The following is a 57,671-nucleotide window of genomic DNA, read 5'->3' as shown; positions in this document are numbered from 1 at the left end:
GTTTGGCGGCGAGCACTTTGATGTACTCGAGGATTTTGGGGCGTTCTGCGCGCGAATGTTCACCGTCCGTCAAGATTGGTATTCGACGATGGATTTCGAGGAAGCAATTATGATGGCGTACGATCCAAGTGACGTAACCCCGTTTGAGTCATCGACACCAGGATCTGGTAGTATCCGGGACCTCTTGAAGTCACTTGAGATTTCAGTTGATCTTGGTTTTCTTCCGAGCGATCACGCGACTCGATACGATTGGTGGGGTGATCGCACGAACTTGATGTTGACGGCACAACTGGAGCAGCATTGGCTAGACCTGTTCATTTCCTAATGACACAGGCGGTAAACACGGCAGGGGATAACCATCGGATGCACGACGAGTCGCCGAGTCGTCGTTTTTGAAGTGGACGATCTCGCGCGGCGACCGCGTGATCCGTAGCGTTCACGCTGCTAACCGACGCCTGACGACAGCGCACCCTTCTTCTTTTGCGTCTTCTTGCGTTCTTTTGTGGCAATTGATTCGCTGTCGTTTGATCGTGACCCCAAGATCGCCCACCGGATGTCATCGAACCTCCGTTTCCTGGGATTCGCATTTGATGTCATCGTTCGATAGGTGCGCGGTCGACTCGGCCGACGAAGACAAACCGACGCCTGTCGATGCCAACGCTGACAACCGACGCCTGAAGTGCCGACCGCTGATTGGGATACTCGATTTCCCACGGCAATTCCGATCGAGTACATTGGCCGCGAGCGGCGATGGCTCGGGCTGTCGTCATGGCCGACCGCGTGAACCAAGTGGTGCACCGCAGTCGGCGAGTTGAGTTTGTTTTTGAGATCAGGTCCATCGCGCCGACGCGGTGACCACCGCCGTTACCCGACTGACTGCCTCGCGCGTTGTCACTTCTACCAGCGACTATCAATGTCGAATGTCAAGCTGAAATACATTGCGACAATGTCGCCCTTCGTTCTTGTGTTCGTTGCGATGGCGATCTGGATGCTCGCCGACCTGATTGGTATCGAGAAGAGTGGCGACACCTACACATACCGCGTCAAACACAATTTTGCTTGGTTGATCCTGCCATTCGCGGGGTTCTTGCTAGCTTCCGGCGTATTTATCGCCCGGCTAGGCCGTATCGCGGCTTTATGTTCGCTCTTCTTCTTTGGTTTCGCTCTGTACGCTGGCTGGTTTGCTTTAACGTCCGACATGTCAAACCAACATGTTCGTGTGACCCCTAACGAAGTGTATTCCGAGTGGGGGACGAGGTCAGATCCTGTCTCCGTTTCCATTGATTTTCGTGAGTTGGAGCGTCTGGCTCTGACGAGCAAGCTGGAAGGCGAGAATAGGCGGCGGTATATTGTTGGCACAACCAAGACCGGAACGACAATTGAAATGCCAGTCAATGACATCGTCCAGGTTGCGTTGAAGCGAGTGTTTTTGAATGCAAGAATACACAATGTCAATCTTGACCTTGACGGTCTGCCGAACCCGGAGAATAGCGGGTAACCATCGGTTGCAACGGAGGCCGCGAGTTGGCGTTTTTGAAGTGGTAAGTCGTTCGCGCGGCCCCGCTGAACCGTACCGTTGAACTGGCCTTGCGGGGGGATGACCTGCCAACATCGATTGCGAGGTGCCAATGGCCATCACGCTTCAAGAAATCTTCGCAGGCTACTTCGACTCGTTCGCGGCGCGTTTCCGTGTTTCGCGGGACATGCTTCACGCCGCATGGTGCATCCAGCATTGCCGTACCCGAACGCTCGGCGGGCACGTCAACAGTTGTCCCGACGGTCATTATCACAGCATCGCCTACAACTCCTGCCGGCATCGCTGCTGCCCCCAGTGTGCTTGGGTGCCTCGTGAACAGTGGCTGGCAAGATCGAAGCAACGCCTCCTGCCCTGCCCGCATCACCACGTCGTCTTCACCCTGCCGAGCGAACTGAATCCGATTTGGCGTTTCAACAAAGCAGCGTACGCCAACACCTTGTTCGCCGCGGCAACGGAAACGCTCTGCCAGCTACTCGACGACCCCAAGTACCTCGGTGCAAAGCCCGGAATCCTGGCCGCCCTGCACACTTGGAACCAGACCTTAATGCCGCACGTGCATTTGCATTGCATCGTCACCGCCGGCGGATTGTCTGATGACGGAACGTGGCTCCGCCCTCAGAAGAATTGTTTGCTGCCCCGCAAAGTCTTGATGATCAAGTTTCGCGGCAAGTTCAAGGCAATGCTCCAGCAAAAGGTTCGATCGGGTGAGATCAAACTGCCTGACTCGATCAGCCCCAACGACTTCAAGAGGACGTTGGCCAAGCTGAGTGGCAAACCGTGGAACGTCAAGAGTTTCGACGCCTACCGAGACGGTTCGGGAGTGGCGACCTACCTGGCTCGGTACATCAAAGGTGGCCCGATCGGCAACTCAAGGTTGCTGGGCATTCGTGACGACAAGGTCGTCTTTCGCTATCGGATTGGGACGCAGGACGGAGGCGACGGCAAGCGTCAGGGGGTGGCGGAAGTGCCGATCGATCAATTCCTCGGTCGCTGGTTGTTGCACGTTCCGCCGCGTCGTTTCCAGACGGTTCGCGGCTACGGGCTCTACAGCGGCAACCAGCACAGTCGGATCGATGAGGCCCGCTGTGCCCTCGGCGTGGCACCGCCGGAGTCGGAAGAGCCGTTGAGCTGGCAAGAGTGGTGCGAGTCGGCCGGGATGCTTGATGCTTGCACGTGTCCGGTGTGCGGCAAGCGGTTAGTCTCGCATCACGAATTCGCGGCCGGCCGTGGGCCACCGAGTGAAGCGTTTGGCTGGCGAGAGAAACGAGGGCAAGCCGCATGAGGCCGCTGGAGAAGTTGACAACGGACAGCAAGTGCCACCGACGCTACCGAAGGTGCGCGCCCGGGTCGGAGTGTTCTTCACTGCCAACCGCCTAAAACCCCAGCTCGGGGTCAATCGAACTGGTAAAGTACTAAACCGATGGCCGAGCCGGTCCCGCGACGACGGGGCCGAACGCAAGGCCCGTTCAACCAAACGTTGCACCCGACTTAGCATCAGGGGCAACGAAGTGCCACCAAGCCCACTCACCCGCCAACGTTCGCCGCCGCTAAGCAGGTGAACGTAGACGTTCACGCTGCTAACCGACGCCTGACGACAGCGCCCACTTCTACTTTCGCGTCTTCTCGCGTTCTTTTGTGGCAATTGATTCGCCGTCGTTGGATCGTGCCCCGGAGGACGCCCACCGGATGTCATCGAACCTCTGTTTCCTGGGATTCGCATTTGATGTCACCGTTCGATAGGTGCGCGGTCGACTCGGCCGGCGAAGGCAAACCGACGCCTGTCGATCGAGTACGAGCACGAGTACCGCAATGCTGAGTACGAGTACGATCCAAGACAAACCGACGCCTGAAGTGCCGACCGCAGATTGGGACACTGGATTTCCCACGGCGATTCCGATCGAGTACATTGGCAAAGAGCGGCAATGGCTCGGGCTGTCGTCGTGGCCGGACGCGTGAACTATGTGGTGCACCGCAGTCGGCGAGTTGAGTTTGTTTTTGAGTTTAGGTCCATCGCGCCGACGCGGTGACCACCGCCGTTCACGCTGCTAACCGACGCCTGACGACAGCGCCCACTTCTGCTTTCGCGTCTTCTCGCGTTCTTTTGTGGCAATTGATTCGCCGTCGTTTGATCGTGACCCGAAGGTCGCCCACCGGATGTCATCGAACCTCCGTTTCCTGGGTTTCGCATTTGATGTCACGGTTCGATAGGTGCGCGGTCGACTCGGCCGGCGAAGGCAAACCGACGCCTGGCGATCGAGTACGAGCACGAGTACCGCAATGCTGAGTACGAGTACGATCCAAGACAAACCGACGCCTGAAGTGCCGACCGCTGATTGGGTGACTCGATTTCCCACGACGATTCCGATCGAGTACATTGACAAAGAGCGGCGATGGCTCGGGCTGTCGTCGTGGCCGACCGGTGCACCGCAGTCGGCGAGTAGAGTTTGTTTTTGAGTTCTGGTCCATCGCGCCGACGCGGTGACCACCGCCGTTATCGCAATTAGAGATTCGATTTTTCGCGGCAATGCCAATGCTTTCGCAAGATGATCGAGACGAACTTGACTTCGACAAGATCGGCCCAATACTCGAATCCTTGGTCGGCTCCGATCGGGTCACGGATGCTGAACGCCGAGCGATTGATTTGTGCGCGCGAGCAGCTGTTGATTTCATGCACGCTAAACACAGCGTGACGATGGATTCGTTCTACGCACGCTACGACATCCAACAACATGCCGCAAAATCCAAGTCGGATTGGCTGAGCCGTCACCAGGATGCGAGGGCAGGTGAAATGGCTTTTATTGCGACGAAATGGTATGTTACTTCCCACGATCCCGACGGGCGTCTTCAACTGACGGAAGTTGCCGACGCTTGGTGGCCCGAAGGGATTGACGAGAGGCGATAACCATGGCATCCACCGAAGATCGCGAGTCGGCGTTTTCAAAGTGTCGGATCTATCGCGCGATCTCGGTGATGCCTGCCGTTCGTCGACTTGGCAAGAACTGAAATTCACGTGAGCGACACTACATTTCCACGATTTCTTCATCGCGTCAATTTCCTCATGGACCGATCTGTCGTTTGGTCAGCACTATCCCTATCCTGTTCCTTGTTCGTGTTTGGATGTGGAGAATCGACATCGACTTCTCGTGACGCGAAACCAATTGCATTTGTACAGGCAAGTCTTGATTTTCGTTCCACACCAACCTCAAACGAATTCAGTGTCGAGGTTGTGGACGACAAAGGCAAACGCGTGCAAGACGTCAGGGTCGTCTTAAGGCTATCTGACGTTTTTGCCGGACTTGATCGAGTCATAGTGCCTGTTTCGATCGAGGGTGGGCGCGCCAGCTTTGAGCCTCAGAGTCTACGGCAATCGGAGCGTGGAACGCTTTGGGTCTACAGTCCTTCAATTGGGCTCTCCGCTTTCCACGTCAGCAATGCCGAATTACAACGGGTGCATTCCCATTTAGTTGACGTTTTTGCTAGCAACCCGTCGGGGGCTTGGCTGCTGTTTCTGGATCCGGTGTTGACGGTATCTTGGGCGATTCAAGGATGATTTTCCACTCGCCTAGCAAGGATGCCGACGACAATGCAAGGACTAGACATGGGGCAAGAGAATGGTGAACGGATTGAGTCGGCCGAAGAAATGCTCGCGCTCTTTTACGCTCAGTTGGTTCCCAAAGTTACGCTCTGGAAACAACGGATCTCAGATCATCCCGAGCAACTCGCAACGCTGGAAAGAACCATCCATGATGCCTTTGCCCGCGGTGCGGACATGGTCGTCGCCGGGCTGATCTCCGCGACCATGATCGAAAAAGGTTTTGAAAAGGCATGCCAATCGAGTCGGGTCAACTTCTCAAGACCGCTTCAGAAAGGGCGCGAGACTAGGGTCGCCGTTCGTTTGCTCGGCGGCATGCTGTTCTGGGCCACAGCGCTCTACTGTGCCCCTAAGAAAAAGTTGCTTGGTCGAGACGATTCGCCCCGCGTCGGCTTGCATGTTTCGCTTGCTCAATTCGGGTTCGGCAAAGGCGTCTCGCCCGCGCTGGAGAGTCGCGTGGCACGCCAAGTGGCATTGTGTCCTTCGATCGAAGTGGCTCACCGAGAACTGGTTCGCGATGGTATCACACTTGATATCAAGGCGGTCAAACGGATCGCCTATCAATCTGGCGACGGCTTATTGCGCCTACGACGGCATCGGCTCAAACTGTTTCGGCAGGGCAAGTTGGCGAGCACCGGTGAATTGGCCGGGAAACGAGTGTCGGTGCAAATTGATGGCGGAAGAATGAAAATACGCGGCAAAATGCTACCTGCATCGACTTCCAATGCGTCAAGCGATGATGTCGCTCAGGGGCAAGCTGACTCGCCCGGGCGCTCGGCAAAGAAACCTGCACGCTCGTTTGAAGCGGACTGGCGGGAGCCTAAACTGATGACGATTTTTGTTCACGACGAGCAGGGGCGGATGGTGAAGGAGCATGAAGCGACGATCGACGGCACCCTGACTGGGCCCGACGCGATCGCCGAATTGGTTGCGATGCATCTGCATCGGCTCGGAGCCGCGGAGGCACATAGCGTGACGTTCGTCGCCGATGGCGCCCCCTGGATTTGGGATCGTATTGATCGCATCATTCAATATGCGGGACTCACGAGCGTCGTCACGCATCAGGTCTTGGACTGCTGCCATGCGGTGCATCACGTTTCCAAAGCGCTTGCTTCGCTTGGGCTCGACGCAGACGTCCGCCAGGGGCTTTATCGTCAGTACCGAACGCTGCTGCGAAACGGTCAATGGCGGCGAGTGGTTGATGAGCTCGCCGGCCTAGAACGCGTCGGAAAATCGGCCACAGAACTGGAAACAGAAATCCATTACCTTTGCCGACATGGTGAAGCGGGTCGGTTGAGTTACCCTGCCTATCGTCGCAGCGGAATCCCTTGTGGTAGCGGGGCGATCGAAAGCAGCATTCGCCGCGTGATCAATTTGCGTCTAAAGAGCAATGCAATGTTTTGGAAAAGCGAAAACGCGGAGCAGATGCTTCAAGTTCGCGCTCATCTGATTCCTAATCGTTGGGATGAATCAATCGGCGAGCTGGCCGAATTCCGTCGCACCCAGGCAAGCGACAGTTGGCACTGGGAGCCTCGTCCAATGAGCTGCAAAGTTGAAGCCACTGACCAACAACTCCTTTCGGCCGACGATTAACGTGATTTTTGCGTCAACTAAATGGGAATGCACCCATTACAACAGCCTTGGTACGGAGCGCGAATCTCGCGATCAACTGAGAATCAAACAACTGCTTCTTTCTATGCGCAGAATAGTCAACCTCTCCACAGTCGGTTCGTAGGCGTTTCCAGGCTCTTCGCCGTCCACAATGGCGTCACTGTTGCGTCAGAGGTGCCGGAAGAATTGTGGAAGGACTGCAGAGAAATCACTGATGAGTCTGGAGAAGCAGAATTCCCGTTGGCATACACAATTGAGGCAACTGAGTTTCGCCTAAGGAGTGTTCGTTTTGGTGAACAACGATTTTCAATTGCTGAAGGCGGGACGAACGAATTCACTGTCGCTGAGACTGGGACTGTCAGACTTGCAATAGAAGACGTGGTTGCCCTTGAGTCCATCAAGGAACTGCGACTGTTTTCAGATGCTAATGCCTCAGTACGCGGATTTCATCGTCTACGCAATCCGCAACAACGCGCCTTCGAGATACCTATGACAACAGGGATCCTAGAAATTACTGCGTCCTTTCACGATGATAAGTATGTACTTGTTCCGAGTGAGCCTGGCCCTTGGCGCGTTCGACCAGGAGAAACAACCGAGGTGTCTTTCACAACCGAACTCGGTTGTCAGATAACGGGAAGACTCGTGTCTGAAACAAGCGATGGCTTATCGCCGGTTGCGGGAGCCGGAGTGCATGTTCGCCATATCGAGGCAGTCGATCGGGGTGGCTATGTACAGACCAGTGAGGACGGCCGCTTTTCGGCATGCGTACCGGAAGGATCCCTAGAGATCGGCCGAACAGTATTTACCCCCCATGCTACGCTTTGGCTTGAAGAAGACATTGAGCGATTAATTTCGCCTGGCGACAGGCACGTCGATCTTGGTGACGTGCGTCTTCCGCAACTTCTTTCCGTAGAAGGAACGATCACAGATGGCAACGGTAAACCCCTTCGATTTACTGCGGTTTCGTGCTCCGAAGCAGGTCATGTCGTCGGAGGTGCAAGAACCAACGAACATGGCGAATTCACTTTGTTAACCCAATCACGTGACATTGACCAATTCTCAGTCTGGGCACGCGAAATGTTTGGTCGCTTTGATGCCAAAGTACTGAGCAACGATCCATTAGGGCTACAGGTCAATTTCCCTTGGAATTCAGAGTGACTGTTTATAGGCAATTCATGCGACGAACCATGGGATGCAACGGAGCGGCGGTGGTGCGGTTTTTGGTGAGATCAATGTCAACTCCCGCCGCCCGCTGATCCCGGACGTTCCCCGACGGAAATTGCGCAATGCATCACGATTGTTGGGCTCTAGCGGTGGATGAAGCCGAATCCGTACGAGCCACAACACCACGCGATTCCAGATGCATCTGCCGAAACGTTGGCGACACGTTTCTGGACTCGGCGGCCCGCCTTCCTATCGTTTGTGTTCATCACGACGGTGTCCGCATACTACGGCGGGCTGACCGAAAACGCATTGAGTACGCCGTACCTTCAACCGCATCTGGGGTTCGGGTTCTTTTGGGGGTTTCTCGATGGTGGCTTGATTCTTGCGGCGATTGTCACTGGTGCCGTCGCACTCTGCACGGCGTTCGTTAAGCGTTTCGCACTACATCACTACGGATTCGTGATCGCAATATCGTTCCTAGTCTTCTCACTTTCCTGGTACTTCTTTGTCGCGTTCTTCGGGATTTAGAATCGACTCACCGACACTAGAACCTTGAATCACGGGGAACCATCGGTTGCACCCAAGTACGGGTGGATCGATAATAGGCCATCACAACGTCTTTCGCCCGTACTGGGTGAACCGCCCCGTTCGTGGCGGTAGACGTGGCTGCGATGGTCCAGCGCCTGTCGTCCATGCTGCTGATTGGTGCGCTTGAGGTTGGCCCACCTGATGTCGTCGAACCTCCGTTTCCTGGGATTCGCTTTTGATGCCATGGTTTGATGGGTGCGCGGTCGACTCGGCTGGCGAAGACAAACCGACGCCTGACGATTTCAACGCTGACGACCGACGCCTGACATGCCGGCTGCAGATTGGGACGCCGGAATTTCCCTTGGCAATTCGAATCGAGTACATTGGCAAGCCGCGACGATCGTTCCAAACCGGCGTGCCGACCGACGCCACGAACCCGGCGATGCACCCCAGCACACTCGTTGCCGCGAGACACAAGCTTTCACCCCGTTTCGATCATCACGCTCACGCCAACTCAATCGTAGAGGTCTGCGTGCGAGGTGATCGCTGATGTTCGCGGCGGTAGACGTGGCTGCGATGGGCCAACGCCTGTCGTCCATGCTGCTGATTAGTGCGCTCGAAGTTGGCCCACCTGATGTCATCGAACCTCTGTTTCCAGTGATTCGCTTTTGATGTCATGGCTTGATGGGTGCGCGGTCGACTCAGCTGACGAAGACAAACCGACGCCTGACGACTTCAACGCTGACGACCGACGCCTGACATGCCGGCTGCAGATTGGGACGCTCGCATTTCCCTTGGCGATTCCGATCGAGTACATTGGCAAGCCGCGACGGTCGTTCCAACCGGCGTGCCGACCGACGCCACGAACCCGGCGATGCACCCCAGCACACTCATTGTTGCGATACACAAACTTTCACACCGACCGCCTTCATCACGCTCACGCCATCTCAATCGTAGTGGTCCGTGTGCGAGGTGATCGCTGATGTTCGTCGGAGTAAGTAGGCCCCTTTGAAGACGATGTCAGACGAGACCGATACTTCACCGAGCCAGCGACGCCGCTTGGTCGTACTTGCAGCCGGCGTGATCGCAGTGCTGTACGGATCGGCATATGCAGCGATGGTTGAACCGACAGAGGAGATTGCATGGCTGGAAACCGGGGAAATAAAGACGTACGTTGAACCACACTACGGATTCCCTGACCCAGAAAGTGTCGAACACCGTGTATCATCGTTACTTTTTAGACCTGCAAATTGGGTCGATCGCGCGATACGCACGAGCACATGGACACCAGAATCACAAACCGTCGATTGATACCACGAACCGTTGACTGCTCGCCAGAGATTGCCACGTTTGTTTGCCCACGGCAGTTCACACCGAGTAACTTGTTGACAATCACTAGCGAATCGCGACCCCAACGATCGTAGACCCGACGAACCATCGGATGCACGACGAGTCGCCGAGTCGTGGTTTTTGAAGTGGAGGATCGCTCGCGGCGACCGCGTGATCCGTGACGTTCACGCTGGTAACCCACGCCTGACGACAGCGTCCACTTCTTCTTTTGCGTCTTCTCGCGTTCTTTTGTGGCAATTGATTCGCCGTCGTTGGATCGTGACCCATAGGACGCCCATCTGATTTCATCGAGCTTCTGTTTCCTGAGATTCGCATTTGATGTCATCGTTCGACAGGTGCGCGGTCGACTCGGCCGAGGAAGACAAACCGACGCCTGTTGATTCGAGTACGAGCACGAGTACCACGGTGCTGAGTACGAGGGCGGCTTTCAGGCCCGGAGGGCCGGTAGAGTGTCTGCCGGTGGCGTCAGCCACCGGGGGAGGATTCAAAGGAGCGCCCTAGGCCCAGCGGGTCGACACAATGCCCGGGCTTGGCGTGGACCGGGAGACCCATTGTGCCGGCCTTCCAGGCCTCAGCAAATCCGTTCTTTCGATACCGGTGGCTGACACCACCGGCAAGCATTGTGCCAGCCCTCCGGGCTTCATCCCGACTCCACAATGAGATCGGTACAGCAAGGGGAGTGAAATTTCCCAAGGCGATTTCGATGGAGTACATTGGCACAGACCGATGCTGGCTCGGGCTGTCGTCGTGGCCGACCGCGTGAACCATGTGGTGCACCGCAGTCGGCGAGTTGAGTTTGTTTTTGAGTTTGGGTCGATCGCGCCGACGCGGTGACCACCGCCGTTGAACTTAATCGGCAGCGACTTCATTGGCGTGACCGTTTTCTCTTGTCGGTGCGGTGAGCGTGTGAGGGTCACAACGCGTCTGTCTTTCGGCGCGCCTGTAGGCGCTTTTGCGGTTAGCTAGTTGTGTGCGCTGGGCGTTCTTACGGTCTCTTTCTTGGTGCTTTGCCTGACGTTTTAACTTGCGCTTTTTGCTCGTTGACGCACCCTTGTTGTGTTCCCCGCACGCTGCGGCGCGAACTTCTTTTGAACTCTGTTTCACAACAAGGACAAGCAACCGTGATGTCACACAAAAAACGAACCTGCAAACTCACCAAGCGGCTCGCCGAAGACATGGTGATCCGCAACATGGCCGAAGCCACCATCGACGCCTACACCTATCACGTGCGAAAGTTTGCCGACTTTATCGAAAAACCGCTCGACCAGGCAACCGTCGAAGACGTTAGAACCTTCCAGCTCCATCTGATCCGAGAACGAAAGCTTGCCTACGGCTCTGGGCACGTGAAGGATACACGACGGGCGGTGAGTCGATTCAAGTTCCGTTGACTCTTTCGACAGCGGAGTTCATTTGCCGCTGGTGCTTGCACATCCAGCCCAATCAGCTAACCAAAACGCGTCAATTCGGAGGTTGGTCGAGCACGAAAGCGGTGGCGTATCAGCAACGCTGCCTTGCCTCCCTGAGTGCAGCCGACGGTGCGGAGGCTCGCATGGCCGTGATGGCTGCGGTGGAAGAAGCGGAGGCCGAGTTGGAGACCGAGCCGGAGCGATGCTGTGAGCACTGTGGCAGCGAGTCGCTTCGTCTGACGCACGAGTGTCCGAAGCGATCCTGGAGCGAGATCTTGGGACGCGATTCGGAGTGTAGCCCAGGTTGGTACCGTGAGAGCCAAAAACTTGATGAGATTCGGTTCTGGGACGATTCGATGGGGGAAGGTTTTTCGGAGTGGTACGAGTGGTATCTGAAAAGTGGCATTGAAAGTGCAGGAGAGTCCCCGGGCTTGGACGCCATGACCGAGACGGCCGCAGAAACTGGCATGCAGCAACGAATGCTGTTCTAATAGCGTCCCCCAGAAGCGGCCAAGTCGTGCCGACAAACTTTAACGCACGATCTATCCGTGTACTCCGTACCCGGATAGATCGCATTTCGTTCGCCGACTGAATGACGCAGCGTTCAGCCAATGCAATACCTAGTGATGCTCGAAGACGATCTTGACCGTATAAGGCGGTTCAATGCGATCCTCGTGGCTCACCATCCCAACGTTCGTCTCGACGTCTATCGAACTGCACCCGCTTTCATTGCTGCGTACTCGGCCCTTTCTTCGACTCCTTGCTTGATCTGCCTTGACCACGACCTGTTCGTCGACTCGCCAGGTGACCCTGATCCCGGTGATGGACGCGATGTGTCGACATTCCTCGCAACCCAAGACGCGATTTGCCCGGCCCTGATTCACTCAACGAATGCGCCCGCCGCTGACAGCATGATGTTCACGATGCGCGATGCCGGATGGACCGTTGATCGTATTGCTCCGATCGGAGATGACTGGATCGAGTCGTACTGGTATCCTACCGCCTTCGAAATTGTCTCGCCAAACACTTCCCAGCGCACAGAAAATGGCGGATGACCATAAGGACGAGAGTCGCGGATTTTGGTCTGCTTGCACGTCTTTCGACCGTCCCGCGTGATTTCTAACGTTATCGCAAAGAAGAATCCAATGTCAATTTTGTACCGATCCGTTATCGTGTTGCTTCCTCTTCTCTTGTCGGTTTGCTTCGCCACGGCGGACGAGCCGGTCGTCGGACCCCCCGAGACGATTATCGACGCACACATCGAAGACGATACACCCAACGGAAAACTTTTTGTTGGGACTACGATGGACTGGGGCGAAACTCGACAAACATGGAATCACGAGGGGACAATCGAACACGGTGGTCGATCCATAACGGCTTCGATTGACCGGGGACGTTCAGTACTCGTCATTCGGGAAAAGCGGTTTGCAGCTTCTTTCAACACACTTCAATTCGCCCATTTGAATGGCGATGTAATCGACTCATCGGTAATTAAAGACTTGCTCAGTAAAGACCGAGCGGTAGTGTTCTTGCATAAGGGAACCACGATTCATCCGGCAATCGCGAATTCGCTTCATCCAGAAACAGTTGTGGTTACGAGGGTCAGCTACCCAATAGATCCTCTGGTGATTGGGATTCCGGAAAAGCGATAACCATCGGATGCACGGCGAGCCGCGGAGTCGTGGTGACTGATGTGGAGGATCGCTCGCGGCGACCGCGTGATCGCCAACGTTACGACTCAAAAGGACACATTCTCGATGCCATCCGGCGATGCCCAACGAGCTTGGTTTCCGGAAATGCTCGCCGAACTGGAACGCTTTTGGTCCAACAATCCAAACTGGAGCGAAGTCATCACGTTCTGCGAGCGGATGACGTCCCTCCGATCAGACATTCGAGACCAACGAGACATTCGATCGCCGATGATGACGTGTCGATCCTGCGGCAAGAAACACGCAATGACGTTGCCGCCAATTTCGCCTCGCTCGCTTCTTTTCGCACTGCAAAAGATTGACGCCATCGCCGACGAAGAACTAAAGCGACTGGACAAAGAATGGATGCGCTATCGTAAGACCGAGAACCTGGATGCACGGGGGCACCGGAATGCGGACGGCGCGGACAACAAAACTCAAGCGTCCGCATGCCATCGAGCCGAACAAGAATCGTCGTAACTATGTGGTGCACACGAGTGGCGGCAACGTCTTTTCGTGACCACCAACTCCTGGGGTGCCACCGTGTGACCATCAACGTTCGTCGATTAAGGGGAAAGCACTTGGCGAAGCTGCACGCATTGCTGTTGCTGAACATTTCTGCCGCAGTCGCGGGATGTGCAGGCAACTCCACACCAATCCTTGAACGGCGTGAGATGGCGCAACCAAACATATCGCACCTACAGGTCGTCACCGACGAAGACCCTCAAGTCCAGCGTTTTCGACGGGCGCTGGTTTCCCTGTGTGTGCAAGAACCGTCTCTTTCACCCGCGGTCATCCCAACGGCAACGAAACCCGCGCACGAGTATCCTGGCACCAACGAACTGCACATCGACCTTTGGCGTATCGATACCGCCGAGTTGACTTTTCAGCTCGCGACCGCCAGTGAAAAACCGATCTGGATCGTGTCGGGTATGTTTGTCGAGCAGAATGACGCATATGTTGCCGATGCAACGATTTCCGAGCGGCACTATCAATGAGCTCGTCGCTTGCCGCAATCTTTCGCTAGAGTGACGACGAACCATCAGATGCACACCGAGCCCTCGAGTGTCTCTTGGGAGGTTGTGGCTTAACCGCTTGGGCCGGGTGATACGTGCCGTTCGCGCTGCTAACCGACGCCTGTCGACGGATCGCCCCTTTTCTTGTCGCGACTTCTCGTGCTTTTTGTGGCAAGTGATCTGCGGCGGATTGACTGGGGCGCCGGCGTACTTGCTGGTGGGAGCTCACGCAAAGTCGCCAAGCCGCAAAGATTACAACCCACTCCATTGCGGCTTGGCGCCTTTGCGTGAACCCAGCATCTCTTAGTTCACGCTCATGCCGCAGTTGGTACGCTCGAACTGCGCCCACCGGGTTTCATCGGACCTCTGTTTCCTGTGATTCACATTTGATTTCATCGTTTGATAGGTGCCCGGGCGACTCGGCCGAGGAAGACAAACCAACGCCTGAAATGGTGGCTGCTTCGTGTTTCCGAGTCCAAAGGGATCAATGGAGCGGATTTGGCTGGCAGAACGAAGTGTCTTAGGCCCGGAGGGCCGGTAGAGTGTCTGCCGGTGGCGTCAGCCACCGGGGTGGATTCAAAGGAATACTCACGGCCCAGCGGGCCGACACAATACCCGGGCTTCGAGTGGACCGGGAGACATTGTGCCGGCCTTCCAGGCCTCAGCAAATCCGTTCTTTCGATTCCGGTGGCTGACACCACCGGCAAGCATTTTGCCAGCCCTCCGAGGCTTCATCCCGACTCCACATAGAAATCGGTTCAGCGAGGGGAGTGAAATTTCTCTCGATGATTCCGATCGAGTACATTGGCCGTCAGCGACGATGGCGCGTGCTGTCGTCGTGGCCGGACGCGTGAACCATCCGCCCGCACACGCAGGCACGGAGTCGGCGTCCATTGAAAACACAATGTCGTTCGCCGTGCCGCGGTGAACGGTGACGCGTTATCCGGGCAAAGCATGTCGATCGGTAGTCCACCGCAAAACACTTGCTTCGCTGTTGCGTTGGTCGCAACGTTAGCGGTGATCGGCTGCAATGACCGTTCGCAGGATCTGCGACGAACGCCTTGGGATGTCGGTGGACAAACTGAAAATCTCACTGACACGGAGTTTCTCCAGCAACAATTGGAACGTGTCGCTGCGGGAGAGTCACCGAAAGTCACACAGCACCCAGACCTCGCCGCAGATGAATATTACCAATCCCTTCAAGAGGCCGTCGACCGACTATGGAATGCAAAATCGTATGACTCCAGTGAACTGAGGATTTGTACCGCAACAGTTGAACATACCGTGTTCGCATGCGATCCGGCTCACGAGATTGCCAAGGCAGCATGGGAGGCAAAATGGAAACCAAAACTACTTGAATATGAAGCCATTGGCGGTTGCGGGTGCTGCGTTGAAGATTACATGATCACGGGTCCGCGCGCAGCGATCCTTGAGTACCCGATGCATCCATCGTTACTCGAATACTACCCTCGTTGGCGCCCAGACCAGGATCAGTAGACGCTGGATAACCAAGCCATCCACCGACGAACGGCAAAGTTGAAACCACAATGGCCGTCCATCGGTGATGGCTGTCGTTGAACTTGGTCGAATTGCGTACCGATTCGAAGGTTGGCGTGCGGTTGCGGTGGGCTGAGGCCAGCTTCTCAAATCCTCTGGCGGTAGGTCGTCCGCGTTTTGATGCGATGAGCGTCTTGATCTCTTGTGGCCCAACGTGTGATCCTGCGGCGCATGACTCCTCCGTCACTCGCGTTGTGTGGTCGAGGTTGTTTCTCTTTGACTCAAAGACAAATCCGACTCTGCACACGCTCACGCCGTTGCTTGGTAGTCGATCGCCTTGGGGTTTTTGAAGTGCACCATTGAGATCAAGACATGGCTTGCACCGCGACGTTGATGAACGGCGTGCAAGTGATTCTTGTGGCGGAGGGTGTTCGACGTGGCAGGTCGTTCGACGGGGCAGGTCGTTCGACGGGGCAGGTCGTTCGACGGGGCAGGTCGTTCGACGGGGCAGGGCGTTCGACGGGGCAGGGCGTTCGACGGGGCAGGGCGGCGTGTGGTGGGGGCTTTCGAGAGTTTGTATCGGCGTCTTTGCCAGCTTTCTCAATGCGAAGAGGAACGGGGGTTCTGATGATGAAGCGCGGAGGAAGCATCGGCTGGAGATGGAGGTAGAAAATTTCGGGTAGGAAAAGAGAGTAGGGTGTTTGCCCGGTGTGTCGTTTTTCGGGCATCCGTTTTCCTACCCGAAATTTTCCTACCTTCCTGCGGCGTTCTGGGGGGCGTTGCCCGGAGGTGGCGCTGCGCTGACCTCCGGCTACTGGCTGTGATCCCTCCGGGATGCCGGGGACGCCGCGATGGGTGGAGGTTTTCGCACTTGGTACGACTGGTCGTGCGAACAGTGCACAAGAAAGTGCAGAGGAGGCGGAGTCCGAACCGGATCGCCCTCCCGCCACCCAGCTCGAGTTCGCCTGGGTCCGAGAAGCTGGCATCGCCTGACAGGATCCGTTCTAATCAGGTTCTCTAGCCGGTCCCCCCTGAGGACCGACAAAGCTCTGGCGCACGATGGATCCCCGTTCCTCCGCGTGCGCGGATAGATCGCAATTCGTTCGTCCCAACATATGTTTGCAGCTCCCCCGATCATGAATCTGACCGTATTGCGGTCAACGGACATCGACCGAGCATCCGATTTTTATTCGGAGATGGGGCTGTTGTTTACAAGACACCGCCACGGAAACGGACCAGAGCACTACGCATCAGTCATCGATGGTTTCGTCTTTGAGATTTATCCGCTTGGGAAGCATCCGCCGACGATCGGAACGCGAATCGGCTTTTCGGTCGACGATGTCGATTCGATTGTCTCGATGCTTCTGGATGTCGGCGCGGAATTGATCTCTAAACCGGCCGACAGCGAATGGGGCAGGCGAGCTGTCGTAAAGGATCTGGATGGACATGTCGTTGAGCTACTAACACCCCCGAATCGTGATAAAATTGTGGCATCTGACACCACGTCAACTGGTGTCATGACTGTTACTCATTCTGAAGGCATGAATCCAGGCGATGCCGACCGGCAGTGACCAAAGGGACGAACGAGGCGATGCACGTGAGCCGCCGAGTTGAGTTTATACGAGTGGTAAGTCGTTCACGGCGGCCAAGTGATCGTTAACGTTCTGCCGATTAAATTGTTCCAGCTTTTACAACACCGCGATTCGAATAATCAACTTTTGCTGAGACGCATGATATGAGTGCAAGCCCAATCGGAAACAATGCGATGCAGTGGGAGTATGGCAAACTCCGCTCCAACCAACTTTGGATTGCTTGGGTGACGTTGGCGACGGGAATACTTGCAGTTCCTCTGGCTTGGCTTCTGCGCAATTCTCTAATGATTGGACGTGCTCCACTTCCTTCTTGGACTGTCCTGACGGTTGGCGTGGTGCTTGCCATCGCGGGGCTCTCTGTATCCATCACACTCCTTCGCGCACGTTCACGTCCACCAAAACTGATCACCATTCATGACGGCAAACTCACTTTACCGGGCGGTCTCCTTGCCGGTGCCGGTTGGTCTCTTCCGGTAGCGAAGGTAACAGTCCGGACAACCGACATAGGCTTTGTTAAACAAATTCATCTTTCAGGTAAACGAAAACGCACAACGCTGTCGTCGGCACTATTTGCAAACAACGCAGAATTTGAGCGTCTTGTCAACACACTCTCCCGTGGCTAACGTCAATTCGGTTTCGCACGTGGCAGAACAATGCGATGCATGACGAGCGGCGAAGTCACGTCGTTTGGTGTGGATGATCGCTCGTCGCCGCCGTGTGATTGCTACCGTTCTGCGTGCGAAGCGTTCCTTGGTTTTCATCGCGGACAAAGACCGTGACTAAACAGTTCTCGGGACAAAGCCGGCAGGGAAGATACGAACGATTGCTCGGGGCAAGCAACAAGGTGTTTGCGCTTCTGCATCTCAGCGGCACAGAAGTGCTGGAGAACAAATGCCTTCGCTTCCGGATCGCTTCACATGATGAAGCCGGAGTTTTGCGTCTTCGCGACATCTTGAGCTTTCAGTATTCGACAGCGATTGCCCGATCTTACGCTTTTGATATTTGGCACCTGGATTGTGCATCGGATCCCCAAATGAATTGCAAAGATGAGTCCAGCATACAAAAATGGTTGGGTGAGATGATCGCTCTGGCTGACCAGCATTCCTGTGATTTTTCGAGTTCTCCGGCAAGATGATGTGCGATGGATGAAAACGAATTGCATTTCGACTCTCATCGCTTTGCGATTGAATCCGCAACGTTTCGGTACATCACCGATAGTTGCTCCGGCCCCGGGTGGGACTTCAATTTCTCGGGACCTTGCGTCACCGACGACCGTGACGAGCCCGAATACCCATACGGCATTCGACTAATGACAGAAGCCGGTCCGTTGCCCCTGGAGCCAAATGACGATCTGACGGGGGCTTCAATCGAACTGAATTCGCCATGCGATGAAGATTCTGGCGAACCGTACTTTGACGTAAATGTGATGGAATCACATGATGTGTTAAGACTGAGGTTGGACGTCGTCGAACGACGTGGCGACGACTACTTGATCAAGATCATTGCCACGGTCGCTGAAACGATTACTGGCAAACAAGAATCGCTATCCCTAATTGCTTGGGCACAGCGCGAAGCGGATCACGCTTACCCAACGTAGACACTGGCCCGAAAGCCGCAGAACCAAGCAATTCACCCGAGTCGCGGAATGGGGCGTTTTCAAAATGGACAATCTCTCGTCGCGATCGGGTGATTGCAAACGTTGAACTGAATCGAATTGCTTGCCGCTTCGACGGTTGACGTGCGGTCGCGGTGGCAGGGATTGCGTGGGACTTGCAACCGTAGGCTGACGCCAGCTTCTTGAATCCAATGGCCGTGGGGCGTCAGCGTTTTGATGCGATGAGCGTCCTGATCTCTTGTGCCCCTTTGAGTGATCCACCGGCGCATGACTCCCCCGTCACTTGCGTCGTGTGGTCCGCGGGTCGTTTCATTTGACTCAAAGACGAATCCGACTCTGCGCACGACGCCGCGATCCTTGGGAGTCGAACACCTTGGGATGTTTGACGTGCACCCGTGAGTTCAAAGCGCAGTTTGCACAATCCACCAGACGTCTGGCAAGGAGGATCGCCACAATAGAGCGCAAAGGACGCAAAAGGTGCGCGCGGATTACGAACAGAACCGCCATTCGATGGTGCGTTTGATGCACCGCGAACGAAATGTTGCGGCAGCGTCCAAAGGGTCCCATGCACCCGCCTACGCAAGTAGCATTCTTCCCTTTTGTGCTCTTTGAACTCTTTCGCGGCCAAACGCTCCACGTCTTGACGCGTCCCGCCGGAAGGCTGGCTTCTCGGCGATAAAACGCGACAGCTTCCTCGGTCAGATCGGATCGAATTCGGATTGCCATTGCAGTTGTCGACGTTGTGAGCCAGACGTTTTCCGACTTGATCAGTGCTTCAAGACTGCGAGCAAGTTCTGGGGCGAGACGCTCTCGACCCAACTTTTCTGGGGACGAGGCCTTTCTCAACAAACCTTTTTTCTACCCGAAATTTTCCTCTCTTCTTTCTGCATCTGGCTGGTTGGGAAAACGACGTGCCTCCAATGATCGTTCCCGGGTTTCCGGTCGGTCTCGCGGGGTTTCCGTTTAGCCGGAGGCTCCGCTCGGCGGGGTGTCGGGATTCGCTGCGACCCCGTTCGGGGTCGAGGGGAGGTTTGGGGGCGTGGTCCGGAGGTGGCGCTGCGCTGACCTCCGGCTACTCGCTGTGATCCCTTCGGGATACCGTGGACGCTGCGTCGATGGCGCCGCGATGGGGGAAGGTTTTTCGTACTTGGTACGACTGGTCGTGCGAAGCGTGAGCAAGAAAGTGCAAAGGAGAAGGAGAAGGAGAAGGAGAAGGAGTTGGGGTCGGCCCCTCCTGCCGCCACGCAGTTTGAGTTTGCCTGGGTCTGAGAAACTGGCACCCTCTGGCAGGATCCGTTCTAATCACGTCCTGTAGCCGGCCCGCCTGAGGGGCGACATCGTTCTGACGCCCGATGGATCCCTGTTCCTCTCCATGCGCGGATCGATCGCAATTCGTTACCCGATAGAGAATCCTCCACACGCAAACATGGCTACCGCTAAGGACGAGATCCAGCCGTCTTCCGAATTGGTTGCGGCAATACTTAATGACGCGGTAAGGCCAAGGTTCGAAGGGTTTGAGCGAGACGGGTGTCCGCCTCTTTTTGCGAATGTGGTTGTTGCCGTTCGCGAATCGCTAACCCCCAAAGGAACGTTTTGCACCGCTTCTTTGGCCATCGACGCCGTAAATGGCGAATTGCGGATACGTGTACGTAGAACTGGGTCGCCAACGCGAGTCATCTGGAGGGTGGAATCTTTGTTCCCTACGATTCTGCCGGAAACGGGTTTTGTTGGCTTTGATGCTCGCGGTGATGCACGACTTTCCGGAAAACATTGGACGATCGAATCGAAGGGATGGCAGGGCAAGTACAACATTAGCGAATGGGTGGGCTGGAATTGAGAATTCACACCTGACCGATCGTGATTGCCTGTTTAACAGAATCGGGTAACAATCGGATGCACGAGAGTTCGCTGGTACCGATCGCCAACGTTACCCTGATCGCAGCGTGCCAGCCCATCACATCCAGCAGACAAACCCTCCGCGAACCACGTGATCGCGGACGTAATTTTCCTCAGCACCGCGAGACCCCAATCGTGCAAGACTTCACACTGATTCTCGTTACAAGCGTCACCGTGCTGGTGGGCTGCACGGGCGGGCAACCGAACCTGTCCGATGCGTCGTCGCAACCCCAGCATCTGATCATGAGCGAAGGCAGCTCAACGAGCGATGGCCTTTCGATATCGAATGGCAATGTCGTTGTCAAAGAAAACCAACCGGGAGTCGCCTTTGCGACCGTGACACTGCCCGGACAGTCCAAGAGAATCGCGTATTTCCTGGTGTTCAATCACGATCGTCCGAATGCCGGGGTAACGTCCGAAGGCGGAAGCCGCGGGGCGACCGCCAGTACGTCTCATACGATCAACACGTATGGCAACGAATCGACCGCCAAATATGAACTTGTCCTGAAAAGTGGAGCGGATAGCATTGAGACAGAAACCATTTCGATTGACGACGAAGCCTTCGGTTCATCCAAAGGACGCGTGTTTCTCATCGACATGAAGCTCGATCCGCCGGGCGTTTCACAATTCCACCTCGACCTGCCGACTGAAGTGCCCGAGTTGAAAGAGACAGAAGCCACCGAGCAGTTCAGCCATGACGCATTAACCGCGATGCGTAAAGCCGATCAGGCTGTCGATGCATTCTGCCGAGCGATTGAAGCGACGGGCAACTAACCAGGCCGTGAATCGGAGCGGTCGATGGCACGGGTTTTTTAAATCAGAGTCTTTTGGCGACCGCCCGGCTACGGCAGGCGTTGAACTGAATCGAATTGCCGACGGCTTCGGCGGTTGACGTGTGGTCGCGGTGGGCTGAGGCCAGCGTGGGGCTTACGACCGTAGGCTGACGCCAGCTTCTCCAATCCTTTGGCCGTCGGTCGTCGGCGTTTTGGTGCGACAAGCGTCTTGATCTCTTGTGGCCCATCGTGTGATTCTGCGGCGCTTGACTCCCCCGCCACTCGCGTTGTGTGGTCCGAGGGTGTTTTTCTTTGACGAAGAGACGAATCCGACCGGGCGCACGCTCACGCCGTTGCTTGGGAGTCGAGCGCCTTGGGACGCTAGAAGTGCACCACTGAGATGAGAACGCGGTCAGCACGATCCACCAGACGTCTGGCAAGGAGAGATCGCGACAATAGAGCGCAAAGGACGCAAAAGGTCCGCGCGGAGAACAGAACTGAACCGTCATTTGATGGTGCGTTTGATGCACCGCGAACGAAATGTTGCGGCAGCGCCCAAAGGGTCCCGCGCGGCCGCCTACGCAAGTCGCGTTCTTCCCTTTTGTGCTCTTTGAACTCTTTCGCGGCCAAACACTCCACGTCTTGACGCGTCCCGCCGGAAGGTTGGCTTCTCGACGATAAAACGCGGCAGCTTCCTCGGTCAGATCGGATCGAATCCGGATTGTCATTGCAGTTGTCGACGTGGTGGGCCAGACGTTTTCTGACTTGATCAGTGCTTCAAGACTGCGAGCGAGTTCTGGGGCGAGGGGAGGATTGGGGGCGTGGTCCGGAGGTGGCGCTGCGCTGACCTCCGGCTACTCGCTGTGATCCCTTCGGGATACCGTGGACGCTGCGTCGATGGCGTCGCGATGGGTGAGGGTTTTTCGCACTTGGTACGACTGGTCGTGCGAAAAGTGAACAAGAAAGTGCAAAGTGGCCGGAGGCTGAACCGGATCGTGCTGCCGTCGCCCAGCCCGATTTCACTTGGCACTAAAATGTGGCACCGTCTGGCAGGATCCGTTCTAATCAGCTTTTCTGACCGGCCCACCTGAGGAGCGACAAAGTGCTGGCGCACGAACGATTCCCGTTCCTCCGCGTGCGCGGATCGATCGCCATACGTTACGTCAACAATTGGCTGATAGCGTGAGTACTGAATGCCAAAAGTTTCCGGAGTGTCAATGCTTCATGATGGAAGCCTATGCCCAGACGCCCACGTCGCCGGTCACATTCGACGAACAGTTGGAGGCATTTACACTTGCGGATGAGACTCCGCTATTGCACTGCTTCCACTGTGGCGGACGCCTGCCCGACCCGCATGATTTCTACCGTTTTCCGACGGGATGAATGTCTCTTTTCGTATGCGATGACTTTTTGACGACTTCAATCAATGATTTGCCGTGACAGTGAAAACAGATGCGACGATTACCACCAAATTCAACGCCTTGCTGGTTCTTTATTCGGCGGTTGTGGGTGTTTTCACTTTTGCGATGTCCGACTCAGCCAAGGGCGTTCCACTGGAGGGCATCATCCTTACATCGCTTATCGACCTTGTTCGGTTTCTCATCATGGTTTTCGTGACTGCCTGGTTTGCGAAGGAAGTCTGGAACCGGCTGGTCACGGACATGTTCGATGTTCGGTGTGTCGTTCATCGCGAGACGATTGCGATTGTTCTTTTACTCGGTATTCTGTTGGATTAAGACGCCAGGGCGAAAGCAGAGCCGGGTCTGATTCGGCGTCAACCCGAAAACACAATGTCGTTCGCCGTGCTGCGGTGGACGTTCTGCCACAAAAACATGTCCTCACCTGATGCTGGCGATATCGTTCAAGAAGCACTGGACTCAAGGCGTGTTGCCGACGGGCGCGTACGCCTCGATGCGTGGCAAGCGTCGCAACCGGTAAACCTCGATACCCTCAGTAAACTCCGGTACTATCGTCCGCTGCTTGGTCAGCACGATGAAGCCATTGATGCGGCCCAGAAAATGATCGAACTCCGACCCCATGATGCATGGGAACGAATGTCCGATCATCTTCGACTTGGCGAACTTTACGTTGAGATCGGCGAACTCGAACATGCGTGGGCGGCGTTAAACGTGGTCATCGACTGGCCGGAAATCAAGGACTGGTACTCGGCGGGAATGGCACGTTCAACGGTCGAACTGGCCTTGGACATCTCCGCAGCCGCAAGTCGCGAAAACGAACTGAGTGAAATGGCATTCGATGCCGCCGTCCAACTGCTTGATGATGGTTGTTCCACATCATTTTGTCTTCTTGAGAAAGCCAGGGATTGTTCTCGGCGTCTTCGTCGTGGAGGATTGTTTGAACGCTTCAAGCGTGCGGCTGTCGAAGAACATGAACGCATACAACGTCAACTCGAAGGACGCTAAGAAATGCTTCACAGCGTTGCCCGTCTGGGGTCGAGGAGAGGTTTGGGGGCGTGTTCCGGAGGTGTCGCTGCGCTGGCCTCCGGCTACTCGCTGTGATCCCTTCGGGACGTCAATGATATAAGTGACGGATTTGATCGTAGCGGAAAACGCTAAGACTTTCGCAAGCCGCCGACCCTCTCTGGCGTTTGCTTGCTGCGCAAACGCCGTCTCTCCCAGAGGGAGAGAGACTAAAAAGGTTGCCAAAAGCTGCAGCAATAGAATCGACGTCGTGTGCGAGAAACGTTGCTTGTTCAGACTGGTATCGTGAGATCGTTGGATCTTGACGAAGTGTCGTTTTCTTTCCCGCAGCGTTTCGGTCAAGGGCTATCGTTGCTGGCCGCGCAAATAGACCTTGGTGTTCGGATGGCCGGATAGCCGGATCCAATCGACGTGCATTCTTGCCGGCAGGGCCGCCGAGATTTTTTCCGGCGTGTCGAGCCCCGTGTAGGAGTGGGGCCAGCTGCCGACGGCGACGTTCAGGATCGGAAAGAACGGCTGGTGGTACTCCTTCATCTCCGGCGACGTGATGTCCCAGGAACCGAACTCTTTTCCGTCCAAGAAGAACTTCATGTGCGTCGGTGTCCATGAGATCTTGTAGAGGTGGTAATCCAGATGCAGATCCTGCGGTGCGTCGTACCACTCGACCAGACTGGTTTTTTGCTCGCCGACGCCGGCGAAGTGCAGGGCACAATTGATTTGTCGGTGCTGCAGGCCCTTTGCGATGGCGTCTTTGCCGCCGATTTCCAAGATGTCGGCCTCACCGCACTTGGGCCACTCCGTTCCCGGGAAGTTATTGCCGAGCATCCAGAACGCGGGCCAGATTCCGTCGGCCGTATCCGGCACCTTGATCCGCGCCTCCAGGTCTCCGTACAGGAACGCGAACCCGCCGCGCGTGTGCATCCGTGCCGAAGTGAACGCATTGCCTCCGTACGCTTCCCGTCGGGCCTCGATGACCAAACTGCCGTCGCGGAGGTAGGAGTTCTCGGGCCGATCGGTGTTGAACTCAAGTTGCCCGTTGCCGAAGCCGTGCCCACCGACGTCGTAGGTCCAGACGTTCCGATCGATCGCCTGCCCGTCAAACTCTTCCGACCAAACCACCTTGTTTGCCGTCGACTCCTGGCACGACGCGGACGCCAGGAAGAAAGCGGATGAGGCAACGAATACCCCAATGCCTACGCAGAAACGAAATACAGCCGGTTGCCGGTGACGAGAGTTCATTGGGGAGCCTCGAGAGAAAAGGAGGTGATGCGACGCAGGGCGAGAGGGAATCGCATGTGTAGGTCATGCTGTGCATGACAGAAGGCTACGGCGTGGCATGCACAGCATGCCCTACGGCGTGGCATGCACAGCATGCCCTACGGCGTGGCACGCACAGCGTGCCCTACGGTTCTCCGGCTTCCTTGACGGCTTTGATGGTTAACGGAGGTTGGTCGATTCCTTCGGTGTAGCAGCCCCAATGTTCCGGGTAGACTCCTTGTTTGACCCAGCGATGGAAACTGGAGTGTGGCCAGTCCCGTGGGCACCGTACATACCCGTGCTTGACCGGATTCCAATGAATATAGTCGAAATGGTTCTGGAAATCATCTTCATCTTCGACGAGGTGCTCCCAATAACGCGGTTGCCAGACGCCGCGCCGTCGCTGCCGCCGCTTGCCTTCTGTTGTCCTGCCTTCGTCGCCACCGATGGAAAGCCAGTGCTTCGTGAATTCCTTTTTAATCCAGCCGAGGCGTTTCGGGTACTCGCTATCCCCGCGCGGCAATGTCCATAGCGTGTGCCAATGATCTGGTAACAACACGATTGCGTTGACCGCCACCGGCCACCTCATCAAACACCTGCGAAGCATGCTTCCGATCAACGCAATTGCTGCCGGCCGTCGGAATGTTGGTTGTCGCTCATAGGTGACGACGGTGAAGAAATAGGTTCCGCCCGGCGCAAAAAAGCGACGGTAATCCGGCATGATTCAACCTCCGTCGGTCATGCGATCCATGGTGAGTCGTGAGTCGGTCATGCGGTGCATGACAAAAGGCACGCACAGCGTGCCCTACGGTGTGGCACGCACAGCGTGCCCTACGGTGTGGCATGCACAGCATGCCCTACTTGAGCGATCGGTAGCGCTGGATCAGGGTGTTGGTGGAGCTGTCGTGGTCGAGCGGGGCGTCGGCGGACTGGAGTTCGGGGACGATTTTTTTGGCCAGCACCTTGCCGAGTTCGACGCCCCACTGGTCGAACGGGTTGACTTGCCAGATCACGCCTTGGGTGAACACGCTGTGTTCATACAGGGCGACCAGTTTGCCGAGCACCGCCGGGGTCAGCGAATCGATCAGCAGCGTGTTGGAGGGGCGGTTGCCTTCGAAAACACGGTGCTGTGCGAGTTCCTCCGACGTGCCTTCGGCCAACACTTCCTCACGCGTCTTGCCCATCGCCAACGCTTCGCCTTGGGCAAACACGTTTGCGCTCAATTTGTCGTGGTGATCGCCGATCGGATTGAGCGACTTGGCGAACGCGATGAAGTCGCAGGGGATCAGGTGTGTGCCTTGATGGATCAACTGATAGAACGAGTGTTGGCCGTTGGTCCCCGGTTCGCCCCAATAGATCGGACTGGTGTCATAGTCGACACGGTCGCCGGCCAGTGTGACCGACTTGCCGTTGCTTTCCATCGTCAGTTGTTGCAGGTAGGCTGGAAAGCGATTGAGGTATTGATCGTAGGGCAACACGGCGGTGGTCTGGGAACCGAAGAAGTCGGTGTACCAGACCGTCAGCAAGCCCAGCAGCACCGGCAGGTTTGCTTCCAGCGGCGCGGTTCGGTAGTGTTGGTCCATTTCGTGGAATCCGCCCAGCATTTCACGGAATTGGTCCGGACCGATGGCCAACATCGTGGACAGTCCGATCGCGGAGTCCATCGAGTAGCGGCCGCCGACCCAGTCCCAGAACCCGAACATGTTGTCGGTGTCGATGCCGAACGCGGCGACCTGCTCGGCGTTGGTCGACAGGGCGACGAAGTGTTTGGCGACGGCCGAGTCATCGGCGCCGAGCTTTTCCAGCAACCAGGTCCGCGCGGTGTGCGCGTTGGTCATCGTTTCTTGGGTGGTGAAGGTCTTTGACGCGATGATGAACAGGGTCTCGGCCGGATCCAGATCGCGCGTGGCTTCGGCAAAGTCGGTGCCGTCGACGTTGGAGACAAACCGCAGCGTCAGATCACGATTGCTGTAATGACGCAGCGCTTCGTAGGCCATCACCGGCCCGAGATCCGAGCCACCGATTCCGACGTTGACGATGTTGCGAATCGGTGCGCCGGTGTGTCCGGTCCACTGGCCGCTGGTGATGGAATCACAAAACGCCGACATCTTGTCCAGCACCGCGTGGACATCGGGAACCACGTTTTGACCTTCGAACTGGACCGTCGCATCGCGTGGCGCCCGCAGCGCCGTGTGCAGCACCGCCCGGTCTTCGGTCGTGTTGATTTTTTCGCCGGTCATCATCGCCTCGATCCGTTCCTTCAAACCGGCCGCCTCGGCCAGCTTGACCAACAACGAAACGGTTTCGGCGTCGATGCGGTTTTTGGAGTAATCCAAGTACAGCCCGACGGCTTCGAGCGAGAAGGTTTGGCCACGTTGCGGATCGGCGGCAAACAGCTCTCGCAGATGCTTTGACTTGATTTGCTCGTAGTGGGCGTTCAAGTTTTTCCAAGCGTCCTGTGCGGTCAGACTCTGGGGCATGGTGGTGGCCATCGGATCGAGGGGTTGGGTGGTGGAGACGTCAGACGGGCAGTTTAGCGGTTGGGGAGCATTTTTCGACCACGGACTCCGGCGGGATTTCGCGACGGCTTCGCCATTGGAGACTCCAGATCTGAGATCCTCGGCAAGTTTGTGTCGGGGGCTGCAGTGCGAGTAGAATGCAGGTGCCCCAGCCTGCCCCAATCCCCGCCCCCGCGAAATTCCTCGTGAATCCAACGCCTTTCTCGTTTCGGGTCAGCTCGCTCGCCATGCTGTCTGTCCTTGTGCCCCTGGGGGCGATTGCGGCGGCGGAGCGACCGCTGTCGTTCAATCGTGACGTGCGGCCGATTTTGAGCGACAAGTGCTTTTTTTGTCATGGCCCGGAGGAATCGCATCGTGCGGCTGATTTGCGGCTCGATCAGTCCGAAGCGGCCTATGGGGTGGCGATCGAACCGGGCAGCGCCGACGCGAGTGAATTGATCGCGCGGATCTTGGATCCCGATCCCGATGTTCAGATGCCGCCGCCGGAAACCGGCAAACGCGTCACCGAAGCGGAATTGGAGATTCTGCGGCGCTGGATTGACCAGGGGGCGGAGTACGAAGCCTATTGGGCCTATGTCCAACCCGGGCCGGTGGCGGTGCCCGAGGCAGCGGCGCTGGAATCGGGCGACGGGGCCGGCGGGGTCGAGCCGGATGCGGGCGTCATCGATTCTCTGGTGCGGGCGGAGTTGGCGCGCGGTCCGCTGCAGCCCGCACCGCGCGCGACGCGTCGCGATCAGCTTCGTCGGCTGCACCTGGATCTGACCGGGTTGCCGCCCAGCTACGACCAGATCGCGGCCTTCGTCGCCGATGATCGTCCGGATGCGTATGAACGGCGTGTCAACGCGTTGCTCGCGTCGCCGGCGTTCGGAGAACAGTTTGCCGAATACTGGTTGGATCTGGTTCGTTTTGCCGACACGGTCGGCTATCACGGCGATCAAATCCACAACATCGCACCGTACCGTGACTACGTGATCGATGCGATCAACGACAACCTGCCGCTGGATCGTTTCAGCCGTGAACAACTGGCCGGCGACTTGCTGGAAAACCCGACGATTGAGCAACAGATCGCCAGTGGATACAACCGCTTGCTGCAAACCACACACGAGGGTGGACTGCAACCGAAAGAGTACTTGGCGATTTACGCCGCCGATCGCGTGCGCAATGTTTCCGCCGTTTGGATGGCCGCGACGATGGGCTGCGCGCAGTGCCATGACCACAAGTATGACCCGTACACGTCCAAGGACTTTTATTCGCTGGCCGCATTCTTTGCCGACATCGACGAAGAAAAGCACTTTAAAAATGGCACCAACGCGCTGCCGACCCGCAGGGAACCGGAGATCGATGTTTTGGGGCGTACCGATCGGCTGCGGCTGGCTGAATTGGATGCCGCGATCGAATCCGCCGAAGCAGGGAAGGATTCCGATCAACTCAAATCGCTGCAAAAGGAGCGTGATGCGATCGTGGCACGCAAGCAGCGGACGATGGTCACCCGGGCGATACCGCCGCGGACGGTTCGTTTCCTGCCACGCGGTAATTGGTTGGACGAAAGCGGCGACGTGATGCAGCCGGCGGTTCCGGAGTTTTTGGGCCAGATCGGTGAGTTTGCCGGTTTGCCGGACGAGGCACGGGCCACGCGTTTGGACTTGGCAAATTGGTTGTTTGATGTCGAGCGGGGCATCGGCGGGTTGACCGCACGTGTGTTTGCGAATCGGTTGTGGTACCTGTACAGCGGACGCGGCATCAGTCCGACGCTCGGCGATTTCGGCGGCCAGGGCAGACCTCCGACGAATCCTGATTTATTGGATCATCTGGCCGTCGTCTTGATGGAATCCGGCTGGGACCTCAAGGCCACGGTTCGTCAAATTGTCACCAGCGAAACCTATCGCCAGGCGGTGGTGATGCGGGAATCACGTCGCAAACTGGATCCCTACAACGACCTGGCCGCGTCACAATCGGGGCATCGTTTGCCGGCGGAAACCGTCCGCGATGCGGTGTTGGACATGGCCGGGTTGCTGGATCATCAGGTCGGCGGACGCAGCGTTCGGCCGTATCAACCCAGTGGCTACTATCGGCATTTGAACTTTCCCGGGCGAATCTACACGCCTGACCGGGGCCGGATGCTGTGGCGGCGCGGGGTTTACACCCATTGGCAGCGTCAGTTTTTGCATCCGACGCTCAAAGCACTCGACGCACCGAGTCGTGAGGAATGCACGGCCGAGCGCCCGCGGAGCAACACACCGCTGGAAGCATTGGCGCTGTTGAACGATCCGACCTTCGTCATCGCCGCCAAGGCGCTGGCCGCCAGGGTGCTGCGGGAGAGCGACCAGACGTCGTCGCCGGCAGTGATCGAGACGCGCATCAACACGGCGACGCGGATCGCGATCGGCCGCGATGCCAATCAAGCCGAACGTGTTGCGCTGGCGGGTTTGCTGGAGAGTGAAATCAAACGCTTTGAAAAGGACCCGGCCGCCTGCGACGCGTTTTTGGAAACACCACGGGACGTCTCGATTGCCTGGCCGGCCGAGACGTCCGCTGCCGAGCGCGCGGCCTGGTCCAGCGTCGCGCGGGCGGTCCTCAACTTACACGAAACCCTTTATCGCCCTTAATGAACGAACTGAAACGAAGAACGTTCCTCGCCAAAAGCGGCCTGTCTTTGGGGGCGGCGTCGTTTGCGAACTTGCTGGCTCGCGATGCGTCGGCAGATCTTGCGACGGGATTGCCGCCGGGCGTTGAGGGATTACCGCACTTTCCGCCGCGAATCAAACGCGTGATCTTTTTGTGTATGGCCGGCGGGCCGTCGCACTTGGAGACCTTTGATGAGAAACCGGAGCTGGCGCGGCTGCACGACCAGCCGATGCCCGCGTCGTTCACCGACGGGCAACCGATCGCTCAACTCGCCGGCAAGCCGTTGAAAGTGCAAGGCCCGCTGACCACGTTTCGCCGCTGCGGCGAGAGCGGGCAAACGATCAGCGACTTTCTGCCCTACCATCAGAAGATGGCGGACGACTTGTGCATCCTCAAGTCGATGGTCACCGAGCAGATCAACCATGACCCCGCGCACACCTTCATGAACACGGGCACCGCGATCAGTGGGCGTCCGTCGATGGGATCTTGGGTCACCTATGGGCTGGGCAGCGAGTGCGATGACTTGCCGGGGTTTGTCGTCATGACCAGCGTCGGCGGCCGCAATCCGCAACCGATTGCCTCGCGTCAGTGGTCGTCCGGGTTTCTGCCCAGTCGCTACCAGGGTGTCGAATTCAACAGCACCGGCGTCCCCGTGCACTACGTCCAGCCGCCTGCGGGGGTCGGCAAGGTCGGCCAGCGTGCGGTCGTCGACGCGATCGCTGCGATCAACCGGCATCGCTTTGCCCGCCATGCGGACCCGGAGATCCAGACGCGTCTTTCGACCTATGAGATCGCGTTTCAAATGCAAACGTCGGTCCCGGATCTGGTGGACATGTCCGACGAGCCGCAGCGGATTTTGGACATGTATGGCGCGACGCCGGGCGACGGATCCTTCGCCAGCAATTGTCTGCTCGCGCGGCGGCTGGCCGAGCGTGGGGTGCGTTTCATTCAGCTTTACCATCGCGGTTGGGACCACCACGGCGATCTGCAGCGCTACATGAACGTGTGCTGCAAGTTGACCGACCAGCCGACGTGGGCGCTGATTCAGGATTTGAAACAGCGGGGGATGCTGGACGAGACGCTGGTGATTTGGGGCGGCGAGTTCGGCCGAACGCCGATGTACCAGGGCAAGGGCGGACCGGGGCGGGATCACCACATCAAGGGGTTTTCGATGTGGATGGCCGGCGGGGGCGTCAAGCCGGGCATCAGCTACGGGGCGACCGACGAACTGGGGTACCACGCGACCGAAAATGTCGCCCACGTGCGGGATTTACACGCCACGATGCTGCATTTGTTGGGGATCCGCCACCAGCGTTTCAGTTACCCGTTTCAGGGGTTGGACATGAAACTGACGGGGGTGGAGAGGGCCCGCGTTTTGGAGGGGGTGCTGGCATGATCGGAACGATCCGGCGGGGCGGGGCGAACAGACTGGTGGGGCTGGTGTTTTTAGCCCTATACGCTGCCGATGCCGGTCGATACACTCTGGGGCCCGAATTCGCATAACCCATTGAATTTTGACGAAGTTAGACCAAGAAATGTACGCCATTATTGTTGACGGTGGACGTCAGTACCGTGTTGAGCCCGGAATGGAAGTCGATCTGGACTACCGTGAAACGCCGGCTGGTGAAAGTTTGACGTTTGAGAAAGTGCTTGCGGTTCAAGGTGAATCGGGTTTGAAGCTCGGATCTCCGACCGTCGACGGCGCCACGGTGACCGCTTCGGTGATGGGGCCGAAACAAGGCAAGAAGATCTACGTGCAGAAGTTTCGACGGCGTAAGCACAGCAAGAGCCGCATCGGCCACCGTCAGCTGTTCACGCGTGTCAAGATCACGGACATCGCGGGCGTCTGATGCCTTCCAGCCGGCTCTCCGAATACGAGCTGGGGGAAATCCTGGGTGTTGGAACCGTCGGCACGATCTACCGTGCGACGGAAAAGGAGACCGGGCGCAGTGTCGCGCTGAAGATACTCCATCCCAAAGTCAGCCAAAACACTCTGATTCGCGCTCGCTTCAAACGCGAGATGATGATTCTGGAGAAGCTGCGGCACCCGAGCATCGTCCAGTACTTCGGCGGAGGCCGTGTCGACGAAGACCAAGGGCTATTTTATGCCATGGAAGTGGTCTCGGGCGGGACGGTTGCGGACCTGCTGACGTTCGGCGGACCGCTTCCCTGGACCGTGGTCGTCGAGATCACCCGTCAAATCTGCAGCGCGTTGCAGTGTTCCCACAACATCGGCATCGTCCATCGCGACTTGAAGCCGAGCAATCTGTTCTTGACCCCCGAAGGCGAAGTCAAGCTGGGGGATTTCGGGATCGCACGTGATCTGACCGCCGGCGACTTGACGTCCGCCGGCATCACGGTCGGGACGCATGCCTACATGGCGCCCGAACAAATCCGGGGCGAGCAATCGGTTTCGGGAAAGGCCGACCTTTACGCGCTCGGCTGCTGTATGTTCGAGATGTTGACCGGCCGCAAAGTCTTTCTCAGTGATGATTACGCGAAGCTGTTTGATCTGCATCTCAAGAGCAAGCCGCCTTCGGTGCGTGACTTCGTGGATTGCCCCGAAGCGATCGACAAGGTGATCGGACAGCTATTGGCCAAGTCGCCCGACGACCGCCCGTTTAATGCCCGTCAGGTCCAGGCGATGATGATGGAGGCGGCACGTAGCTACAACTCGGGCGAGAAGGCCGGGGATCCGGACAATCCCGTGTTTGAGGCCGGGCACAACGAGCTGGTGCGACGCATTCGAGCGCGGCTGGATCCGATGTCCAACACCGTCAGCGGGCCGCGGTTGGCACTCGCCATCGCGGTGATCGCAGCGATCATCATCGGTCTGGTCGTGGTTTCACAGTCCGGTTCGTAGAGCTTCGGGAGAAGCGGAACTCGTCCTGGTTCAACGTCCCTGGTAGCATTGGTGTTTACACAAGTCGCAAGAGTCCAAGTCACCCTCCCGCACACGGGAGGGTGACTTCTTAACTTGATGCCGATGCCCGCGCTTGTGAGTTCCTAACCCGCCCCACCATTTCACCGCCCATGAATTCGCCCCACGGTCTTCCCGAAGTCATCGAAGACGAAGCTCAACTCGAGGAGCTGTTGATCACGCCGTCGGCGAAATTGATCGAGTTGGCCGCAACGCTGTCGGGAAACCTCGTGATCTTGGGGGCCGGCGGCAAGATGGGGCCGACCCTGGCCGCACGTGCCCAGCGCGCGATCGATCAAGCCGGGGCCGCTGCCCGGGTTGTTGCGGTCAGCCGATTCTCCGATCCCGTGGCCCGCGACTGGCTGGATCGTCGGGGAGTCAAGACCGTGGCCGCCGACCTGCTGTCGCAAGACGCGTTGGACGAATTGCCCGACGCCGACACGGTCGTCTACTTGGTCGGATCGAAGTTTGGCACTCGGCAAAACCCATCGCACACCTGGGCCGTCAACACGATCGCGCCGGCCTGTGCGATGCGGCGTTACCCGAAGTCCAACTTTGTCGCGCTCTCGACCGGAAACGTCTATCCGTTTACCCCGACAGATCAGCGCGGCTCGATCGAATCCGATCCCTTGGCACCGGTCGGCGAGTATGCCTATGCGGCGGTCGGCCGCGAACGCATCTTCGATCATTTCTCCCGCGTCGATGGCACTCCGGTCGCCATGATCCGATTGAACTACGCGACCGACCTGCGCTACGGGGTGCTGACGGATTTGGCGGTGAAAGTTTTTCGTGGAGAGACGATTGACCTGACGCAAGGCTACTTCAATTGCATCTGGCAAGGCGACGCGAACGACTTGATCCTTCGCGCCCTACCGCTGGCCGATTCGCCGCCCCGACCGATCAACTTGACCAGTCTGGAAACCTTTGCCGTTCGCGAAGTCGCCCAGACGTTCGGACAGCTGATGGACCGCAGCGTCCGGTTCAGCGGTCAGGAATCCGAGACCGCACTGCTGAGCAACGCATCCCGGTGCGCCGAATTGCTGGGCGCGCCGGCGACTCCGATGGACCAGGTGATTCGCTGGACCGCCCACTGGGTCAGCCAGGACGCTCCGTTGTTGGGCAAGCCGACGCATTTTGAGGTTCGCGATGGAGCCTTCTGAAGCAACCGGTAACGACGCGCCGATGCCGCCTGACTGGGTGACGCAATCGATGCGCAGCGGCATCGTGATCCCGGCACATCCCCTGGCGCTCGATGCCGAGGGAAATTTTGACCGCCGCAGCCAACGCGCCCTGACGCGTTACTACCACGCGGCCGGTGCCGGCGGTCTGGCGGTCGGTGTTCACACCACACAGTTCCAAATCCGCGAGCCCCAGCTCGATCTGCTTCGCCCCGTGCTGGAGCTTGCCGCGGGAACGGCTCGTGAGTTGGATACCGCCGGCGGCCGACAGACCGTTTTGATCGCGGGGATCTGCGGACCGACGGATCAGGCGATCGGTGAAGCCCGGCTTGCTCGAGATCTTGGCTATCACATCGGATTGTTGTCGCTGGCCGCTCTGCCGGATGCCAGCGACGACCAGTTGATTCGGCATTGTCAGGCGGTCGCCGAGCAGATTCCGATTTTTGGGTTTTACCTGCAACCCGCCGTCGGCGGACGCGTTCTGTCGGTCGACTTTTGGAGACGCTTGGCCGGCATCAAGAACTTGATCGGGATCAAGATTTCGCCTTTCGATCGCTACAAGACGCTGGATGTGGTTCGCGCGGTCGCCGAGGCCCGACGCGGAAACGACGTCACGCTGTACACCGGCAACGACGACGCGATCGTTCTGGATCTGCTGACCGACTATGAAATCCGAATCAACGACTACGTGAAACGAATTCAGATCGTCGGCGGCTTGCTCGGCCACTGGGCGTGCTGGACCCAAAAGGCGGTTGAATTGTTGCAGACGTGCAAAAGCGCCCGAGGGTCCGATCAAATGCAACGCGGATTGTTGACCCTCGCGACGCAAGTCACCGATTGCAACGCCGCACTGTTCGACGCGGCCAACGGATTCGCGGGCTGTATCGCCGGCATCCAAGAGGTGTTGTATCGCCAGGGGCTGTTGTCCAGCCCACGGTGTCTGGATCCAAAAGAAAAACTCTCGCCGGGCCAACGCGACGAGATCGATCGTGTGTGCGATGCCTATCCGCATTTGATCGACGACGAATTTGTGTCGCGAAACCTCAAGACCTGGCTGCGCTGAGCTGTCGCCCGCGTGGGATAGGCTTCCAGCCTGTCATTGGCTATCTCGACAGGCTGGAAGCCTATCCCACATCGCTGTCACCAAACCGCGACGACCTTCGCCGATTCATCGATCGCAGATCGAATCCAGTTCAGGAAACGATCAAAGGGCTGGCCGATGCCTTCGCGGAACTCTGTCACTTTGCCGCCGACTTGCATGCAGGCCGCTTGATCGCCGAACCGCCATGCCGATCCCGAAGTGCCTTGTCGGAACGTGTCGTCGGCGGAGCGTCCGACACGAATGCAATCATCCAGGATTCGCGATCCCAATCGAAAGCCGTCCGGAAAAACCTCTTCACCGGTAAAGGCCTGTGATTCGCCCGGTGGCAGCGTTCGGCCGCGACGATGTTGCATGGCCGCGCGGTGGACTTGGCGAATACTCATCAGATCGACCGCCGGCGGGTTGTTGGTCTGGATCAAGTTGCAACGTTTCAGTTTCGCTTCGATCTGCTGTTGTTCGCCGACGATCACCATCACGGCCAGATCAATGTGCTCGCGTTTGGCAGCCGCTTTGAAGCGTCGGCATTGAAACCGGGTCGTTGAATTGACGCGGATCGAGCCGACTCGTAAGGACGTGTCATCGAACAGATGGCCGACGGTGGCGAATCCCCATTCGGTTTGGCCATCGAACCCATTCCAGCGCAGCAGGAATCCGCCGGCCGCGTCATGAGTTCCGAGTTTGACGCTTCCGCCGGTCGGTACATAGTCGGCAAGCGACTCGACGTCCGATCGAATCACCAGCAAGTCGAATTTGCCGTCGCTGCGTTTTAATCGGATTTGAAAGTGCGGAGGAATCCGTCTCGCTTTCGCCACGCGTCGACGTTTGCGGGGCAGATAGACGCGAATGGCAAGCTGCCATCCGAAGGGTTTGCCGCCGGTGTATTTTCGGCCGATACCGATTTCGCTGGACTGACCCGTGATCGCTTTGACGTGACGTTTTGCGGTCGCGACCACTCGTCGCCACTGATCCTGTGTGAGTTCGTCGTATCGCTTGATCGTTACCGCTGGCATCATCCGTCCAATCCCATCAACCGCTCTGACAGGGTGATCGCAGGCCGCGGGTGAACCGCGGGACCCCCAGTCCCGATACACCCCCCGTGGGAACTTACTTTGTCGTACCAAGGATGGGAGACAGAAATGCGTCACAATTCTTTGCCCGCCGTGTTGTTGGCGGTCGGCTTGCTGGCGGCGACAGCAGGAAGTTTGGGCTGCACCCCGCGCGTCCGAATCCGAGCGGCGCCCGGGCCTGACGACACCGGAATCAGGTACTACCGCCCCAAGCCGTACCTGCGGATTGAACCGGGCGGCAGTGTGGTGACCGAAGGCAGGGTATCGACCACGACGCCGAGCGATGAGTTCGTGGCCATCTCGCTGGAATACCTGCCGGACTTTTCCGAAGAATATTCGATCGACGTGCGACCCGGACTGGGAACGGCCAACGTCTCGGTCGGCTTGACCGATGGTTGGAATCTGACATCGCTGAACCAAGAGCTTGATTCTCAGTTTGACGAAAGCGTCCAAGCGATCGCCGACTTGGCCAAGGCGGGAACCGGGTTCCTGCCCACGGCCAAGGGCTCCGGCGGCAGCGTCCCCGGCAGCACGCAGAAGTTTGTCGTCGCGGCGACCAATGTGCCGATCGGGTACTACGAATCGGTGATCAGCAAAGATGCCTGCGGCAAGAAGCGTCTGTACGGTTGGCGGTACGTCGGGTTCTTGCCATTTAGTCCGTGTCCGACCGAGATGTGCGGCGGCCAGCAATTGGCCTGTAGCTCGGTGCCTTCGGATTTGTTTGGAATGGTGTTCGACAACGGCGTGATGACGTTCAAGCGTCTCGACGCGATCTCGGAGGTTCCCGACACGACGCGAGAACCGGTCAGCACGGGCCAGTTCGTCGTCAGTGCGTCCAGGCAAGCAAAACTGGATGCGATGGCAACGGCGATTCGGAAAGCGATCCTGCAAAACGAAGGAATGGAATCCAAGGTGCACGTGACCCAGGCCGACGATTGGATGACCGTCCAGTGGGACATCGAATTGCTCGGGACGACCGCAAAGAACACGACGCGCGAACGATTCATCAAGTCGCTCGTCCAACACGAAGCCGTCGAGCAGGCGCTGCACGACCTGGGCGATCCGGTTCCGACCGTCATGCCGGTCACGGGTCTGCCGGGGCAAGAGTGACTGGAGGTCATGCGGCGCGAGCCGTCCGGTGGCAGCGTTGGGAAACGCGTTGACGGACCGGAGGGCTTGCGCCTTGCCGCTAAATCGAGAAGCGACTTACCAAAAAATGGCTCCCCTCTCCCCCAAACAAGCCTCGTGGTCGATTCGGATCGATCATGCGCGTCAAGTGATTTTAGAACGCGAAAACGTTGCGACGAGCAGAGGCTTGTTTGGGGGAGAGGGGCAGGGGGTGAGGGGGGATCCGCACGACGAAAGACGATGAAATCACAACGCCACCGAGTTTGCTCGTGATCAGCGCGGCCGATCGACTGAATTTGAAAACTCGGTTTAGCTGATGCCGCGTGATCGTGGTTGCACCGGAGGATAGTTTCGAAGTGCGTAGCCGATGGGCGATGCACCGTCGATTTCTGCTGAGTCGATTTGATGTAGTTCGCATTCCAGAGTACGACATATCGCCAGATCCAACCGGGGTTCGAGAACGTAACGTTGCCGTCATCCAGCAATGGCGCACAGAATAAATCCCCCTCACCCCCAGCCCCTCTCCCCCATTCCTGACTCGCTTAGGCTCGTCAGGAATCGGGGGAGAGGGGAGCCATGGTGTTTCATTTTCGCTTCTCGATTGAGCGGTATTGGGCTTGCGCCCTGCCGCTCACAAATAACGGATGATGTGAGCGGAACGGCGCGAGCCGTCCGGCGGCGGCGTGCGACAATTGACCGGCTGCACGTGGTGAGTGCCCAGGCCTAGAATTCAGCGTCGCAATCCTTCTCATGTTTGAGAAAACCATCATGATGGACGTCGAGCTTCTCAGTCGGCTGCAGTTTGCCGGAACGATCATGTTCCACTATTTGTTCCCACCGCTTTCGATCGGTTTGGGGCTGCAGCTGTTCCTGTGCGAGTTGGCGTCTGTCCGCACGGGGCATCCGGCGTGGGAATCGGCGGCGCGATTTTGGACCCGCGTGTTCGCCGTCAACTTTGCGATGGGCGTGGCGACCGGGATTGTGATGGAGTTCGAATTTGGGACCAACTGGGCGGCGTACTCGCGATTCGTCGGCGACGTGTTCGGGTCCGCGCTGGCCGCCGAGGGCATCTTTGCGTTCTTTTTGGAGAGCGGCTTTCTGGCGGTTCTGGTGTTCGGTTGGGACCGCGTCGGCCCGAAGATGCATCTTTTCAGCACCTTGATGGTGTTTCTGGGATCGGTCTTTAGCGCCGTTTGGATCGTGATCGCCAACAGTTGGCAACAGACGCCGGCGGGTTATCACATCGTTTGGCAGGAGATCCAGGGCCAAAGCATTCCCCGCGCCGAGGTGACAGATTTTTGGGCGATGGTCTTCAATCCGTCGTCGGTGGATCGATTGACGCACACCGTGATCGGTGCGCTGGTGTTGGGCGCCTTCTTCGTCGCTTCGGTGTGTTCGTTTTATTTGTTGAAGCAGCGTCATGAAGACGTCGCACGGCGTTGCCTTTCGATCGCCCTGCCCAGCGCGTTGGCGTTCACCTTGCTGGCCGCCTTGTCCGGACACGACTCGGCCCAGAAATTGATCGAAACCCAGCCGGCCAAGCTGGCCGCGATGGAGGCACATTTTGAAACGACCGACCAGCCGACGGGCCTGTACCTGTTCGGCTGGCCGGATGCCGAAAACGAAACCGTGCACTTCGGCATCCGCGTGCCCTGGTTGCTGAGCTTGATGGTCTACAACGATCCCGGCAAACCGGTTCCCGGTATGGACCAAATTCCCGAGTCCGATCGCCCGCCGGTGTGGTTGCCGTTTCAGATGTTCCACTTGATGGTCGGTCTGGGCACGATGATGATCGTGCTCGCGGCGCTGGCGTGTTGGTTTTGGTACAAACGAACCTATCAAAACCATCGCTGGTTGATGTGGTCGATCGTGCTGATGCCGCTGGCGGCGATGACGGCCAACCAAGCCGGTTGGATCACCGCCGAAGTCGGACGGCAGCCGTGGATCGTGCATCCGTCCGTTCAGAACGGTGTCGCGATGATGGGATTAAGAACCAAGGACGGGCTGAGCGAATCGGTGACGGCCGAGCAAGTGCTCAGTTCGATCGTGTTGTTCGCCGTCATTTATTCGCTGTTGTTCGCGGTCTGGATCTTTGTGCTCAACCACAAGATCCAACACGGTCCGGAGAGCATGGAGGAACTTGAATCGCATAAACGGACTCGCGGCGCGTCGAAACTGTCGGATCAAATCAGCCACGGTGGCACAGGTCGTGGCGGCGGACTGATGGATGAGGATGGCTGATGAGCTACGACACAATCACCTTGGTCTGGTTTTTCCTACTCGGCGTCTTGCTGACCGGGTACGCGATCCTGGACGGGTTCGATCTGGGGGTTGGGATTCTGCATCCGTTTATCGCCAAGGACGATCGCGAGCGGCGATTGGTGATGAACTCCATCGGACCGCTGTGGGACGGCAATGAAGTCTGGTTGGTGACGTTTGGCGGGGCATTGTTCGCCGCGTTCCCCAACGCCTACGCCACCGTGTTCAGCAGTTTTTACGCCGCGTTTCATTTGTTGTTGACGTGTTTGATCGGCCGCGCGGTCAGTTTGGAATTCCGTTCCAAGGTGCACTCGCCGGCTTGGCGACGATTTTGGGACGCGGGATTTTTTCTCTCCTCGATCACCGCGGCGGCGCTGCTGGGAATCGCCGGTGGGAACGTGATGGCCGGCATGCAAGTCGGCCCGATGTTCCGGTACGAGGGCGGATTGCTGGACCAGTTGTACTGGTATCCGTTGCTCGTCGGCGCGCTCACCGTGTCATTGTTCGCGCTGCACGGGGCGATCTATCTGTACCTCAAGACGGAAGACGAGTTACAGCAGCGGGTGCGGCAGCGGATTTTGCCACTGTTTTATTGTTTTGCGGCTTTGTATGGCGTGGTCACGTTCGCCACTTGGTTACACGTGCCGCATGCGACCGAAACGCTGACGCGGCATCCTTGGTTGTGGATCGTTCCGGTGCTCAACGCATTGGCGGTGTTGAACATTCCGCGGGCGATGCACTTGGGGAAACCGGGCTACGCGTTTTTTACGTCGTCGATGATCATCGCCGCGCTGGCGTCCCTGTTCAGCGTCGCGATTTTCCCCAATTTCATGCTTTCGACGATCGATCCGGCCTACAGCGTGACGCTGGAAAACGCCCGCAGCAGCCACCAGACGTTGATCACGATGCTGTGGATCGCGATGATCGGCATGCCCTGCGTGGCCAGTTACACGATCACGATCTACTGGATCTTTCGCGGCAAGGTGCAGCTGGATTCGAACAGCTATTGAATCGGGTGACTGGAATGTGAAGGTTCGGTGAATCGTCGCGGTGTGGCTTGACCGTTTTTCCGCGATGGGGTTTTTAGGTGGCGCCGATTGATTCCCCTCATTTGTACAGAGCGTCCAAAGCTCGAGTCTGTCCAGGGGGGACACAAACAAGCCTCAGCCCAAATCAACCCCGACCTTGAACCGCTACACCATCCCCACCTGCCTGATCGCGTTGTCCCTGGTCGTCTACGTACAAACGATGGGATTCGAGTTTGTAGCGTTGGACGACGCAGAATACGTCAGCCGCAATCCGAACGTCCAAAATGGGATCAACCCGGCCGACATGAGTTGGGCGTTGACGACGACGCGGATGGGGAATTGGCATCCGCTGGTGTGGTGGTCGTTTCAGCTGGATTCGCAGCTGTATGGAAATGGTCCGTTCGGGTTTCATTTGACCAATGTGATCTTGCACACCCTTTCGGTCGTCATCTTGTTCGTCGCGCTCAAGACGTTGGGACTGCGAGACGCGTTGGCGACAGCGGTCGCGGTGTTGTTTTGTGTCCACCCGCTGAACGTGGAGTCGGTGGCGTGGATCGCGGAACGCAAGGGTACGCTCAGCACGCTGTTCTGGATGCTCGGGATGCTCGCTTACGGCAACTACGCGCGCAAGCCGAGTCAGCGACGGATGGGCGTGGTGTGTTTGTGCATGTTGGCGGGGCTGATGTCCAAGCCGTCGCTGCTAACGTTCCCGTTCGCAATGATGTTGCTTGATCGATGGCCGCTGCGACGACTTCGGCTCACTCGATCGGATGATGGTCCGCATCAACATGATGCGATCGACGACGTTTTGCTTGATCGTAACGCCTTGGGCGGCCGAGAAATGATCGGCATGGCTCGCAGCGTGATCGAAAAGTCGCCGCTGTTCGCCCTAACCGCCGTGTTCTCTTTGATTGCCCATGCGGCCCAAAGTAGTGCGGGGGCGGTTGCGTCTTTGGATCATGTCTCACTCACAGATCGGCTGTTGCAGATCCCCTGCGTTTATGTGTTGTACTTATGGCAGCTGGTGATGCCGTTGAACTTGACGGTGGCACAACTGCCGCCGGCTGCCGGCATTCCTCTTTGGGCCGCACTGTTGTCCTCCGTCGCCCTGATCGGGGTCTCGATCTACGCTTGCCGTCAATTGACGCGCACTCCGCTGGTTTTTGTCGGCTGGTTCTGGTTTCTCGGGACACTGTTTCCCACATCGGGAATCGTTCCGATCGGCATTCAGTGGATGGCGGATCGCTACACCTACGTCCCGAGCATCGGCATCTTCCTGCTCCTGGGTTCGGCATGCATCTTGGCAGCTGATCGACTTGCGATTTCAAGGCAGAAAGCCGTTGCGTTTGGCGTCGCGATCACCGTCGTTTTGTGCGTCTTGTCGATCATTCAAACAAATCATTGGCGAGATTCGAAAACGCTATTGGGGCACGTCTTAAGCGTGCATCCGGACAATCATTTGGCGCACTCGAATCTGGCGGCGATCGCGATCATCGAAGGGGACTATCGCGTCGCGTTGGGGCATGCCGAAGCGGCGGTCAATGAAGGGTCTCCGTCCGTGCAAACAAGAAACAACCTCGCCTTGTGCCTGGCAAAACTTGGCCGGACCCGCGACGCGATCGACTTATTTGAGAAAGTGATTGCAACCGACCCTGCGTTCGCCGAAGCCTACCTGAACCTGGGGAATCTGCTGCGGCGCGTTGATGTCGGACGTGCAGAACTGTGCTTTCGCAAAGCCGTGGAACTGAATCCGGACTATGCGGAGGCGCACAATAACCTGGGCGGAATGTTGGCATTGCGTGACCGCGATGAAGCGAGAAAACATCTTGAGATCTCTCTTGAACTGTGGCCGGAGAATCCGGATGTCCACTCCAACCTCGGCAATTTAGACGCACGAGCGGGTAACTATGAGAGCGCGGTTGGTCATTATCGCGATGCGTTGGCTTTGAATCCCGATCACGCAATCGCTCGCCAGAATTTGAAGGTCGTGACAGAGCTTCGCAGCGTCGAGTCGCCCCCGAGATAAAAGGAAGTGGCGTAAGCTCCCCGCCTGCGTTTCACGAGTGAAACGAGACGGCAAGCTGGAAGCTTACCCCACTTAATCATCCTCGTTGTGCCGAGCCGCTCGTCCGCCTTTGACGGCGATGGACGTCAGGCTTTGACTGAGATCAACTCCCAGCTCATCGGCAAGCTGCACACACAGCGCGATGGGGCTCCGTCCATCGGTTTCATCCGCTTCTTTCAATCGGTTTTCGACGTGAATCCGATCGAGTGATGCGGGGAGCCGACCGAGTGCCTGGGAGTACCACATCACGGCGCGATCCTCGGCGCCCTGGCGGTAGGCGCCCGAGCCGCGACGGCTGAGTTCCCACCAGGCGTCGGCGATCGCGATTTGGTCGGTCGTCCGTGACGCCCCGCGAAGGTCCATTCTGGCAACCTCGACCAGATCGCCGCCTTTGCCCTCGGCGACCAAGGGCAATCCGGTTTTCCAGTCGCCCTTGATGAAGCACAGGAAGCTTCCGAACGCGGCACCTGCGGCGACGTCATCCGGGTTGATCCGAAACCGATGCAAGTCATCGACGGATTGTTCGTATTCCCGCTTGGCCGATCCGAGTTGTGTCCTCAGCCGCGTCAACAAGCGAGAGATTTGGTCTTCGCGATTGTTTCCGGCAAATCGATTCGCGATCCGAGCGACCGAACTGGCGAACATGTACTCGTTCTCTCGAATGCCCGCGTAGATCACCGGTAGGGCCCGCTTCAGCATGCCATCGCCGTCGACGGTACTTGCGTCACGACTGGCGGTCTCTTCGCCGAAAGCCTGAATCCATTTCAGATTTTCTCGAAACGAGTCGACTTCGAAGCGTGCGACCCGTTGGTCAATGGCATCGATTAGGGTGTCGCCGTCAGCTGCTTCGATCGCCAGTCGTAGTGCCGCACGCTGCAAAACGAATGCTCCGGCGGGATCCGCATCCATGCCCGCTGCAGTGTCAATCAGTTCGGCAGCAAGCTTTCCCTTCTGATCCGGTTTCGTCGCCTTGGCAAGTTGATCGCTATAAATCCGCCGAAGTTTTTCCTGTGCTTCGCCTAATTGGACCGCCGACGGAACGGGTTCACGGGCGATGGTAACATCGTCGATCATTGTCGGCAGATCCGCACCGACCGGAACCCTCTCGGCTTCAGCGACTTGGGGCTGTAAATCTTGATCGGAAAGCGAGTCGTCCAGGTCTGGATCTTCCTCAAACTCTTCCACGGTGATCGCGCGGTGAATATCCCTGGCACGTAGTCCGTCGCTTTTTTCGTAGCTCATGGCGCGGAAGAGCTGCTGATCATTCAGACTTTTTTCCAAGAGCACTGGGAAACCGTTGGCCCACAGAGCGAAGGTGCCGTCGACGCGTAACTTGCCGACGTACGGCGACATCTGCATCGTCGATTTGGGCAGGAAATCCTTTGGTTCGGTCCAATTGACCGCGTGCGCGTCGTTGATCTCCAGAAGCATGATCGTGTTTTCAGGACCGTCATCGATCATTGATTGGGAGATGCTGCGGTTTTCTCCGAAAATAAAAGGGGGGCTGGCGGGCAAGACGAAGTTTGTTTTTTCATCAAAGCGTTCTGGTGAAACGTATTCATCCGGGATGAATTGCAGCAGGTCCTTGTTGGGCTGCATGTTCCAGGCGCGATCAAAATCAAAGCGTTTGTAAAGCTCTTCGTATCCGAGGTACGGTAGCAACTCGACCCTCCACGACAGCGTCGGGACACCTCCCGCATTCTGGTGATAGGTTCGAGGGTAGCGTTGGTTTTTGTCCTGGTAGGCAAGCAGCGCGTCGTTGATTTTTTGCAGGTTTTCAAAGGCACGACGTCGTCGCTGGGCGACGGTCAGTTCTGTTTCCGGTTTGCGGCGGGAAATCGGCGTGATGCCGACGATTTCTTCCAAGCTTTGGGTGTCCGACGGATCGTCCGTCGCCGTCGACGGCGTGTCGAGCGGGACGGCTGGCGAGACCGAAACACTGGTGTCAACGACTTTTGGACTTTGCTTCGAAACAACTTGGTGCGTTGGCGGCTTGGCTTTTGCGTCGGGCGTCGCCTTGGGCGCCTTGGCCTCGTCCTTCGTTGAAGTCCCCCGATCACGTTGGGCATGTTTCATGAACAGATCTTGCTGGCTTTCGCCACATCCTGACACACAGCAAGCGATCAAGATCGACAAGTGCGTTGCGATCAGTGAGAAACGTCGGTCACGTTGGAAATTCATCATCATTTGTCTTTGCGGTCGCATAAGATTCGTTTGATCCAGCCATGGGTGAGGACTCCGCCGCCACAGCACCAAGACTGTTTGACGTCAATTTCATCGTGACCGGCGATCGTATCGGATGTGATTTTTCGGAGTCTGCCATGCATTTCTTCAATGCGTTGTTCCACCATCTCGAATTGCGATTCGGGGTGCTGAAGTGATGCCGGATTGCGTTTCAGTTTTTCAGCTTCACCATGTGTCGTTTTCGTCGCTCGACTGACCAGCCGTGTGAATTCGTTTCCGCCGGATTCGAATGACCAGAACCAACACGACGCACCGCTGAGCAAGAGTGCGGTGGTCGTTTCGGCACCACAGTCAAACAAACTGACCGTTGGCAGTTTCAATTCCAAATCATCGTCATCTTCTCGATCGAGCGCGATCAGATCGGCGAACTCAACTGCCGCAAAATTCAAGAGGGCGATCGGCGTTGCCTGCAGACCGCTGACATTCAGCCCGGCAAGGCCAAGGTTCTCTAGATACCGATCCACAAATTGTTTCTTGGCCGCTGAGACAAAAGCGGGGCGACCGATCGCGGTCAGCTGATCGTCGGGGAAGGGCCCGATCCAGTTGACACAGGCGACTTCGTCCATCGGAAGCGGGATCCGTGACTCCACTTCTTTCTCGAAAAGTGTTTTGACCTGCTTGTCGGCGACGGGGGGCAATTTGACGAAACGGGAAACCAATTCGCGTGCCGGAAAGCTGACCCAAACGGGCGTTCCTTCAATCTCATGCTCTTGCAGAAAAGTTTCCATTGTCGTGCGAATCTGTTGATCGAGCTTGGAATCGTCGGTGCTCCGCGTCAGCGGAGTCTCAATCGCCAGCTTATGGCATTCCACCAGTTTTGGCCGCTCGTCACCATCCGACTCCAGACAAACGGCTTTGATGCCCGTTGCACCGAGATCCAGTCCCCAACATCGATCCGCCTTCTTTCGCCCGAGTCGTTTGAGCAACCCTTTCTTGGGTGAAAAGTCTTCTTTGACAAGTCCTAGCCCGAGACCTTGTAGTGCGAGGCCGAGTGCGACGTTGAACTGGCCCGCGGACGATCGAAACGCGGCGTGATCGCCGAAATCGATGCTCTTTGGAAATGCCAAGACCCCCAGCGGTCCGCCGACCCAACTCCGTTCCGTTGCGTCCAGGCAAGCAAAAAGATCGCGAGAGGTGGACTTGGGACCCTTGATTCGCCCGCTGATGCGTTCGATCATCTTGCGGGCACGCGGATCACCATCGGATTCTGCCAGCCACTGTTTGGCAATCCTTCCCAATGTCGGCGTCGCAAACGGTTCGCCATTGAACTGGTTCGCGAGCCAGACCACTCGTTGGACGGTCTCGTTCAGGTTTAGGTATTCCTGTCCCCGGGCAATTGCCGGGACACAGTCCAGCACCTCCGCAGCCGCCGCGTACTTATGCGTCTGGCGAAGTGTGGTGGCTTTTGCGATCAGTTTCTTGCCCACCTTCTGGGCCAGTTTTGCGACCGACGGATCATCCGGTTGAAGTTCCAGCAATTGATCCAGAACGACTCCCGATGTGGTCCAGTCGCGTTTCTGAAACGCCTCGTGTAGTGATTGTTCCGCTGTCTTAAGTTGTTCCAGCAGCGTCGTCGATCGCTGCAGCTGGCTCTTCGCTTCCGGCGTCAGCAGTTTTGACGACAACGAGCTGAGGAGTTCGACGACGCGAGCCGAATCGCCTACGTCGTACGCCTGCTGGGCCGCTGCAATGCGTTCCGAAGCGGACCCGCACTCTTGTTCGGCGATCAGATCAATTTTTTGTTGTGCCGTTTTGGCGTGGGCAATCACCTCCTTGAATCGATAGTCCTTCTCGCGGGTGACGACTGCCAGAATCCCCTTCGACTTGTCGAAATCACGTTCTTTTGCGGCGTTGATCGCATCGGCGATCTTCCCTTCCAAGCTGTTCTTTCGATTCGAGATCGACGCGACAAGATCACAACCGCAATGACCGCAAAACGACTGCTCAAGCAGAACCGGCTTGTTGCATTGAGCGCAGGGCTCATACAAAGCATGACCGCAGCCGGCACAAAACTGCCCGCCCACCGGGTTCGTTGCCTTGCAAGCCCCGCACGTGATCTTCCCGGATTGCACCGATGACGGAGGGGACGAAGCGATTTCACCGGAAGATGGAGAGATGGACATATCGCACTATCAAGAAAAATCAGTACTGAAAGTAACAACCCGGCTGCCGACGTTCGTCAGTCAAACGGTCTCACTCGGATTCAAATCGCCCCACGACCCCGTACACGGGCAACCAATTGGAATACGACTTCATCTCAGGGTCACCGATCTGAACGTATCCGTGCTGCTCTGCCAAATTGAAACGCCGGTACGGACAGTCCTTGGGGATCGAGATGCGAAGTCGATAACTTCCCTCCGTCTCCAGGGGTTCGAGTTCCGCCTGCAACTCCTTCGGTTCAACATCCAAGACGGCGATTTTTCGCGATCGATCCGCCCGCGAACGGACGACCACGTACAAGTCATGTTGCTCTCTGCTATCAACGGTCCCGAAATCGATTCCGGTACGCCGGTCCACGATCGGTCCATAGAATCCGATCGGCGGTCGAACGCGACCCCCGAATTCGATCTGAACTTGTTTGGCGACACCGTCCAGCTCGAGAGCGAGATCGAACACGCCGGTATAGCTGCCGTAGTCGTTTGATTCGATCTCGATGGTCAGACGCTTGGCAACCGTCGCGGACTTCCCCTCGAGTTGTTCGATCGCCGACTGTTCAGGGACCGCAACCCACTCCACATCAAAGTTGTCACACGAGACGTCGAGAATTTTCAAGTCATGGCCCAGCTGGCTGTACACCAGACACTCGGCCATCGCCGCCCGACCGATGTCATGGCTTTCGAATCCGATTTGTGATGGAAACACCAGCTCTTTTCTTTGTTGACTTTGAACGGCAAGCGTCAACGTTCTGTTGAATGGATCGTTGGTCGTCAGCGTTACTGTCTCACGGGCAGGTCTTGTCATCGGCTCTGCCGCCGCCGTCATCTCCACGGTGCATTGAGCCACTTCGCCAGGTGCCAGCAATTCATTGGTCAATTCGGCCGTCACGCGATCGGAACTGGTGTTCCGTACTTTTACCTGTAGCTCCTGATCACCCGCGTTCTCGATCCGAAACACCTGTCGCAGGACTTCACCCGGCCGAACCCAGCCGAAGTCATGCTGTGAGGGCCAAGCCCGTGCCATCGGCTTGGCCCTGGCTGCGTAGGTGTCGCGCAGTTCAGCCTGATCGTCCAGCTCGGCGACGAGCCGGTCATAGTCATCCCGGCGACTGTCGGGGACGCCCCACGGCTTGTAGCTGACGGCTTGGCTGAGCGCGAAGGTGAACGACGCGAATCCGATGACGGCTACGCCAAAGAAGATCAGCCGTTTAGTGAATTGATTGAGATGCACGTTTTCGGATTGCTAGATTGTTAAACAGGGGAGACCCCCATCGCATGAAATGCCATGGGGGCCCCATTTCGAAACTGTTTTGCCGGGGCAAAACCTTATCACTCAAAGCCGGGATCAGCTTTCTTCGAATTGGCCCTTGAAGGAGCTTTCGTCGATGAACAAGCCGTTGAACATTTCGGCCGGTTGAAGCTCGACTTCCGAGCTGGAGTAGCCAACGCCCGAGAAATCGGTCTGGGTATCGTCGATCGGGAATCCTGGATTCAGGTAACCGTCGCCGTTGCTGTCGTAGAACAACTGCACCGATCCGTCACCCATCAGGATGTTGCATCCACCGCTGTGAATGGCGAACCAGTCACGAGTGTCTTGCAAGTAGTAACCCGATGGCGTTGTGTCGTCATTGCCGCTGGCCAGCCCGCAATTGATGGTGGACGGCGCGCCCCGTTCGCAGTTGATTTGGTTCACCATCGAGACTCCGCCGTTGAGCAAGATCAAACGGTTGTTGGCCGTCGACAAGTAGGCGGGACCGTCATTGAACGCTTCGGACAGCAGCATCCCGCGGGGAAGCTCTTCTTTGGTGTTCGGAACGTCCAGACGGAGGATGGCTTCATCGACATCGCCGGGACCGGCATCGCCGAGCAATGGAATGCTGCTGGTCGCAATGCGACTGCGATCGAGCACGGAGGCCATCAACGGCCCACTGGTGTCAGCCCGCTCTTTAAAGTTCCCGTTGGCGGCAGACAGAATCTCACCGCTGGCGTACTGCATGATCGGCGCAACACGCACCAGGAAGTATCCCGCGGCGTAGTTGGTCATGTAGCCTTCGTCGACGTACGTGCCTCCGACGTATCCCGAAATCGTCGTAAACGTGGTCGCACCGACGGTGACCGCAGTGGTCAGGTCACCCGCACCGTCGTAGTTTGCGACTCCCGACGCGTCGTACAACTCCGCGCCTGCACCGGCTCGCATACGCGTCCAGGAATTTCCCGCCGAGGGGCCGATTCCGGCCAGGTTTCCTGACGAAGAAACGCCCAGCAAGTCATTCAACTTTTCCGATGCCTTGGCGGGGTTGCTGGGGCACAGCATGTCACCGGGGATGGCCGATCCGGTGTTGACCAGGTCGGCGACCCAGCCGTAGGTGTCCATGTCACCGTCACGTTCAAAGTCCGATGCACCGGTGCACATGCGGCCCAATGGGTCTCGGTCGGAGAACGTGTACATTCCGATGCCGAACTGACGCAGGTTGCTCGAGCACTGGGTGCGGCGAGCGGCTTCACGAGCCTTCGTCAGAGCCGGCAACGCCAGGGCGGCCAGCAGGGAGATGATGGCGATCACCACCAACAGTTCGATCAGGGTGAATCCTGACTTTCGCAGACGCGACATTTCGAATTCCTTGTTTGGATTTCTGTGGACACAGGCACTGTGTACAAGGTCACAGCCCGCGCCCAAAATGGGGAACGATCTCGAGCAGTCGGCTGGCAGTTTGACGGGAGGTGACGCGGAATCGTTGACAGTGATCGCGTCGCCGCCCTGACCTGCCGGCCGGCTTCTCTTTACTTTTAAAACTCCAGCACATCGGTGTGCACGTCACTCCGATGGCAGGCGTATTCAAGCGAGACGTTGGCCTGGTGCAATCGCAAACGGATTGATTTGCGATAGACTTCATCGTTCCTTCGCATTCCCGACCACAACTCCTTCACATCACGCTCATCAGTCGCAATGCGAGACGGGAATCGACGTGGAACCCAAACATTGGCTTCACGAATCCTTCACATGTGGTGAAGGTGGTGGCGTGCGAGATGGCTGCTTGAGGGAGGGCGGCGGCCCAATGCCACTTACGTTGGCGCTGAAGGTGTTAGCGGAACGGCGCGAGCGGGCCGTCGTTTTTGTGAGCCGCGACGCGTAAGCGGCCGGGCACTGCGACGCTGCCCGAGGCCTTACGGCCAGCGGCTCACCATTGACTCAGCAGATCCCGACTCAATCGACAGCCCGCGAGCCGTCCGGTCGCGCGTCAAAAACACCGTGAAAGACCGGAGGGCTCGCGCCCTGCCGCGAACAAACAACGCCCCGTTTGACGTTCACGTGGGTGGCGTTGTTTGTGCGGCCGACGGGCCGGGCGAAACGGTTGATGGGTTTCGCGGCGGAGGGTGAGAGAGGGCCGTCGGCGGGGGCTGGGGGAGGTCGCTGCGCTCCCGGGTCGCAAGCTGGAAGCTTACGCCACGTGGTGCGGTCGCAAGCTGGGGGCTTGTGCCACTAGAGGTTTTTCAGGCGGACGTTTTTGAATTCGGCCCACATCGGCTTGCCGGCGTGCAGTTGCAACCCGAGGAAGCCTTTGGAGAACGACTTTTCGGGATGCTTGTCGGTGAAGTCCAGGATCAGTCGGCCGTTGAGGAAGTGCCGGATGCGGTTGCCCTTGGCGATGATCACGACGTCGTTCCACTGGTCGACTTTCATCAACTCCTTGAACTCCGCCTTGCTGATCAACGGTTCGCCTTGGACCTGCTTGCCGTCTTCGTTCCAGACCGCTTTTTCACCGACCAGACAGATCCGTCCGCGCGAGCCTTTTTCGTCGTAGATGAATCCCGGCACGCTCGGCAAGTCTTCCTCATTGCGGATCTCGTGTTGGTAGCCACGCAACACCCATTGGTTGGTGGCTTGCTTGTCCGTCGCGACGCGTTGCGATCGATATTGAATGCCCGAGTTGTTCGACGCGGTGCAGCGGAACGACAAACGCAACTCAAAATCGGCGACTTCGTCTTTCCAAATCAGGAACGTATTTCCCTTCGTCGAAACCTCTTTCGTCGTCTCACCATGGATCACGCCGTCACGAACGCTCCACAACCGTGAATCGCCATCCCATCCGGTCAAGTCCTCGCCGTTGAACAGCTGGGGCATCCCGTCCGGCTCCGGCGGCGCCGAAACCGCAGGCCCTTCGGCAAAACAGGCGACGGAAACGAACAGGCAAAGGGTGCCGAACAGGAAGGGGCGAAGCATGGGAGTTCTCATAACGGGGGAGTGTTTGACAGAGGGAGTGATTCAAGCCCGGTATTATGACCGGAGACGGTTGGGGGTGCCAGGGTTTGATGTTCCAGGTTCCAGGTTTCAGATTTCAGATTTCAGATTTTTCTCGGGCGGGCGTTTCGTTTTGCTTGTTACCCATTTTTCTGCCCACGATTTTTCTGCCATCTCTCCACCCCCGACCCTGCTCCCCCTCTCACTCCGGCGCCGGACCGGCTACAATTCGCGACCCCGAAAAACACTAATTCCGAGCGATTTTGAGAGAAGCGATGAGCGATCCATCCGTCACCGGCGTTGTCCATTTGATCGAAGAAACCAAGACGTATGGCAGCAAGGGGTTTCGCAAACGATTGGTGGTGCTGGAGCAGGACAAGGGCAGCTTCACCAATTTTGTGCCGGTCGAATTCACCCGTGATTCCTGTGACTCGGTCGACGAGATGAACGAAGGTGATGAGGTCGAGATCACGTATCGGTTGAACGGACGGCGTTGGCAAAAAGACGCCAACAGCGAAGTCAAATTCTTCGTCAACGTCGAAGCGACCTCGTTCAAGATCACCGGGAACGCCAACCCGGCCGACGCGATGAGCGAGCGGGTGACCGACCCCAACGCGGCGTTCGACGAGGCCAGCGAAGAAGACGCCCCGTTCTAGTCCGCGCGGTGGGAGTGCAAAGTGGGATAGGCTTCCAGCCTGTCAAAGAGGCTGATTGACAGGCTGGAAGGCTATCCCACATTGACAGGCTGGACGCCTGTGGGGTGTTAGATCGCTTCGTTGCCGGTTTCGCCGGTGCGGATGCGGATGCAGTCGTCCATCGGCAGGACGAAGATTTTGCCGTCGCCGATCTCGCCGGAGTCACCGCTTCGTCCCCCGGTCAGGATCGCTTCGATCGTCGGTTTGACGAACTCTTCGTTGACCGCGATCTGCAGTTGCACCTTGCGGAGCAGGTTGACGCTGAATTCGGTGCCGCGGTAATTGCCGGTTTGTCCTTTCTGGCGGCCGAATCCTTGGCAGTCGAGCACGGTCAAGCGATGCACGTCGACCTGCGTCAAGGCTTCTTTGACGGCTTCAAGCTTGGTCGGTTGGATGATGGCAATGATCAGTTTCACAGCTGCTGCGTCCTTTGATGGTTTCCGTCAACGCATCAACCAAGAAGTGGTAGCGTCTGGCAAACGGCGACTATAACCGAACGGCGGCGACCAGAAAAAGCCCCAAGAAGGGTCCCTGGAAAAGCCCAGGCTCGGAGGAGCGAGGCGGACACTCCTCCGAGCCGGGCAGCTTCCGGCCCGGGACGGGACCGAGAGTTTCGGGCCGCGGCAATCGCCGAGAGAGCGGCGTTGCCGACAGCGTTGTTCGGATGCCCTGCCACCAGCCGAGACAAGTCTCGACTGGCGTCAGGGCAGCGGTAGGTAGAACCATTTGTACTGTTGATCGCCGGCCGTGCGGTTGATCGCTGACCAGGACGATCTTGGGAGGTTGCATCTGCCGGGCCAAAAAGACGATGCGACGTCACGGCCGTCTCTTAAGCCTCTGTAAACAAACGACTTAAAAAAACTCGCAGGTTTTCGGCGAAGCTCGGTCGGCCGATTTGGGGAGTCGCATCCCGTTGGGGTGCCCAGAAGATATGCAACCGAGTGCCGACGGATTGGGCAGTGGCACTGTGCCAGAACCATCAAAAAAAGACCGCGTCCACCGTTTGGCGGACGCGGCCTCTTGCGGGAATCGCGTTTGCGATTTTGATTCAGGCGACTCGATGCTTAGAACAAGAAGATCGTGTCGATCCCGAAGGTCGTTTGCTCTTCGCCTTCGTCCAGGCCGGCGATTTGGTCGTCGTCCCAGTCGAAGCGGATTTCGGGACGCACGATCACGTTGGCGTGCGGCTTGTAGTTGACACCCATGGTCAGGGCGTAGATGTCAGACTCGTTTCCGGCGGTTTGATTGAGCACACTGCCTTCGACGTTGTACCACTCAAATCGCGCCCCGGCGGCCAGGCAATCGGTCAGCGTGTAGATCAGGTACTGGTTGATGCCAAAGGTATTTCTCGCCAGTTGGTTGTTCTGGTTTTCGGTGTCCAGAAAGTCACTTTGGAAAATGTACTGAACATTATCCGTCAGCGCGACATCGGCAACGATCGAGTGCATGTAGCCCTTTTCGGTGTTGCCGCCCTTGTCGGCGAAACGGCCGGCGACGGTGGCGTAGATCAGGCTGATGTCTTCGTTGAGAGCCAACGAAACGCCGCCCAAGAACGAGTCACCGTTGTCTTCGAAGCCGCTGTCCCAACCCAGCGTGTAACCGCCGTAGACTTCGACATCGTCGCTGACGGCCAGGGTCGCCAAGGCACCGGTGTGGGTGAAGGGCTCGCTGTTGTACATCGTGTACGCGTGGCTGTAGAAGAAGTTGTCCGGGGCGGTCACGACTTCCCATCCGATGATGGTGTAGAAGTGCCCGACTTTGACCGACAGGTCTCCGTAACCGGCTTCCATGTACAGTTGCGGCATCGCGTGCCCGTAATCGGGGCCGTTGTCCCAATTATTGTCCCAGTGGTTGTTGGCGATTCCGAACGCTTGGGTGTCTTGGGAATCGGTACCGTAGATGTAGTCGATGCGACCACCGATATCGAATCCGCAGGACGTGTCGATCGCTTTCTCCGCCCACAACCAGGCTTGGTGCAGTTGGTATTCATCGGGACGGCTGTTGAACAACGGCGTGGCGTCGGTGTGGTATCCCATTTGGACCCAACCGCCGGCGGACAGGTTGCCGCACTGGCCGAACAGGGCGAAGGGTTCGCCCAGATCGCACTGGCCGAGTTTGTCGAACAGCCCGGCGCTGCCGCAGCCGCAACCGGCATCGCAGCCGCCGTCACATCCGGTGTCACAGTACTCGATCATGTCTGCCCCGCAATCCGGTTCGCAGACTCCGGCATCACAATCACACGGTGTTTCGCAACCGCAACCGACGTCATCGGTGCACCCGACCTGGGCGATCTGCCCGCTGGCCCCGGGGGCGGCTTGGTACAGGGCGTGGTAATTTCCATCGGCAGACGGTCCACCGGCCAGGGCGTTTCCGCCAAAGCACAACAACGCGAGTGTGCTGAATAACAATTTACGTTTCATGGGTCTCCCTCGTCGTCCTGTCAAAGGACGTTCCTTTCTTGGTATTGCGTAGCGTGTGATCGGTAGACACATCGAACCGCAGCCCTCGTCAGGCTGAAGTTCGACGTGTCCGGCGGTAACTGAAGGACGGATACGCCCGCCTTGCGAGGGCGCCGATCGAGAACCGCTTGACCATCTTCCAAGAGATGTATCGGGAGAAAATTGCCGAGAAATCGACTCTTCTGGCTTTTCGCATTCTGCCAGGATTGCCGAGCTTGACACCCGGTGTTAATTCGTACCGGTCAGGCGGCGTTTGCCGTGGCCGGGCAACAAAAAAAGCCGGCGGCCGCTCGAGGGGTTCGAGCGGCCACCGGCCGGTGCGATTGACCGTGACGGTCTTCGGATCGGAGCTTCTTAGAACAAGAAGATCGTGTCGATGCCGAAGGTCGTTTGGTCGTCGCCGCTTTCCAGTCCGGCGACTTGATCGTCATCCCAGTCCCAGCGGATTTCGGGACGCACGACGACGTTGGCGTGCGGCTTGTAGTTCAAGCCCATCGTCAAGGCGTAGATGTCCGAATCGTTTCCGGGGGCACCGAAGATGCCTTCGTTGTTGTAGTACTCGAACCGTCCACCGGCTGCCCAGCAGTCGCTGAGGGTGTAGATCAGGTACTGGTTGATACCGAAGGTTTCCCGAACGGTTGCACCTGCGGAGGTTTCCGTGTCCAAGTAGTCGGACTGGAAGATGTACTGCAGGTTGTCACTCAGGGTCACGTCGGCGACGATCGAGTGCATGTAACCTTGCTCGGGGTTCCCCAGGGGAGCCGCCCCGAGACGACCGAAGGTGGTGGCGTAGGTCAACGTCAGGTCATCGCTGAGAGCGACCGACAATCCGCCCAAGAAGCTATCGCCGTTGTCGTCGAAACCGCTGTCCCAGCCCATGGTGTATCCACCGTAGGCGGTGACGTTTTCGTTCACGTTGTAGGTTGCCAATGCACCGGTGTGGGTGAAGGGCTCGCTATAGTTCATCGTGTACGCGTGGCTGTAGAAGAAGTTGTCCGGGGCGGTCACGACTTCCCATCCGATGATGGTGTAGAAGTGTCCAATTTTGACGGACAAATCGCCGTAGCCGGCTTCGAAGTACGCTTGCGGCAGGGCGTGGCCATAGCCGTTGGCACCGCCGTTGTCCCAGTCGTTATCCCAGCCGCGGTTTCCCGTGCCGAACGCTTGAGTGTTCTGTGCATCGATACCGTAAACGTAGTCGATACGACCACCGATATCGAAGCCACAGGAGGTGTCGATCGCCTTTTCGGCGTACAACCAGGCTTGGTGCAGGTTGTACTCGTCGGGGCGGTCATTGAAGATCGGCAGGGCGCGGTCGTGGTAGCCCATTTGGACCCAACCGCCTGCGCTCCAGCCACAATGCTCACCGAACAGTGACCATTGATCGCCCAAGCAGCAGTCGCCGAGAAGACTGCCGAGGCCGCCTCCTACGCCGCATCCACACGCCGAGTCGCATCCGCCGTCGCATCCGGCGTCGCAGCATCCTGCGTCGCCACAGCCGCTATCGCATGCGTCGCCGCATGGATCACAGCCTACCACCGTCTCGCATCCGCAGACCGGCTCGCCGCAATCGCAAGCGGCCGCACAGTGCGAAACCAGTTCAATTGTGTCATTTCCGCTCGCGGTCATGCTGCTCGTGTAGGACGCGCAGGCAATCGCAGCCAGCATGGCAATCTTGCTAAGCTTCATCGCTTTAAATTCTCCCGAATTCCATTTTCTGGGTTCTAAAAATAGGGGCAGGGCAACAACGAATTACGCCCGCGACCAAAGTACGCGGGCCGCTGAGACCCTTCTTGGTCGGGTCAAGGCATGTCTGACTGCTTGCCGTCCCGTGTTCCTCCCCCGCCGGCAGAGCCGACCGTGGTCAAAACGGGACTTCGAGTGTCGGACGCTACGATTTGACCGTCTGACGCGTCGCCTCTGTCGTCACCTGCGTTATCGGGATGGTTTGTTCATGATTTGGGGTCGAATTGGAATGTTTTCAGCCGGTCCCCCCGGCAGCGGTCCACGTGGTCTGCATGTGCCGCCGATCCCTGTCAGAGAAAGTTTTCCGACTGGGAAGAGGCTCCCTGATCCGCCGATCGTCCGACGGTAAACTGGCGGAAAACGGATTCCAAACCGTCGGGCGGTACCGCAATGGCGACCTTTCCGGCAAACTTTGCCTTTTCCCACCCACTCGACAGTCCGACCGAGATCACGACCGATGGTTTTCTGGCGCTCGAAGAAAAAAACAGACGATCCAGCCTCCGCCCAGCCGTCCGGTCCGGCGCAACAGGAGCCGGCCGAATCAGATGATCCCGCGACACCCGACCGCGCTGCGTCGGCAGCCTCCCCCGAACCCGAACCCGTGGCCGACGCGCCGGCGGGCCTGCTGGGGCGATTTCGCAGCGGGCTGGAAAAAACACGGCGGGCACTCAACACCGACATCCGCGACCTGTTCAAAGACGAGGGGCGGCTGGTCGACGACGAATTCCTGGGCGAATTGTTCGCCAAGCTGATCCGCACCGACATGGGCGCCGGCCCCGCCGAAGAGCTGCGCGATGACGTCGCCAAGCGATACCGTGGCCGCAAAGTCGGGCTGGCCGAGGTGCTCGAATCGATCACCGCCCAAACCCAGGCGATGCTGCAGCAGGATGCCGCCCCGCTGAATCTGCCCGGCAAACCCAGCGTGATCCTGGTCGTCGGCGTCAACGGCAGCGGCAAAACCACGTCGATCGGAAAACTTTCCCACTACCTGACGTCCCACGGCAAGAAGATCGTCCTGGGCGCCGGAGACACGTTTCGCGCCGCCGCGGTCGAGCAGTTGACGATCTGGTCGGAGCGGATCGGCTGCGACATCGTGACCGGCAAACAGGGGGCCGACCCGGCCAGCGTGGCGTTTCAAACGGTCGACAAGGCGATCGAAACCGGCGCCGATGTCGCCATCATCGACACCGCCGGACGCTTGCAGACGCAGGCCAACCTGATGCAGGAACTGGACAAGATCCGCCGCGTCGTCGGCAAGAAAATCGAAGACGCCCCGC

The 57,671-nt window shown here is 57.7% G+C and carries 49 protein-coding genes and 1 pseudogene (2 of these 50 cut by a window edge); 37 read left to right on the top strand and 13 right to left on the bottom strand.

What is annotated here, in order from left to right; genetic code table 11:
- The 25 genes from Enr13x_RS34230 to Enr13x_RS34120 all read left to right on the top strand — a co-directional run.
- Window positions 1-325, top strand: the 3' portion of a protein-coding gene (locus tag Enr13x_RS34230; protein WP_197455567.1) for a hypothetical protein. The gene continues 407 nt to the left of window position 1, outside the view; the window shows 325 of its 732 coding nt (coding positions 408-732); its start codon lies beyond the left edge, outside the window; it ends in the stop codon at window positions 323-325.
- 588 nt (window positions 326-913) lie between these two features.
- On the top strand, window positions 914-1,498 hold the full coding sequence (locus Enr13x_RS34220; RefSeq protein WP_145391384.1) for a hypothetical protein: 585 nt from the start codon (window positions 914-916) through the stop codon (window positions 1,496-1,498).
- A 130-nt stretch (window positions 1,499-1,628) separates the two neighbouring features.
- Window positions 1,629-2,819 carry an IS91 family transposase gene (locus Enr13x_RS34215; protein ID WP_145391383.1) on the top strand — a complete coding sequence of 397 codons (1,191 nt, stop codon included), beginning with the start codon at window positions 1,629-1,631 and terminating at the stop codon, window positions 2,817-2,819.
- Between the two features lie 527 nt (window positions 2,820-3,346).
- The gene (locus Enr13x_RS38580) at window positions 3,347-3,493 is read left to right on the top strand and encodes a hypothetical protein (RefSeq protein ID WP_197455566.1); all 147 of its coding nucleotides are present in this window, start codon (window positions 3,347-3,349) and stop codon (window positions 3,491-3,493) included.
- 321 nt (window positions 3,494-3,814) lie between these two features.
- On the top strand, window positions 3,815-3,991 hold the full coding sequence (locus tag Enr13x_RS38575; protein WP_197455565.1) for a hypothetical protein: 177 nt from the start codon (window positions 3,815-3,817) through the stop codon (window positions 3,989-3,991).
- Between the two features lie 76 nt (window positions 3,992-4,067).
- The gene (locus tag Enr13x_RS34210) at window positions 4,068-4,439 is read left to right on the top strand and encodes a hypothetical protein (protein WP_145391382.1); all 372 of its coding nucleotides are present in this window, start codon (window positions 4,068-4,070) and stop codon (window positions 4,437-4,439) included.
- Between the two features lie 696 nt (window positions 4,440-5,135).
- Window positions 5,136-6,722, top strand: coding sequence for a hypothetical protein (locus Enr13x_RS34205; protein ID WP_145385934.1), 1,587 nt, complete (start codon window positions 5,136-5,138; stop codon window positions 6,720-6,722).
- 192 nt (window positions 6,723-6,914) lie between these two features.
- Window positions 6,915-7,898, top strand: coding sequence for a hypothetical protein (locus tag Enr13x_RS34200; RefSeq protein WP_145391381.1), 984 nt, complete (start codon window positions 6,915-6,917; stop codon window positions 7,896-7,898).
- A gap of 159 nt (window positions 7,899-8,057) precedes the next feature.
- On the top strand, window positions 8,058-8,432 hold the full coding sequence (locus Enr13x_RS34195; protein ID WP_145391380.1) for a hypothetical protein: 375 nt from the start codon (window positions 8,058-8,060) through the stop codon (window positions 8,430-8,432).
- A 238-nt stretch (window positions 8,433-8,670) separates the two neighbouring features.
- Window positions 8,671-8,982 (top strand): hypothetical protein, encoded by a 312-nt coding sequence (locus tag Enr13x_RS34190; RefSeq protein WP_145389595.1) that lies wholly within the window; start codon window positions 8,671-8,673, stop codon window positions 8,980-8,982.
- A gap of 1,924 nt (window positions 8,983-10,906) precedes the next feature.
- Complete coding sequence (locus Enr13x_RS34185; RefSeq protein ID WP_231743949.1) at window positions 10,907-11,170, top strand: phage integrase N-terminal SAM-like domain-containing protein; 264 nt, start codon at window positions 10,907-10,909, stop codon at window positions 11,168-11,170.
- Complete coding sequence (locus Enr13x_RS34180) at window positions 11,167-11,679, top strand: hypothetical protein (protein WP_145391378.1); 513 nt, start codon at window positions 11,167-11,169, stop codon at window positions 11,677-11,679. The genes Enr13x_RS34185 and Enr13x_RS34180 overlap by 4 nt, the downstream gene beginning before the upstream one ends.
- A 135-nt stretch (window positions 11,680-11,814) precedes the next feature.
- A complete protein-coding gene (locus Enr13x_RS34175; protein ID WP_145391377.1) occupies window positions 11,815-12,243 on the top strand; it encodes a cyclic-phosphate processing receiver domain-containing protein in 429 nt (142 codons plus the stop codon).
- 90 nt (window positions 12,244-12,333) lie between these two features.
- Entirely contained in the window at window positions 12,334-12,840 is a 507-nt protein-coding gene (locus tag Enr13x_RS34170) for a hypothetical protein (RefSeq protein ID WP_145391376.1), read from the top strand.
- A gap of 39 nt (window positions 12,841-12,879) precedes the next feature.
- Window positions 12,880-13,356, top strand: coding sequence for a hypothetical protein (locus tag Enr13x_RS34165; RefSeq protein WP_145391375.1), 477 nt, complete (start codon window positions 12,880-12,882; stop codon window positions 13,354-13,356).
- 119 nt (window positions 13,357-13,475) lie between these two features.
- Window positions 13,476-13,874, top strand: a complete 399-nt coding sequence (locus tag Enr13x_RS34160; protein WP_145391374.1) for a hypothetical protein — start codon at window positions 13,476-13,478, stop codon at window positions 13,872-13,874.
- A 942-nt stretch (window positions 13,875-14,816) separates the two neighbouring features.
- Entirely contained in the window at window positions 14,817-15,389 is a 573-nt protein-coding gene (locus tag Enr13x_RS34155) for a hypothetical protein (protein WP_145391373.1), read from the top strand.
- 1,136 nt (window positions 15,390-16,525) lie between these two features.
- The gene (locus Enr13x_RS34150; protein ID WP_197455563.1) at window positions 16,526-16,960 is read left to right on the top strand and encodes a VOC family protein; all 435 of its coding nucleotides are present in this window, start codon (window positions 16,526-16,528) and stop codon (window positions 16,958-16,960) included.
- Window positions 16,961-17,154: 194 nt separating this feature from the next.
- Entirely contained in the window at window positions 17,155-17,604 is a 450-nt protein-coding gene (locus Enr13x_RS34145) for a hypothetical protein (RefSeq protein ID WP_145391372.1), read from the top strand.
- Window positions 17,605-17,756: 152 nt separating this feature from the next.
- A complete protein-coding gene (locus Enr13x_RS34140; RefSeq protein ID WP_145391371.1) occupies window positions 17,757-18,116 on the top strand; it encodes a hypothetical protein in 360 nt (119 codons plus the stop codon).
- Window positions 18,117-18,122: 6 nt separating this feature from the next.
- A complete protein-coding gene (locus tag Enr13x_RS34135; RefSeq protein WP_145391370.1) occupies window positions 18,123-18,578 on the top strand; it encodes a hypothetical protein in 456 nt (151 codons plus the stop codon).
- 2,049 nt (window positions 18,579-20,627) lie between these two features.
- A complete protein-coding gene (locus tag Enr13x_RS34130) occupies window positions 20,628-21,266 on the top strand; it encodes a hypothetical protein (protein WP_145391369.1) in 639 nt (212 codons plus the stop codon).
- 1,223 nt (window positions 21,267-22,489) lie between these two features.
- Window positions 22,490-22,648 carry a hypothetical protein gene (locus Enr13x_RS38570; protein ID WP_231743948.1) on the top strand — a complete coding sequence of 53 codons (159 nt, stop codon included), beginning with the start codon at window positions 22,490-22,492 and terminating at the stop codon, window positions 22,646-22,648.
- Between the two features lie 53 nt (window positions 22,649-22,701).
- Window positions 22,702-23,001, top strand: a complete 300-nt coding sequence (locus Enr13x_RS34125) for a hypothetical protein (protein ID WP_231743947.1) — start codon at window positions 22,702-22,704, stop codon at window positions 22,999-23,001.
- Window positions 23,002-23,055: 54 nt separating this feature from the next.
- Entirely contained in the window at window positions 23,056-23,688 is a 633-nt protein-coding gene (locus Enr13x_RS34120; RefSeq protein WP_145391368.1) for a hypothetical protein, read from the top strand.
- Window positions 23,689-24,051: 363 nt separating this feature from the next.
- Here Enr13x_RS34120 and Enr13x_RS34115 read toward each other — a convergent pair whose 3' ends face one another.
- The 3 genes from Enr13x_RS34115 to pgi form a co-directional block, all read right to left on the bottom strand.
- Window positions 24,052-24,825 carry a glycoside hydrolase family 16 protein gene (locus Enr13x_RS34115; protein WP_197455561.1) on the bottom strand — a complete coding sequence of 258 codons (774 nt, stop codon included), beginning with the start codon at window positions 24,823-24,825 and terminating at the stop codon, window positions 24,052-24,054.
- A 283-nt stretch (window positions 24,826-25,108) separates the two neighbouring features.
- On the bottom strand, window positions 25,109-25,684 hold the full coding sequence (locus tag Enr13x_RS34110; protein ID WP_145391366.1) for an REP-associated tyrosine transposase: 576 nt from the start codon (window positions 25,682-25,684) through the stop codon (window positions 25,109-25,111).
- Window positions 25,685-25,820: 136 nt separating this feature from the next.
- Window positions 25,821-27,455, bottom strand: coding sequence for a glucose-6-phosphate isomerase (gene pgi, locus Enr13x_RS34105; RefSeq protein ID WP_231743946.1), 1,635 nt, complete (start codon window positions 27,453-27,455; stop codon window positions 25,821-25,823).
- A 254-nt stretch (window positions 27,456-27,709) separates the two neighbouring features.
- On the opposite strand from pgi, the gene Enr13x_RS34100 reads away from it, so the two are divergent.
- The 6 genes from Enr13x_RS34100 (at window position 27,710) to Enr13x_RS34075 (ending at window position 35,268) form a co-directional block, all read left to right on the top strand.
- Window positions 27,710-30,088, top strand: coding sequence for a PSD1 and planctomycete cytochrome C domain-containing protein (locus tag Enr13x_RS34100; protein ID WP_145391365.1), 2,379 nt, complete (start codon window positions 27,710-27,712; stop codon window positions 30,086-30,088).
- Complete coding sequence (locus tag Enr13x_RS34095) at window positions 30,088-31,503, top strand: DUF1501 domain-containing protein (RefSeq protein ID WP_145391364.1); 1,416 nt, start codon at window positions 30,088-30,090, stop codon at window positions 31,501-31,503. The genes Enr13x_RS34100 and Enr13x_RS34095 overlap by 1 nt, the downstream gene beginning before the upstream one ends.
- 139 nt (window positions 31,504-31,642) lie before the next feature.
- Complete coding sequence (rplU, locus tag Enr13x_RS34090; protein WP_095739853.1) at window positions 31,643-31,957, top strand: 50S ribosomal protein L21; 315 nt, start codon at window positions 31,643-31,645, stop codon at window positions 31,955-31,957.
- The gene (locus Enr13x_RS34085) at window positions 31,957-32,970 is read left to right on the top strand and encodes a serine/threonine protein kinase (RefSeq protein WP_145391363.1); all 1,014 of its coding nucleotides are present in this window, start codon (window positions 31,957-31,959) and stop codon (window positions 32,968-32,970) included. Before rplU ends, Enr13x_RS34085 begins: the two co-directional genes overlap by 1 nt.
- Window positions 32,971-33,140: 170 nt before the next feature.
- Window positions 33,141-34,187: an NAD-dependent epimerase/dehydratase family protein gene (locus Enr13x_RS34080; protein WP_145391362.1), complete on the top strand. Its 1,047-nt coding sequence runs from the start codon at window positions 33,141-33,143 to the stop codon at window positions 34,185-34,187.
- Entirely contained in the window at window positions 34,174-35,268 is a 1,095-nt protein-coding gene (locus tag Enr13x_RS34075; RefSeq protein WP_231743945.1) for a dihydrodipicolinate synthase family protein, read from the top strand. The genes Enr13x_RS34080 and Enr13x_RS34075 overlap by 14 nt, the downstream gene beginning before the upstream one ends.
- Before the next feature lie 77 nt (window positions 35,269-35,345).
- Here the strand turns inward: Enr13x_RS34075 and Enr13x_RS34070 are convergent, their stop codons facing one another.
- On the bottom strand, window positions 35,346-36,320 hold the full coding sequence (locus Enr13x_RS34070; RefSeq protein WP_145391361.1) for a hypothetical protein: 975 nt from the start codon (window positions 36,318-36,320) through the stop codon (window positions 35,346-35,348).
- A gap of 123 nt (window positions 36,321-36,443) precedes the next feature.
- On the opposite strand from Enr13x_RS34070, the gene Enr13x_RS34065 reads away from it, so the two are divergent.
- The 4 genes from Enr13x_RS34065 to Enr13x_RS34050 all read left to right on the top strand — a co-directional run bounded on the left by Enr13x_RS34065 (window position 36,444) and on the right by Enr13x_RS34050 (window position 42,815).
- The gene (locus tag Enr13x_RS34065; RefSeq protein WP_145391360.1) at window positions 36,444-37,484 is read left to right on the top strand and encodes a hypothetical protein; all 1,041 of its coding nucleotides are present in this window, start codon (window positions 36,444-36,446) and stop codon (window positions 37,482-37,484) included.
- Between the two features lie 786 nt (window positions 37,485-38,270).
- Window positions 38,271-39,743: a cytochrome ubiquinol oxidase subunit I gene (locus Enr13x_RS34060; protein WP_145392847.1), complete on the top strand. Its 1,473-nt coding sequence runs from the start codon at window positions 38,271-38,273 to the stop codon at window positions 39,741-39,743.
- A complete protein-coding gene (gene cydB / locus Enr13x_RS34055; RefSeq protein WP_145391359.1) occupies window positions 39,743-40,771 on the top strand; it encodes a cytochrome d ubiquinol oxidase subunit II in 1,029 nt (342 codons plus the stop codon). Before Enr13x_RS34060 ends, cydB begins: the two co-directional genes overlap by 1 nt.
- A gap of 175 nt (window positions 40,772-40,946) precedes the next feature.
- Window positions 40,947-42,815, top strand: a complete 1,869-nt coding sequence (locus Enr13x_RS34050) for a tetratricopeptide repeat protein (RefSeq protein WP_145391358.1) — start codon at window positions 40,947-40,949, stop codon at window positions 42,813-42,815.
- A 72-nt stretch (window positions 42,816-42,887) separates the two neighbouring features.
- Here the strand turns inward: Enr13x_RS34050 and Enr13x_RS34045 are convergent, their stop codons facing one another.
- The 6 genes and pseudogenes from Enr13x_RS34045 to Enr13x_RS34025 form a co-directional block, all read right to left on the bottom strand.
- Complete coding sequence (locus Enr13x_RS34045; protein ID WP_197455559.1) at window positions 42,888-45,041, bottom strand: DUF1559 family PulG-like putative transporter; 2,154 nt, start codon at window positions 45,039-45,041, stop codon at window positions 42,888-42,890.
- Window positions 45,038-46,978: a pilus assembly protein PilM gene (pilM, locus tag Enr13x_RS34040; RefSeq protein WP_197455558.1), complete on the bottom strand. Its 1,941-nt coding sequence runs from the start codon at window positions 46,976-46,978 to the stop codon at window positions 45,038-45,040. Before pilM ends, Enr13x_RS34045 begins: the two co-directional genes overlap by 4 nt.
- 51 nt (window positions 46,979-47,029) lie before the next feature.
- Window positions 47,030-47,221: pseudogene (locus tag Enr13x_RS39955) on the bottom strand (double zinc ribbon domain-containing protein); the annotation flags it as partial.
- Between the two features lie 70 nt (window positions 47,222-47,291).
- Window positions 47,292-48,485: an Ig-like domain-containing protein gene (locus Enr13x_RS34035; RefSeq protein WP_145391355.1), complete on the bottom strand. Its 1,194-nt coding sequence runs from the start codon at window positions 48,483-48,485 to the stop codon at window positions 47,292-47,294.
- 114 nt (window positions 48,486-48,599) lie between these two features.
- Entirely contained in the window at window positions 48,600-49,865 is a 1,266-nt protein-coding gene (locus Enr13x_RS34030) for a DUF1559 family PulG-like putative transporter (RefSeq protein ID WP_145391354.1), read from the bottom strand.
- Window positions 49,866-50,735: 870 nt separating this feature from the next.
- The gene (locus Enr13x_RS34025) at window positions 50,736-51,476 is read right to left on the bottom strand and encodes a 3-keto-disaccharide hydrolase (protein WP_197455557.1); all 741 of its coding nucleotides are present in this window, start codon (window positions 51,474-51,476) and stop codon (window positions 50,736-50,738) included.
- Window positions 51,477-51,769: 293 nt separating this feature from the next.
- Here Enr13x_RS34025 and Enr13x_RS34020 point away from each other — a divergent pair, with 293 nt between their 5' ends.
- Entirely contained in the window at window positions 51,770-52,150 is a 381-nt protein-coding gene (locus Enr13x_RS34020; RefSeq protein ID WP_095739865.1) for a DUF3127 domain-containing protein, read from the top strand.
- A 107-nt stretch (window positions 52,151-52,257) separates the two neighbouring features.
- Here Enr13x_RS34020 and Enr13x_RS34015 read toward each other — a convergent pair whose 3' ends face one another.
- The 3 genes from Enr13x_RS34015 to Enr13x_RS34005 all read right to left on the bottom strand — a co-directional run bounded on the left by Enr13x_RS34015 (window position 52,258) and on the right by Enr13x_RS34005 (window position 56,337).
- A complete protein-coding gene (locus Enr13x_RS34015) occupies window positions 52,258-52,605 on the bottom strand; it encodes a P-II family nitrogen regulator (protein ID WP_145391352.1) in 348 nt (115 codons plus the stop codon).
- Window positions 52,606-53,253: 648 nt separating this feature from the next.
- Entirely contained in the window at window positions 53,254-54,609 is a 1,356-nt protein-coding gene (locus Enr13x_RS34010; RefSeq protein ID WP_390621051.1) for a porin, read from the bottom strand.
- A 393-nt stretch (window positions 54,610-55,002) separates the two neighbouring features.
- On the bottom strand, window positions 55,003-56,337 hold the full coding sequence (locus Enr13x_RS34005; protein WP_145391351.1) for a porin: 1,335 nt from the start codon (window positions 56,335-56,337) through the stop codon (window positions 55,003-55,005).
- 514 nt (window positions 56,338-56,851) lie between these two features.
- Here Enr13x_RS34005 and ftsY point away from each other — a divergent pair.
- Window positions 56,852-57,671: the 5' portion of a signal recognition particle-docking protein FtsY gene (ftsY, locus tag Enr13x_RS34000; RefSeq protein WP_145391350.1), read on the top strand. The gene runs 251 nt beyond the window's last position; only the first 820 of its 1,071 coding nucleotides appear in the window; its start codon is at window positions 56,852-56,854; its stop codon lies off the right edge, out of view.

The organism is Stieleria neptunia (assembly GCF_007754155.1).
GTDB lineage: Bacteria > Planctomycetota > Planctomycetia > Pirellulales > Pirellulaceae > Stieleria > Stieleria neptunia.
Note: the sequence above shows the minus strand (reverse complement) of the source record. Positions and strands in the feature narration are given on the sequence as shown.

Coding starts and splice junctions, on each gene's coding strand:
- Enr13x_RS34150 (WP_197455563.1), top strand. CDS start 16,526: ATGAATCTGACCGTATTGCGGTCAACGGACATCGACCGAGCATCCGAT.
- Enr13x_RS34175 (WP_145391377.1), top strand. CDS start 11,815: ATGCTCGAAGACGATCTTGACCGTATAAGGCGGTTCAATGCGATCCTC.
- Enr13x_RS34020 (WP_095739865.1), top strand. CDS start 51,770: ATGAGCGATCCATCCGTCACCGGCGTTGTCCATTTGATCGAAGAAACC.
- cydB (WP_145391359.1), top strand. CDS start 39,743: ATGAGCTACGACACAATCACCTTGGTCTGGTTTTTCCTACTCGGCGTC.
- Enr13x_RS34100 (WP_145391365.1), top strand. CDS start 27,710: ATGCTGTCTGTCCTTGTGCCCCTGGGGGCGATTGCGGCGGCGGAGCGA.
- Enr13x_RS38580 (WP_197455566.1), top strand. CDS start 3,347: ATGCTGAGTACGAGTACGATCCAAGACAAACCGACGCCTGAAGTGCCG.
- Enr13x_RS34085 (WP_145391363.1), top strand. CDS start 31,957: ATGCCTTCCAGCCGGCTCTCCGAATACGAGCTGGGGGAAATCCTGGGT.
- Enr13x_RS34165 (WP_145391375.1), top strand. CDS start 12,880: ATGTGGAGGATCGCTCGCGGCGACCGCGTGATCGCCAACGTTACGACT.
- Enr13x_RS34060 (WP_145392847.1), top strand. CDS start 38,271: ATGATGGACGTCGAGCTTCTCAGTCGGCTGCAGTTTGCCGGAACGATC.
- Enr13x_RS34075 (WP_231743945.1), top strand. CDS start 34,174: ATGGAGCCTTCTGAAGCAACCGGTAACGACGCGCCGATGCCGCCTGAC.
- Enr13x_RS34010 (WP_390621051.1), bottom strand. CDS start 54,609: ATGAAACGTAAATTGTTATTCAGCACACTCGCGTTGTTGTGCTTTGGC.
- Enr13x_RS34205 (WP_145385934.1), top strand. CDS start 5,136: ATGGGGCAAGAGAATGGTGAACGGATTGAGTCGGCCGAAGAAATGCTC.
- Enr13x_RS34080 (WP_145391362.1), top strand. CDS start 33,141: ATGAATTCGCCCCACGGTCTTCCCGAAGTCATCGAAGACGAAGCTCAA.
- Enr13x_RS34045 (WP_197455559.1), bottom strand. CDS start 45,041: ATGATGATGAATTTCCAACGTGACCGACGTTTCTCACTGATCGCAACG.
- Enr13x_RS34070 (WP_145391361.1), bottom strand. CDS start 36,320: ATGATGCCAGCGGTAACGATCAAGCGATACGACGAACTCACACAGGAT.
- Enr13x_RS34195 (WP_145391380.1), top strand. CDS start 8,058: ATGAAGCCGAATCCGTACGAGCCACAACACCACGCGATTCCAGATGCA.
- pgi (WP_231743946.1), bottom strand. CDS start 27,455: ATGGCCACCACCATGCCCCAGAGTCTGACCGCACAGGACGCTTGGAAA.
- Enr13x_RS34170 (WP_145391376.1), top strand. CDS start 12,334: ATGTCAATTTTGTACCGATCCGTTATCGTGTTGCTTCCTCTTCTCTTG.
- Enr13x_RS34005 (WP_145391351.1), bottom strand. CDS start 56,337: ATGAAGCTTAGCAAGATTGCCATGCTGGCTGCGATTGCCTGCGCGTCC.
- Enr13x_RS34025 (WP_197455557.1), bottom strand. CDS start 51,476: ATGCTTCGCCCCTTCCTGTTCGGCACCCTTTGCCTGTTCGTTTCCGTC.
- Enr13x_RS38570 (WP_231743948.1), top strand. CDS start 22,490: ATGATGGAAGCCTATGCCCAGACGCCCACGTCGCCGGTCACATTCGAC.
- Enr13x_RS34215 (WP_145391383.1), top strand. CDS start 1,629: ATGGCCATCACGCTTCAAGAAATCTTCGCAGGCTACTTCGACTCGTTC.
- Enr13x_RS34110 (WP_145391366.1), bottom strand. CDS start 25,684: ATGCCGGATTACCGTCGCTTTTTTGCGCCGGGCGGAACCTATTTCTTC.
- Enr13x_RS34030 (WP_145391354.1), bottom strand. CDS start 49,865: ATGTCGCGTCTGCGAAAGTCAGGATTCACCCTGATCGAACTGTTGGTG.
- Enr13x_RS34120 (WP_145391368.1), top strand. CDS start 23,056: ATGTCGTTCGCCGTGCTGCGGTGGACGTTCTGCCACAAAAACATGTCC.
- Enr13x_RS34190 (WP_145389595.1), top strand. CDS start 8,671: ATGCCATGGTTTGATGGGTGCGCGGTCGACTCGGCTGGCGAAGACAAA.
- Enr13x_RS34065 (WP_145391360.1), top strand. CDS start 36,444: ATGCGTCACAATTCTTTGCCCGCCGTGTTGTTGGCGGTCGGCTTGCTG.
- Enr13x_RS34135 (WP_145391370.1), top strand. CDS start 18,123: ATGGATGAAAACGAATTGCATTTCGACTCTCATCGCTTTGCGATTGAA.
- Enr13x_RS34095 (WP_145391364.1), top strand. CDS start 30,088: ATGAACGAACTGAAACGAAGAACGTTCCTCGCCAAAAGCGGCCTGTCT.
- Enr13x_RS34185 (WP_231743949.1), top strand. CDS start 10,907: ATGTCACACAAAAAACGAACCTGCAAACTCACCAAGCGGCTCGCCGAA.
- rplU (WP_095739853.1), top strand. CDS start 31,643: ATGTACGCCATTATTGTTGACGGTGGACGTCAGTACCGTGTTGAGCCC.
- Enr13x_RS34220 (WP_145391384.1), top strand. CDS start 914: ATGTCGAATGTCAAGCTGAAATACATTGCGACAATGTCGCCCTTCGTT.
- Enr13x_RS38575 (WP_197455565.1), top strand. CDS start 3,815: ATGCTGAGTACGAGTACGATCCAAGACAAACCGACGCCTGAAGTGCCG.
- Enr13x_RS34210 (WP_145391382.1), top strand. CDS start 4,068: ATGCTTTCGCAAGATGATCGAGACGAACTTGACTTCGACAAGATCGGC.
- Enr13x_RS34145 (WP_145391372.1), top strand. CDS start 17,155: ATGCAGTGGGAGTATGGCAAACTCCGCTCCAACCAACTTTGGATTGCT.